Origin of the sequence: Devosia submarina, from assembly GCF_003056345.1 — a bacterium.
Lineage (GTDB): Bacteria > Pseudomonadota > Alphaproteobacteria > Rhizobiales > Devosiaceae > Devosia > Devosia submarina.
This window is the reverse complement of record NZ_PYWB01000001.1, coordinates 398,437-454,485: the sequence shown is the minus strand read 5'-3', so window position 1 is coordinate 454,485 and position 56,049 is coordinate 398,437. Positions and strand designations below refer to the sequence as shown.

The 56,049-nt window shown below is 61.7% G+C and carries 58 protein-coding genes (2 of these 58 cut by a window edge); 22 read left to right on the top strand and 36 right to left on the bottom strand.

Annotated elements, in window-relative coordinates; genetic code table 11:
- Positions 1-1,254: the 5' portion of a DNA-packaging protein gene (locus DDE77_RS02070; protein WP_245895051.1), read on the bottom strand. 3 nt of this gene lie to the left of the window's left edge; only the first 1,254 of its 1,257 coding nucleotides appear in the window; its start codon is at positions 1,252-1,254; its stop codon lies off the left edge, out of view.
- Complete coding sequence (locus DDE77_RS02065; protein WP_108395755.1) at positions 1,232-1,642, bottom strand: hypothetical protein; 411 nt, start codon at positions 1,640-1,642, stop codon at positions 1,232-1,234. Before DDE77_RS02065 ends, DDE77_RS02070 begins: the two co-directional genes overlap by 23 nt.
- A gap of 96 nt (positions 1,643-1,738) precedes the next feature.
- Here DDE77_RS02065 and DDE77_RS02060 point away from each other — a divergent pair, with 96 nt between their 5' ends.
- Positions 1,739-1,984, top strand: coding sequence for a KTSC domain-containing protein (locus DDE77_RS02060; protein ID WP_108395754.1), 246 nt, complete (start codon positions 1,739-1,741; stop codon positions 1,982-1,984).
- Between the two features lie 445 nt (positions 1,985-2,429).
- On the opposite strand, the gene DDE77_RS02055 is transcribed toward DDE77_RS02060, so the two are convergent.
- From DDE77_RS02055 to DDE77_RS02045, 3 genes are all read right to left on the bottom strand, one after another.
- Complete coding sequence (locus DDE77_RS02055) at positions 2,430-3,692, bottom strand: Hsp70 family protein (RefSeq protein ID WP_108395753.1); 1,263 nt, start codon at positions 3,690-3,692, stop codon at positions 2,430-2,432.
- Between the two features lie 161 nt (positions 3,693-3,853).
- Entirely contained in the window at positions 3,854-4,501 is a 648-nt protein-coding gene (locus DDE77_RS02050) for a diguanylate cyclase domain-containing protein (RefSeq protein ID WP_157959613.1), read from the bottom strand.
- A gap of 48 nt (positions 4,502-4,549) precedes the next feature.
- The gene (locus tag DDE77_RS02045) at positions 4,550-5,005 is read right to left on the bottom strand and encodes a YcgN family cysteine cluster protein (RefSeq protein ID WP_108395751.1); all 456 of its coding nucleotides are present in this window, start codon (positions 5,003-5,005) and stop codon (positions 4,550-4,552) included.
- 131 nt (positions 5,006-5,136) lie between these two features.
- Here DDE77_RS02045 and DDE77_RS02040 point away from each other — a divergent pair, with 131 nt between their 5' ends.
- The 5 genes from DDE77_RS02040 to DDE77_RS02020 all read left to right on the top strand — a co-directional run bounded on the left by DDE77_RS02040 (position 5,137) and on the right by DDE77_RS02020 (position 9,293).
- Entirely contained in the window at positions 5,137-7,296 is a 2,160-nt protein-coding gene (locus DDE77_RS02040; protein ID WP_108395750.1) for a transglycosylase domain-containing protein, read from the top strand.
- 39 nt (positions 7,297-7,335) lie between these two features.
- Entirely contained in the window at positions 7,336-7,584 is a 249-nt protein-coding gene (locus DDE77_RS02035; protein ID WP_108395749.1) for a type II toxin-antitoxin system RelE family toxin, read from the top strand.
- A 12-nt stretch (positions 7,585-7,596) separates the two neighbouring features.
- A complete protein-coding gene (locus tag DDE77_RS02030) occupies positions 7,597-7,926 on the top strand; it encodes a helix-turn-helix transcriptional regulator (protein ID WP_108395748.1) in 330 nt (109 codons plus the stop codon).
- A 231-nt stretch (positions 7,927-8,157) separates the two neighbouring features.
- On the top strand, positions 8,158-8,730 hold the full coding sequence (locus DDE77_RS02025) for a DUF1214 domain-containing protein (protein ID WP_157959612.1): 573 nt from the start codon (positions 8,158-8,160) through the stop codon (positions 8,728-8,730).
- On the top strand, positions 8,727-9,293 hold the full coding sequence (locus tag DDE77_RS02020; RefSeq protein ID WP_157959611.1) for a DUF1254 domain-containing protein: 567 nt from the start codon (positions 8,727-8,729) through the stop codon (positions 9,291-9,293). Before DDE77_RS02025 ends, DDE77_RS02020 begins: the two co-directional genes overlap by 4 nt.
- 137 nt (positions 9,294-9,430) lie before the next feature.
- On the opposite strand, the gene chrA is transcribed toward DDE77_RS02020, so the two are convergent.
- Both chrA and DDE77_RS02010 read right to left on the bottom strand, forming a co-directional pair.
- Positions 9,431-10,642 carry a chromate efflux transporter gene (chrA, locus tag DDE77_RS02015; RefSeq protein WP_108395745.1) on the bottom strand — a complete coding sequence of 404 codons (1,212 nt, stop codon included), beginning with the start codon at positions 10,640-10,642 and terminating at the stop codon, positions 9,431-9,433.
- A gap of 14 nt (positions 10,643-10,656) precedes the next feature.
- On the bottom strand, positions 10,657-11,469 hold the full coding sequence (locus DDE77_RS02010; RefSeq protein WP_157959610.1) for a hypothetical protein: 813 nt from the start codon (positions 11,467-11,469) through the stop codon (positions 10,657-10,659).
- A gap of 371 nt (positions 11,470-11,840) precedes the next feature.
- On the opposite strand from DDE77_RS02010, the gene DDE77_RS02005 reads away from it, so the two are divergent.
- A complete protein-coding gene (locus DDE77_RS02005) occupies positions 11,841-12,983 on the top strand; it encodes a DUF2336 domain-containing protein (RefSeq protein ID WP_157959609.1) in 1,143 nt (380 codons plus the stop codon).
- A gap of 38 nt (positions 12,984-13,021) precedes the next feature.
- Here the strand turns inward: DDE77_RS02005 and DDE77_RS02000 are convergent, their stop codons facing one another.
- Genes DDE77_RS02000 through DDE77_RS01990 form a run of 3 tightly spaced genes read right to left on the bottom strand, consistent with a single transcriptional unit; the run spans position 13,022 to position 16,287 of the window.
- Entirely contained in the window at positions 13,022-13,357 is a 336-nt protein-coding gene (locus DDE77_RS02000; RefSeq protein ID WP_108395742.1) for a DUF1491 family protein, read from the bottom strand.
- Positions 13,358-14,530: a peptidoglycan-binding domain-containing protein gene (locus tag DDE77_RS01995; protein ID WP_170116458.1), complete on the bottom strand. Its 1,173-nt coding sequence runs from the start codon at positions 14,528-14,530 to the stop codon at positions 13,358-13,360. It abuts the gene before it with no gap.
- Positions 14,527-16,287: a PAS domain-containing sensor histidine kinase gene (locus tag DDE77_RS01990; RefSeq protein WP_170116457.1), complete on the bottom strand. Its 1,761-nt coding sequence runs from the start codon at positions 16,285-16,287 to the stop codon at positions 14,527-14,529. The genes DDE77_RS01995 and DDE77_RS01990 overlap by 4 nt, the downstream gene beginning before the upstream one ends.
- A 379-nt stretch (positions 16,288-16,666) precedes the next feature.
- Between DDE77_RS01990 and DDE77_RS01985 the strand changes: the two genes are divergently transcribed.
- Together DDE77_RS01985 and DDE77_RS01980 are read left to right on the top strand one after the other, a co-directional pair.
- Entirely contained in the window at positions 16,667-16,948 is a 282-nt protein-coding gene (locus tag DDE77_RS01985) for a hypothetical protein (protein WP_108395739.1), read from the top strand.
- A gap of 171 nt (positions 16,949-17,119) precedes the next feature.
- Positions 17,120-17,545 (top strand): SufE family protein, encoded by a 426-nt coding sequence (locus tag DDE77_RS01980; RefSeq protein ID WP_108395738.1) that lies wholly within the window; start codon positions 17,120-17,122, stop codon positions 17,543-17,545.
- Here DDE77_RS01980 and DDE77_RS01975 read toward each other — a convergent pair.
- The 10 genes from DDE77_RS01975 to DDE77_RS01930 form a co-directional block, all read right to left on the bottom strand.
- The gene (locus DDE77_RS01975; protein ID WP_157959608.1) at positions 17,542-18,042 is read right to left on the bottom strand and encodes a DUF6456 domain-containing protein; all 501 of its coding nucleotides are present in this window, start codon (positions 18,040-18,042) and stop codon (positions 17,542-17,544) included. The two genes, DDE77_RS01980 and DDE77_RS01975, sit on opposite strands and share 4 nt — an antisense overlap.
- Positions 18,029-18,382 carry a helix-turn-helix domain-containing protein gene (locus tag DDE77_RS01970; RefSeq protein ID WP_108395736.1) on the bottom strand — a complete coding sequence of 118 codons (354 nt, stop codon included), beginning with the start codon at positions 18,380-18,382 and terminating at the stop codon, positions 18,029-18,031. Before DDE77_RS01970 ends, DDE77_RS01975 begins: the two co-directional genes overlap by 14 nt.
- 205 nt (positions 18,383-18,587) lie before the next feature.
- Positions 18,588-19,010, bottom strand: coding sequence for a Ros/MucR family transcriptional regulator (locus DDE77_RS01965; RefSeq protein WP_108395735.1), 423 nt, complete (start codon positions 19,008-19,010; stop codon positions 18,588-18,590).
- Between the two features lie 127 nt (positions 19,011-19,137).
- The gene (gene mnhG / locus DDE77_RS01960) at positions 19,138-19,482 is read right to left on the bottom strand and encodes a monovalent cation/H(+) antiporter subunit G (protein WP_108395734.1); all 345 of its coding nucleotides are present in this window, start codon (positions 19,480-19,482) and stop codon (positions 19,138-19,140) included.
- Complete coding sequence (locus DDE77_RS01955) at positions 19,482-19,775, bottom strand: cation:proton antiporter (RefSeq protein WP_108395733.1); 294 nt, start codon at positions 19,773-19,775, stop codon at positions 19,482-19,484. Before DDE77_RS01955 ends, mnhG begins: the two co-directional genes overlap by 1 nt.
- Positions 19,772-20,251, bottom strand: a complete 480-nt coding sequence (locus DDE77_RS01950; protein ID WP_108395732.1) for a Na+/H+ antiporter subunit E — start codon at positions 20,249-20,251, stop codon at positions 19,772-19,774. Before DDE77_RS01950 ends, DDE77_RS01955 begins: the two co-directional genes overlap by 4 nt.
- Complete coding sequence (locus DDE77_RS01945) at positions 20,248-21,786, bottom strand: proton-conducting transporter transmembrane domain-containing protein (protein ID WP_108395731.1); 1,539 nt, start codon at positions 21,784-21,786, stop codon at positions 20,248-20,250. The genes DDE77_RS01950 and DDE77_RS01945 overlap by 4 nt, the downstream gene beginning before the upstream one ends.
- On the bottom strand, positions 21,786-22,163 hold the full coding sequence (locus tag DDE77_RS01940; RefSeq protein ID WP_108395730.1) for a Na+/H+ antiporter subunit C: 378 nt from the start codon (positions 22,161-22,163) through the stop codon (positions 21,786-21,788). The genes DDE77_RS01945 and DDE77_RS01940 overlap by 1 nt, the downstream gene beginning before the upstream one ends.
- Entirely contained in the window at positions 22,163-22,588 is a 426-nt protein-coding gene (locus DDE77_RS01935) for a DUF5957 family protein (RefSeq protein WP_108395729.1), read from the bottom strand. The genes DDE77_RS01940 and DDE77_RS01935 overlap by 1 nt, the downstream gene beginning before the upstream one ends.
- Complete coding sequence (locus tag DDE77_RS01930) at positions 22,585-24,921, bottom strand: putative monovalent cation/H+ antiporter subunit A (protein ID WP_108395728.1); 2,337 nt, start codon at positions 24,919-24,921, stop codon at positions 22,585-22,587. The genes DDE77_RS01935 and DDE77_RS01930 overlap by 4 nt, the downstream gene beginning before the upstream one ends.
- Before the next feature lie 214 nt (positions 24,922-25,135).
- On the opposite strand from DDE77_RS01930, the gene DDE77_RS01925 reads away from it, so the two are divergent.
- The 3 genes from DDE77_RS01925 (at position 25,136) to DDE77_RS01915 (ending at position 28,615) form a co-directional block, all read left to right on the top strand.
- Positions 25,136-27,232 (top strand): S9 family peptidase, encoded by a 2,097-nt coding sequence (locus DDE77_RS01925; RefSeq protein WP_108395727.1) that lies wholly within the window; start codon positions 25,136-25,138, stop codon positions 27,230-27,232.
- A gap of 73 nt (positions 27,233-27,305) precedes the next feature.
- A complete protein-coding gene (locus tag DDE77_RS01920; protein ID WP_108395726.1) occupies positions 27,306-27,911 on the top strand; it encodes a superoxide dismutase in 606 nt (201 codons plus the stop codon).
- A gap of 158 nt (positions 27,912-28,069) precedes the next feature.
- A complete protein-coding gene (locus tag DDE77_RS01915; RefSeq protein WP_157959607.1) occupies positions 28,070-28,615 on the top strand; it encodes a response regulator in 546 nt (181 codons plus the stop codon).
- On the opposite strand, the gene DDE77_RS01910 is transcribed toward DDE77_RS01915, so the two are convergent.
- The 13 genes from DDE77_RS01910 to DDE77_RS01850 form a co-directional block, all read right to left on the bottom strand.
- Complete coding sequence (locus DDE77_RS01910) at positions 28,612-29,115, bottom strand: hypothetical protein (RefSeq protein WP_157959606.1); 504 nt, start codon at positions 29,113-29,115, stop codon at positions 28,612-28,614. The two genes, DDE77_RS01915 and DDE77_RS01910, sit on opposite strands and share 4 nt — an antisense overlap.
- Positions 29,116-29,285: 170 nt before the next feature.
- A complete protein-coding gene (locus tag DDE77_RS01905; protein WP_157959605.1) occupies positions 29,286-29,849 on the bottom strand; it encodes an LOG family protein in 564 nt (187 codons plus the stop codon).
- Positions 29,850-29,851: 2 nt separating this feature from the next.
- Complete coding sequence (locus DDE77_RS01900) at positions 29,852-31,300, bottom strand: helicase HerA-like domain-containing protein (protein WP_108395722.1); 1,449 nt, start codon at positions 31,298-31,300, stop codon at positions 29,852-29,854.
- A 65-nt stretch (positions 31,301-31,365) separates the two neighbouring features.
- Positions 31,366-32,367: an asparaginase gene (locus DDE77_RS01895; RefSeq protein WP_108395721.1), complete on the bottom strand. Its 1,002-nt coding sequence runs from the start codon at positions 32,365-32,367 to the stop codon at positions 31,366-31,368.
- Positions 32,368-32,420: 53 nt separating this feature from the next.
- A complete protein-coding gene (locus DDE77_RS01890; protein ID WP_108395720.1) occupies positions 32,421-33,164 on the bottom strand; it encodes an ABC transporter permease in 744 nt (247 codons plus the stop codon).
- Positions 33,161-34,096 carry an ABC transporter ATP-binding protein gene (locus tag DDE77_RS01885; RefSeq protein WP_108395719.1) on the bottom strand — a complete coding sequence of 312 codons (936 nt, stop codon included), beginning with the start codon at positions 34,094-34,096 and terminating at the stop codon, positions 33,161-33,163. The genes DDE77_RS01890 and DDE77_RS01885 overlap by 4 nt, the downstream gene beginning before the upstream one ends.
- Positions 34,093-35,286, bottom strand: coding sequence for an ABC transporter permease (locus tag DDE77_RS01880; RefSeq protein WP_108395718.1), 1,194 nt, complete (start codon positions 35,284-35,286; stop codon positions 34,093-34,095). The genes DDE77_RS01885 and DDE77_RS01880 overlap by 4 nt, the downstream gene beginning before the upstream one ends.
- Positions 35,287-35,538: 252 nt before the next feature.
- A complete protein-coding gene (gene osmF, locus DDE77_RS01875; RefSeq protein ID WP_108395717.1) occupies positions 35,539-36,447 on the bottom strand; it encodes a glycine betaine ABC transporter substrate-binding protein OsmF in 909 nt (302 codons plus the stop codon).
- Between the two features lie 89 nt (positions 36,448-36,536).
- Complete coding sequence (locus DDE77_RS01870) at positions 36,537-37,550, bottom strand: ABC transporter permease (protein ID WP_108395716.1); 1,014 nt, start codon at positions 37,548-37,550, stop codon at positions 36,537-36,539.
- Positions 37,547-38,524 carry an ABC transporter permease gene (locus DDE77_RS01865; protein ID WP_108395715.1) on the bottom strand — a complete coding sequence of 326 codons (978 nt, stop codon included), beginning with the start codon at positions 38,522-38,524 and terminating at the stop codon, positions 37,547-37,549. Before DDE77_RS01865 ends, DDE77_RS01870 begins: the two co-directional genes overlap by 4 nt.
- Complete coding sequence (locus DDE77_RS01860) at positions 38,521-40,026, bottom strand: sugar ABC transporter ATP-binding protein (protein WP_108395714.1); 1,506 nt, start codon at positions 40,024-40,026, stop codon at positions 38,521-38,523. Before DDE77_RS01860 ends, DDE77_RS01865 begins: the two co-directional genes overlap by 4 nt.
- Before the next feature lie 205 nt (positions 40,027-40,231).
- Positions 40,232-41,218 carry a rhamnose ABC transporter substrate-binding protein gene (gene rhaS / locus DDE77_RS01855; protein WP_108395713.1) on the bottom strand — a complete coding sequence of 329 codons (987 nt, stop codon included), beginning with the start codon at positions 41,216-41,218 and terminating at the stop codon, positions 40,232-40,234.
- Positions 41,219-41,257: 39 nt separating this feature from the next.
- Positions 41,258-42,064, bottom strand: a complete 807-nt coding sequence (locus tag DDE77_RS01850; protein WP_108395885.1) for a DeoR/GlpR family DNA-binding transcription regulator — start codon at positions 42,062-42,064, stop codon at positions 41,258-41,260.
- A gap of 181 nt (positions 42,065-42,245) precedes the next feature.
- Here DDE77_RS01850 and DDE77_RS01845 point away from each other — a divergent pair, with 181 nt between their 5' ends.
- The 3 genes from DDE77_RS01845 (at position 42,246) to ybaK (ending at position 46,338) form a co-directional block, all read left to right on the top strand.
- A complete protein-coding gene (locus tag DDE77_RS01845) occupies positions 42,246-44,345 on the top strand; it encodes a bifunctional rhamnulose-1-phosphate aldolase/short-chain dehydrogenase (RefSeq protein WP_108395712.1) in 2,100 nt (699 codons plus the stop codon).
- 140 nt (positions 44,346-44,485) lie between these two features.
- The gene (gene rhaI, locus DDE77_RS01840) at positions 44,486-45,775 is read left to right on the top strand and encodes an L-rhamnose catabolism isomerase (RefSeq protein WP_108395884.1); all 1,290 of its coding nucleotides are present in this window, start codon (positions 44,486-44,488) and stop codon (positions 45,773-45,775) included.
- Positions 45,776-45,864: 89 nt separating this feature from the next.
- A complete protein-coding gene (gene ybaK / locus DDE77_RS01835; protein ID WP_108395711.1) occupies positions 45,865-46,338 on the top strand; it encodes a Cys-tRNA(Pro) deacylase in 474 nt (157 codons plus the stop codon).
- A 74-nt stretch (positions 46,339-46,412) separates the two neighbouring features.
- Here the strand turns inward: ybaK and DDE77_RS01830 are convergent, their stop codons facing one another.
- Entirely contained in the window at positions 46,413-46,559 is a 147-nt protein-coding gene (locus tag DDE77_RS01830) for a DUF1127 domain-containing protein (RefSeq protein ID WP_108395710.1), read from the bottom strand.
- Between the two features lie 339 nt (positions 46,560-46,898).
- On the opposite strand from DDE77_RS01830, the gene DDE77_RS01825 reads away from it, so the two are divergent.
- Genes DDE77_RS01825 through DDE77_RS01815 form a run of 3 tightly spaced genes read left to right on the top strand, consistent with a single transcriptional unit; the run spans position 46,899 to position 49,772 of the window.
- Positions 46,899-49,163 carry a heavy metal translocating P-type ATPase gene (locus DDE77_RS01825; RefSeq protein ID WP_108395883.1) on the top strand — a complete coding sequence of 755 codons (2,265 nt, stop codon included), beginning with the start codon at positions 46,899-46,901 and terminating at the stop codon, positions 49,161-49,163.
- Positions 49,160-49,570, top strand: a complete 411-nt coding sequence (gene cueR / locus DDE77_RS01820; RefSeq protein WP_108395709.1) for a Cu(I)-responsive transcriptional regulator — start codon at positions 49,160-49,162, stop codon at positions 49,568-49,570. The genes DDE77_RS01825 and cueR overlap by 4 nt, the downstream gene beginning before the upstream one ends.
- Before the next feature lies 1 nt (position 49,571).
- Complete coding sequence (locus DDE77_RS01815; RefSeq protein ID WP_108395708.1) at positions 49,572-49,772, top strand: heavy-metal-associated domain-containing protein; 201 nt, start codon at positions 49,572-49,574, stop codon at positions 49,770-49,772.
- A 156-nt stretch (positions 49,773-49,928) separates the two neighbouring features.
- Here the strand turns inward: DDE77_RS01815 and cobF are convergent, their stop codons facing one another.
- A complete protein-coding gene (cobF, locus tag DDE77_RS01810) occupies positions 49,929-50,666 on the bottom strand; it encodes a precorrin-6A synthase (deacetylating) (RefSeq protein WP_108395707.1) in 738 nt (245 codons plus the stop codon).
- Positions 50,666-51,691: a LacI family DNA-binding transcriptional regulator gene (locus tag DDE77_RS01805; protein WP_108395706.1), complete on the bottom strand. Its 1,026-nt coding sequence runs from the start codon at positions 51,689-51,691 to the stop codon at positions 50,666-50,668. Before DDE77_RS01805 ends, cobF begins: the two co-directional genes overlap by 1 nt.
- Before the next feature lie 197 nt (positions 51,692-51,888).
- Between DDE77_RS01805 and DDE77_RS01800 the strand changes: the two genes are divergently transcribed.
- From DDE77_RS01800 to cobG, 4 genes are all read left to right on the top strand, one after another.
- Positions 51,889-53,430 carry a sugar ABC transporter ATP-binding protein gene (locus DDE77_RS01800; protein ID WP_108395705.1) on the top strand — a complete coding sequence of 514 codons (1,542 nt, stop codon included), beginning with the start codon at positions 51,889-51,891 and terminating at the stop codon, positions 53,428-53,430.
- Positions 53,411-54,433, top strand: coding sequence for an ABC transporter permease (locus DDE77_RS01795; RefSeq protein WP_108395704.1), 1,023 nt, complete (start codon positions 53,411-53,413; stop codon positions 54,431-54,433). The genes DDE77_RS01800 and DDE77_RS01795 overlap by 20 nt, the downstream gene beginning before the upstream one ends.
- Positions 54,434-54,572: 139 nt before the next feature.
- Entirely contained in the window at positions 54,573-55,523 is a 951-nt protein-coding gene (locus DDE77_RS01790; RefSeq protein ID WP_108395703.1) for a substrate-binding domain-containing protein, read from the top strand.
- Between the two features lie 82 nt (positions 55,524-55,605).
- Positions 55,606-56,049, top strand: the 5' end (the start) of a protein-coding gene (gene cobG, locus DDE77_RS01785; protein WP_108395702.1) for a precorrin-3B synthase. It continues 717 nt past the right edge of the window; 444 of the gene's 1,161 nt are visible here — the first part of the coding sequence; the start codon lies at positions 55,606-55,608; its stop codon lies beyond the right edge, outside the window.

Genomic DNA, 56,049 nt, shown 5'->3' with positions numbered 1-56,049 from the left:
AAGCCCCCGCACCCGCGGCCGCCCCTCGCCCAGCAGCAACTCCGTCACCGCCCAGACCAGCGCATCCACCCTGTCGGGCGAATGTCCGTCGCTCTTGCCGCCCGGCCCAAAGGCACACATCTCGTCCTCCAGCGCACTTAGCCCTTCGGCATGCGATACCAGCCCTCGCCCATAAAGCGCTGCCACCGGCTCTGCCCGCAGCCACTTGCCACGCGAGGCCCGCACCTCGCGCACCGGCACATTGCCATCGATCTGCCCGATCACTGATCGCACGAGATCACCGCCCTGGTTCACCTCGACCACGATCGCGTCCGCATCATGCGCATGAAACGCGGCCACCGCCCGCCGCGCCCATGCCAGGGGCGCGGCCGGCTTGAGCGTGCAATCCTCCAAAACAGCAACGCCCTCCCCCAAGCGTCCCGCCACCACGATCCCGCAAGCATCCGACCGCGCATTGCCCGTCACTGGCGGATCAACCGCCACCACAATCCGCTCCAGCTGCCCACCCGTGAATGGCCTGAACATGCCACGCTGCCAAAGCGCATCGGGCAGATCGTCGATCAGTTCGCCCTCGAGCTCCTGCCGTCCCAACACGGTGCCGCGATAGCGCGCCACCACGGCCTCAAGGAAAGCGGGCGCAAGCTGCGCGCGGTTGTCTTCCGTACGCATGCGCGTCACCACGGCATGCGGATCAGCCAGCAGGCGCTTGACGAGCCGCGTCGGGCGCGGTGTGGTCGTTGCCAATTGCTGAGGCCGATCACCCAGCCGCAGACCGAACTGCAGCTGGTCCCAAGCCTCTTCCCCATGCGGCCATTTGGCAATCTCGTCGCACCAGGCCGCCGCGAACTGCGGCCCGCGAAACCGGTCCGGGTCCGACGCCGACATGATCATCGCCTCAACCCCATTGGGCCATCGCAAGCTGTTCCCGCGCAGGACAGGCCGCTCTTCGTCAGGGTGGGTGTTGAGAATACCGCTATCCCCCCGAACCATAATCGATACGGCCTCGGTCATGGTTTCGCCCACCAGGGCGATGGGCCCGATCCCTTTTGCCGCCAGCGTGCGCACCCATTCGGCACCTGCCCGCGTCTTGCCCGAGCCGCGCCCGCCCATCAGCAGCCAGGTGATCCAATCTCCTTCAGGCGGCAATTGCTTGGGCAGCGCCCATTGCCGCCAATCGTAATAAAGCTGGACGATCTCGGCGTTGGTCTTGTCTGCGAGATCCCCGAACTCTTCAGCGGTTCTGGAACTGTTCAATGCGCTTAGCCAGCTTGCTGCGAAGGTCGTCCATATTCTTCGTGCTGGCCGGTTCGGCATTAGGCTTTGCCGCACCCATCTCGATCAGCTTTTCCAGCGTCTTGACGTGCGTGCCCAGCACATTGGCCTGTTTGTCGATCGGTTCGTCCACTGCGCTCTCCAGGCGTTTGAGTTGTTTATCAAGGACCTTGAGCATCTGCGCGACCATGTCCTCCTTGCGGGGGATACGGGCGCGGGCACTGAGCCAACCCTCCATCTCCCGGCGGTAGCGCAACTGCGCGATTGTGATCCCGTACCGCTTGCAGATGGTGGCCGGCACAAACAGCCGCCCCTCATATTCGGCGCGAACGTCGTCCCAGCGAACCCCGGGTTCGGCTGCTGTTTCCATGGCAATGACTCGTTTGTGAATCGATCTTAACTTTTAAGCGGAACTTGCTGGAATCCCGCTGGATTCGTCTTTGCGGAGTCAAAAAGGGGAAACCCGATGTCCGCCGCGATCCGCCACATCCACTACAAGCCCGCCGACGAGGAGCTCTCCATCTGGTTCGGACCAGAAGGACGGCGCTACAAATATTTCGGCGTTCCTGAATTCATCTATGAAGGCCTGCGCGACGCCCCATCGCGCGGTCAGTTCTTCAACCAGTCGATCAAGGGACGCTTCGAGTGCCGCCGCATCGACCTGCCCGACCCCAAAACCCGCCGCTGGCAAGCCATCCGCAACGCCTCCTGACCCACTTTTGCGACCATAGCTGAACTATAGCCGACCAGCGTCACGCGGGGAAAAGATGGATAAGTTTTTCGGGTTTCTTGTTGGTAAGCCATCGCCTCCCCCCACCAACAGCCCGTCACCCTCGGGCTTGACCCGAGGGCTCTACACTTCCCTTACGCACCGCAAGCGCAGTCCCCTTGGGTCAAGCCCAAGGGTAACGATCGTAGGGCGTGGCATCATTGCGCCCCGCCCATCCCAGCCCCACATGGGCATGGGCAACATAGCCGCCCCGGCCCCGATGTCACCCCGGGCCTGACCCGGGGCCGATCCCGAGATCCCACCCCAGCCGCAAGGTGGTTCCCGCTTCCCACCTTTCGTCACCCTCAGGCTTGACTCGAGGGCTCTACACTTCGCCCTCCCCGGCAAGTACAGTCCCCTTGGGTCAAGCCCAAGAACCCGGGCCCCCTCACCCAAACTTGCGCCGCGCATCGAGCGCCAGTCCCAGCCCCACACTCCCCAGCACATCCGTGCGTACCAGCTCCGCCTCAGGAAACAGCGCCTCCAGCCGCCGTGCGATCGCTGGCACCTGCGTTGACCCACCGGTCAAAATCAAGCTATCCACCGCCGCGCTTCCCACCCCGGCCCGCTTCAGCGTTTCGCCGATCGTCGCCTCGATCCGCCCTACCGAATTGCCCAGCGCCCGCTCCAGATCCTCAACCCCGATCTCCGCCTCCAGCACGTTGTTGCGCACCGGGAACCGAAACTGCGTCCGCTCCCGCTCCGACAGCTCGATCTTGCTCGCCTCCACCGCACCCACCAGCTGGTGCCCTAGCCGGTCCTCGATCAGCTCGATCATGGTGCCCACCCGCTCGGGCGCCTGCGCCTCGCGCATGGTCCCGCGCAAATCCCGCAGTGTTTGCGCATTATAAAGCCGGTTGATGCGGTGCCAGGTGGAAAGGTCATAATAAGGCGCCACCGGCAAATGCCGCTTGCTGTCCCGCGTCATCGTGCCCAGCCCTAGCTCGGGCATGACCTTGCTCATCGACAAGAGCCGGTCGAAATCCGTGCCGCCAATATGAACACCCGCTGTTGCCAGTATATCTCCGCTGCGATCCGCCGAGTTCGCCCGCTCCGGCGACACCCGCACCAACGAAAAGTCCGACGTACCGCCGCCCAGGTCAACGATCAGCGCCAGCCGCTCACCATTCACCTGCCGCTCATAATCGAGCGCCGCCGCAATGGGCTCGAACTGGAATTCGATCTGCCGAAACCCTTGCGCCCTGACAGCACTTTCCAACTGGTCCTGCGCCGCCCTATCCGCCGCCGGATCGTCATCCACGAAATGCACGGGACGGCCGCACACCACCTGGCTGATCGGCGCATCCCCCTGCGCCTCGGCGCGGAGTTTCAGCTCGCCCACAAAGATGCCCAGAATTTCAAGGAAGCCATAGCTGCGCCCCTTGATGCGGGTCGTATCGCCCATCAGCGAAGTGCCCAGCACGCTCTTGAGCGAGCGCATCAAGCGCCCGTTTGCCCCTGTCACATATTCCGCCACCGCCTGGCGGCCGAAGTGGACCGCATCGTCCTCGAAGCCGAAAAACAGCACGCTGGGAATGGTCTGCCGCCCATCCTCCAGCGCCAGCAAATGCGGCACACCATTCGCGCCCACCCGCCCCAGGGTTGAATTGGACGTGCCGAAATCAAGGCCGCAAGCAAGGGCGTTGGACATAGCGATCTTCCAAAAGCCTCATGGTGAGCCTGTCGAACCACGAGGTTGAGCGAGTGGAGGGCGCCCCAACTGCCCCTTTCTTGAAGGACAAGGTCTGCTGCAGGAGGGAGGGCGCCGCGCGAGGACGGCCCTCTTAAAACCTCATCTCGCCCCTTGCAAGACTAAGCCGCCCGGCGCCTGCGCTCCTCGGCCGGCCGCAGATCCGCCACTTGCAACCGCCCCAGCCCCTTGCGCTGCGCCTTCTTAAGCGCACCCGCCGCCCTCTCGAAAAAGCCGGTATCGTATTCGCCGCGCGGATTGATCACCGCCAATCCCATGCTGACAGTCACGATCCCCGCATGGCTTTCCCTATGCGCCACGCCCAGCTTGCGGATGGCCTCGGCAATATGCCCGGCGCTGGTTTTCGCCGGCACCAGCGGCAGATCCGGCAGCGCTACCACGAAAGTCGCCTGCCCCATGCGAAGGCAAAGATCGCCATCGCGCGGCAGGGCGTCGGCAATAGCCCGCATCACCTGGCGCACGCAGCGATCCGTCGCGTCCTTGCCATAAACGGCAAAGAACTCGCTCATCCGATCGATTTCAATCACAAGGAGACTCATAGACACCAAGCGCGTCGCGGCCATGGCCCAGCTGCGCCCAATTTCCTCCTGGACACCGGCTTGCCGCGCCTGCGCCGCCGGCCCCTCACTCGGCATTCCTTCCCGTGCAGGTGGCCGCAGCGCACCCAGCGCCATGCGCACCCTCGCCCAGAAATCGTCACTCTGCTCGATGCTCGCCAGATCTGTCATGCCGCGGCCTTTCGTGGACACACCAGTGCCTTCTGATCAGGCCACAACATGGTTAAGGTGCCGTAAAAGCTAGAGGTGCTCTGGCGGCTCCCATTCCGGCCAGTCCACCGCATGCTCTTCCCACTCATCGGGAGCCACGTCGGTTTCAAGGAAGGTGCGGCCCTTAACGGATACGCCCACATCCACAACGGTCTGCGGATCGCCCGACACCAGCGGGTGCCACCAGGCCAGCCCCTTGCCCTCGGCAAGCCGCCGATAGGCGCAGGTCGTGGGGATCCACTTGATCTCAGCCACATTGGCAGGCGTCAGCTTGATGCAATCGGGCACCTTGGCCTGCCGGCCGGGATAATCGGTGCAGGCGCAGCTATCGCCATCAAGCAGTTTGCAGCGCACATCCGAGGTGATCAGCGTACCGGTGTCCTCGTCCTCGAGCTTGATCAGGCAACACCGTCCACAGCCGTCGCAGAGCGCTTCCCACTCCGCGTCCGTCATCTGGTCGAGCGTTTTTTCTTCCCAAAAGGCCATTGGAACCGATCGTTGTTTGCGATGTTGCCGGTTTGCCCTTGCTGTGCATCCAATGCAATCATATTCCAGCGATCGGATTGCCTAAGCGCCCGCAAGCGCACAAAACTGCGTGAGCATTCACGGGGACATCGGTGCAGGACCCTTTTTACACCAAAGAAAAGCGCAAGAAGCCCTCCGGCATGCTGGCGGCCGACGCTTGGCTCGATTCATCGATCTACGAGTTCGGCCAATCGCTGGGCCGGTTCTGGACCAAGTGGCAGGACGTCATGTCCGTGTTCCACGTCTCGGGCATCAAGCGCTTCTTTGTGGAAGTGCTGAGCGACGGATTCTCGTTTCTGGCCATTGGCTGCGTGCTGATGGTGGCCCTCGCCCTTCCGGCCTTCGATGCCACGGCGTCGGGCGAGTTTAACAAGGCGGAAAACTATTCAATCCTGTTCATGGATCGCTTCGGCAATGAAATCGGCCGCCGCGGCATCCGCGCAGACGATTCCGTGCCGCTCAACGACATGCCGGACTACCTCATCAAGGCAACCCTTGCGACCGAGGACCGGCGCTTTTACGAGCATTTCGGCATCGACGTCGTCGGCACCCTTCGCGCCCTGGTCACCAATGCCTCGGGCGAACGCAGCGTGCAGGGCGGCTCGTCGATTACCCAGCAGCTTGCCAAGAACCTCTTCCTCTCCTCCGAACGCACCATTGAGCGCAAGATCATCGAGGCGTTCCTCGCTGTATGGCTGGAGTGGCACTACAGCAAGGACGAGATCCTAAAGCTCTACTTCGACCGCGCCTATATGGGCGGCGGCAATTTCGGCGTGACCGCCGCCGCCGATTATTATTTCGGCAAGCGGGTGCAGGACATTTCCCTGGCCGAAGCTGCCATGATGGCCGGGCTCTTCAAGGCTCCCGGCAATTACGCCCCCCATGTGGACCTCGCCGCTGCCCGTGGCCGCGCCAATCTGGTGCTTTCCAACATGGTTGCCGCCGGCTTCCTCACCGAAGGCCAGGTCACCGCCGCCCGCCGCCACCCCGCCGCAGCCATTTCACGCGCCGAGGACCAGAACTCGCCCAACTACTTCATGGATTGGGCTTTCGAGCAATCCAAGAAGATCATCGAGGCCACCCAGCACCCATCCAACAATTTCGTCGTGCGCACCACCATCGACACCACCTTGCAGAAATATGCCGAGGAAGCCGTTGTCTCCACGGTGCGCGAAAACAGCGAGCAATATGACGTCGAGCAGGCCGCCATGGTGGTCACCGACACGCAAGGCGCCATTCGCGCCATGGTGGGCGGCACCGATTATGCCAAGTCCCAGTTCAACCGCGCCATCGTCACCACACGCCAGCCCGGCTCGGCCTACAAGATCTTTGTTTATGCCGAGGCGCTCGAGCAGCTGGGCCTGACCCCGCAGGACACCATCACCGACCGACCCGTCTGCATCGGCGATTGGTGCCCGCAGAACTATGGCCGCAACTACAAGGGCTCCGTGACCCTCGCGAGTGCCTTTGCCCAATCGCTCAACACCGTTCCGGTGACCCTGTCGATCAAGACTGGCCGCGACACCATTGCCGAACTCAGCCACCGCATGGGCCTCACCGCCGACTACCCCGTCACCCGCTCGCTGGCCCTTGGGGTGGCCTCGGTGTCGGTTCTCGACATGACCTCGTCCTACGCCGTGCTTGCCAATCGCGGCCTCAAGACCCCTGCTTACGGCATCACCCGCATGAGCACGCTCACAGGCGAAACCATCTTTGAGATGGACCCTGAAGCCCCGCGCGAGCGGATCCTCAGCGAGCAAACGGTCGCCAACATGAACTCCATGCTGCGCCAGGTCGTCACCGGCGGCACCGGCCGGCGCGCCGACGTTCCCGGCGTTCCCGCCGTTGGCAAGTCGGGCACCACATCGTCCTATCGCGACGCCTGGTTCTGCGGCTTCACCGGCAATTACGTCGCCGCCGTCTGGTTCGGCAATGACGACTATCACCCCACCAACGACCTGACCGGGGGCACCCTGCCAGCTATCACCTGGCAGAAATTTATGGCCTATGCCCACACCAATATCGACATCGAGCCGGTATTCGGCGTCGACTTCGTTCCCGAACCGCCCGTAATCGCCGAAGCCGACCCCGATGCCCTCCCTGAAGAGGTCATCCAACGCCCCCCCAGCCTCACCCCCGAAGCCGCGCGCAAGCTGGTGGATCTTGCCGACCTGATCAACCAGACATTGGCAGCCGGAGAAGTCACCACGGAAGCCCGCGCGAGGGTACCAGCAGCGTCTGCGGGGATGTAGCGTTTGACGACACTGTAGCTCTTTGCTACACTGACGCTAATGAAAATTATGACCTACAAGCCTGCGGCAACAAGAGCGCTTCGCCGTATGCCGGCGAACACGGCCCGTAGGATTATAGGCAAGATCGCGGCCTATGCAGCCGATCCTGCTTCTCAGCAGAATAACATCAAGATGCTGAAAGGCAGCGATGCAATCAGACTTCGTGTAGGCGACTGGCGGGTCATAATGAACGATGGCACGGTTCTGGATATTCTTGAGATCGGTCCACGGGGCGGCATCTATGACTAACGGAGATTGGCAATGAACGAAATGATTACCATCCCGCGTGCCGAGTATGACCGTCTGCGCGAAGCGGCGGAAGATCTGGCAGACATTCAGGCATATGATAGGGCCATGGCGGCCGGGGAAGAATCCTTTCCATCAGAGGTTGTGGATCGCATCGTCGACGGCGAAAGCCCCCTGCGCGTCTTCCGCGAACTGCGTGGTCTTTCTCAGACAGCCTTGTCTGCTGCCTCAGGTGTCAATCGCGTCCAAATCGCAGACATCGAATCCGGCCGCCGTTCCGCCTCCGTGGAAACATTCCGCAAGCTGGCTCAAGCCTTGAACCTCACAATCGACGATCTGGTTTAGCCCCAATCCCAGCCCCTCATCAGCCCTCATGGTGAGCCTGTCGAACCACGAGGGCGTGGCATCATACCGGCTTCCCCTGTCCCCGACCTGCTCCCAACACCTACACCGCACCCTAATCCTCACGATCCGCCCTTCCGCCCGCGCCACCCCCTTGCTATAGGCATGGGCGAGCCGCTCCCTATCCAGGTCAGCCCGTCCATGCCGAACACAGCATCCCCGAGCCGCTGACCCGTGCGATTTGTTCTTTATCTGCTGATGATGATCGCTGTGGCCCTGAGTGTTGGCTTCGGCTTGAGCTATTATGCCCTGACCGACGGACGCCTCTTCGGTGTAGCCCGCGTCGGCCCCTGGACCGCCTGGCCCGATGTCGGCTCCAATGCCCCCAACCCTTACACCCGCGGACACATTGCGCGCGAAGCTTCGCTCCAGCTGGGCCAGGCCGAGGGGCTGCAATTCATCGCCGCGACCGACAGCGACGGCGAACCACTGACCCTGAGCTGTTCCTACCGCATCGAGGGCAAGACGCCTCTCGCAACATTCTGGACGCTTGTGGCTGTGGACCTCCAGGGCCGCAATCTTGCCGCCGAGGGCCAGCCTCTCGCCCTGCGCTCCACCGACATCGCCCGCGCCAATGACGGCTCCATCATCATCAATGTAGGCACCATGCTCCAGCCCTCCAATTGGCTGGAGCTCGCTGGGCAAGGCCCGTTCACCCTGGAACTGACGCTTTACGACACGGCCGTGTTTTCGGGCTTCTCGAGCGATGAATCCATGCCTGCCATCATCCGAGAGGAATGCCGATGATCCGGTTTCTCCTGTGGCTCGTGGGCGGCGTCATCCTTGGCGGCATCATCCACATCATCGTTATCCTTTCTCTGCCCGCCCTGGCAGAGGAAAACCTCTGGACACGCCTCAGCACGCTCGAGGCCCAAAATCGGATGCTGATCCTGCCGCCGGTCACGACCGGCCAGCCTAATCCCCTGGGCCTTGATCCCGAGCTGATCTATGGCGTTTGCCAGATTGATCTGAGCGAGGGCCCCGCCTATGTCAGCGGCTTGCTGCCCGACGCCTTCTGGTCGGTCGCCTTGTTCAACGAATCGGGCGTCGTCACCTATTCCACAACCAATCGCGACGGCATCGGCCAGACCCTTGAGATCGGGATCTTCAACGCCGCCCAGACGCGCCTGCTTGCCCAGCAACAGCTGGACATCGAAGAAGGCGTTCTGGTCGTTGAAGCAAATTCCGACCGCCTCGCTGTCGTCATCCGCCTCGCGCCACCCCACGAAGCCATGCGCCAGCGTTTTTCGGGTGCCTTGGCGCAATCAAGCTGCGGGCCGCAGCCACCAGACGCAACGCCCCAAAGCTAGAAGCGTGCATCTAAGGCAAATCAGAAGAAGCCCATCCCGCTTTCTGATTGGCCAAAGGCCCGTCCCCCCCACGATGTCACCCCGGCCTTGAGCCGGGGCCCATCCCGAGATCGCGTCGGAGGGCAGGACCTCTATCCTCACCCAGCCAGCACTCCCATCAATCCACCCGCTACCGCCAGTCCAACCACCACCATCCAGGGCGGCGCCTTCCACAGCACCAGTGCCAGAAAGCCGCCTGCCGCCAGTGCAAAATCCAGCGGAGTGATCACAGCGCTGGTCCAAACCGGATCATAAAGCGCCGCAGCCAGAATCCCGACCACCGCCGCATTGGCGCCGCGCATGCCCGCCTGTGCCCATAGCTCCCGGCGGAGCATGTCCCAAAACGGCAGAGCCCCGACCAACACCAGCATGCCCGGCAGGAAAATGGCCAGCAGCGCGAGCGCCGCTCCCGCCAGATCACTGCCGCCCGGCGCCCCTGCGGCCCCGAGATAAGCGGCAAACGTAAACAGCGGCCCCGGCACTGCCTGCGTTGCGCCATACCCCGCCACAAAGCTGTCCTGCGTCACCCAACCCCGCCTCACCACCTCGCTCTCCAGCAGCGGCAGAACCACGTGTCCGCCCCCAAACACCAGCGATCCGGCGCGGTAAAACGCATCAAGGAGGTCAACGCCGTGCGACTGCGTCACGCCAGCAAGAGCCGGCAGGCCGACCAGCAATCCCCCAAACAGCGCCAGGGCAGCAAGGCCCGCCCGCCTGCTGAGGGAGAAGCCAGCTATTGCAGCGCCTTCCTTTCCCTCGCCTTTGCACAGCACCAGCCCAGCTAGTGCACCAAGCAGGATCGCGCCAACCTGTCCCAACGCGCCCCCAAGAACGCTCACCATGAGCAACGCTAGGAGGGCAATCGCCGCACGTGGCTTGTCCGGCGTCAGGCTCCGGCTCATGCCCCATACGGCTTGAGCCACCACAGCAACCGCCACGAGCTTGAGCCCGTGCAGCACGCCCTGGGCAATTGCTCCATCCAGCGCCGCGGCACTCGCGGCAAAAACAACAAGCAGGATGGCCGAAGGCAGGGTGAACGCTGCCCATGCCGCCAACGCGCCAACCCACCCTGCTCGCCGGAGCCCTAGGGCAAACCCAACCTGGCTTGATGCGGGGCCGGGCAGAAACTGGCACAGGGCCACAAGATCGCCATAGCTTTGCTCATCGAGCCAGCGTCGACGCACCACCAATTCGTCCCGGAAATAGCCCAGATGCGCGATCGGGCCGCCAAAGGACGTCAATCCAAGCTTTAAGAACGCCCAAAAGACCTCGGCGGGTGAGCCGCCCTTGGGTCCATCATGGTTGAACAATGCGGGCCCTCACGCTATTTCTGCAGCACGATCTCCCGATCGCCCGTACGCTGGTAGCGTGACGGTATGATGATCTCTCCGTTCGCGCGCCCTGCCCCCTGTCCGCTACAAAAATCACCGCGATTTGCCCGCGCAACAAAGGGTGACAAGCGGCGCAGGGTTTCGTCCACCGCAAGCGATTGCTCATGCGGCGTTGCCACCAGCAGATTGTCGAGCGCAAAGTCATAGCTGTCATAACGGTAGTTCAGCGCCCGCACGAACCAGGAAATGGACGCGCTGTTCTCCGCCTTTCGCGCCGCAACTTCCTGTTGCAGCCTTGGCGGAACCCCGCCGCGCAATTGGGCATAGGATATTGTTCGCTGCCGGTCGATCTCGATCACCGCACAGATGGCCGCAAAAGTGGTGGGCAGGGTGTCGATATCGGACTGCACATGCGCGCCCACTGTGCTGTAGCGCGTACGCGAGGATCGGTACGATGTCGTTTCCAGCCAATCGTAGTACCGCTCGATGGTCCATTCGCCATCACGTGCTGCCACGATGCGGGTGCGCTGCAATTCGGTGGAAGCGTCGAACATCCAGTCCTTGGCGTGAGGTGCCACAAGGAAGCGCCAGATGCGGTTGTGCATCTCCTCTTCCCCGTCTGTCCGATTCAGGCTCGAGACCGGCTCTCCTCGTTCCCGCGCGCGGTTATCCCCTATCGCTGGCAGGAGCGTATCATGGGTGAAGCTTGGTTCGGCGCGGCCGAAATCCCCAACGGGTCGTGCAACGCACGCCGTGGCGAGAAGCGCCAGCGCGCTGATCCCGATCAGCCGCAGCAAAGGGGGCAAGCGATCAACCACGCTTCCGCTTGGGGCGTGAGGGATCGATCGTGCTGGTGGGCGGTGTGCCGCGTTCATAACGCACACCGGTAAAAAGGAGGATCTGGGCGCTCCCCCCGGCCCTCACTCGGCTGATTGGCGGCTTTCGCCTCTGGTCGAATTTGACGAGCTTTCCCAAGCTGGCCTCCAATGCAATGCTCTCCGGTCCCATCGGAAGCAGCGTGTCATGTTGCGATGTTGCTACAGTCACTTGGCACGACGCCCCTCGTGCTCTTTGCGGCATTAAGAGATCGTCAAGGTTAACAGTCTGCTAACGAATTGGGGGCAAAAGTGACAGCGCATCGAATGTGATGCGATTTGCCCACAGACGGTTCCTGAACATGCTTGGTTTTCAGCCTTACGAGACGTTCCAACTGCTGATTGAAACCGGTGGCGTTGATCGCACCAACACCTTGCTGATCGCCGCCTGCGACGCCTATACCCGCCGCGGCAAGGCAACCGCTCCCGAAATGGAACAGTTCGAGGCCCTCGCCGGGCGCCTCTTCCCCATCGCCGGCCCACAGGCAAAGGCCAAGGGGGCCGCCATCCTGGGCCGCGCTGAAATGCTCTCGCCAGCGCTGGAGCGCCTGGTGATCGACAATATCGGAGAGGACCTCAACACCTTCCTCCAAGGCGCCGAGCAGCTCTCGGAAGCAGGTATGCTCGAGGTAATCGGGCGCTATGACGTCCCTGCTGCCGCCGTGATCGCGGCCCGGCCAGACCTCTCCAACGTCGTCCTTGCCAAGCTCTTCCAGATGAATTCGCGCAAGGTTTACAGGGCCTTGGCATCCAACACCCATATCGTGCCGCGCGGCGCCTACCTCAGCGCCCTCGCCCGCTCCGCCCAGATGGACCACATGGTGGCCGAGGCTCTCGCGCAACGCGCGGACTTCGACGCAGCCTTGCTGGCGCCTGCATTCTTTGACCTTTCCGACAATGACCGGGTCAAGGTCATCGAAGCCTTCGCCCAGCGCGAAACGCCCGTTGCACCCATCAAGAAAACCATCGAACAGCTCACCGTCGCCAATGCCGAACTCACCAAGGCCTTGATGAAGCTGTTTTCGGAAAACCGCCGTCCGGAGGTCACCAAGCTCCTCAGCCAGATCACCGGTCTCGACGAAGTGCGCTGCGGCCAGATCGCCCATGACGTCACCGGCGCTTCGCTCTTCGTAATCCTGCGCGCCTTTGGCTGCTCGGCTTATGAAGGCCTCAAGGTGCTGATCCACGCCACCAGCCACGATGCCGACCGCTCTCGCGCCCTCGCGGATTTTGCCAAGCTCTTTGACAATGTCTCTCCAGATTCAATGGCTTACCTGATGAGCGCCTGGCGCGGCGAGGTCAATCTGCTTGAATTGGCGAAGCCCGAATACAAGCCCTTCACCGAAACCAGCCGTCGCACGCCGCAGTTCTCTGCCACTAACAATCCTGTGGTGGACCAGGCCATTGAGGCCCTGGCCCGCATCGGCATCAGGCGGGCGAGCTAAACTTATCCCCGTTGCGGCAGGCGCAGCTATAGTGCTGTTCAGGAGGCGATCTCGATCCCGGGATCGTCACCCCGCAGGTCAAGGCTCAGCACCCATAAGTCCGGGTCAAACTCCAACTCGCGTGCAATGCGTTCGCGGACCTTTCCCGGTTCCGCCCGCGCAAAGCGGCGTTGAAATACCAGGCTCGCATTGTCGGGCCGGCTGGCCATGGGCGCGGGGGTGAAAAGCGATACGGTGCCATCGAGGTGATCCACCTCGATAAACACCTGCCCTGCGATTGGATCCCCCCTTCGGGACACCACGCACATATTGCCCAGATCATTGTGGCGCCGCACGAAAACGGCGCACCAAAGATCGCTGCGCAGCCGGCTCACCTAGATCGAGGCGCCGGCGTCGCGCAACAGGCCAACGAGGTCCGGCTTAATTTGCCCGGTCACCTTGTAGCTGTGGAAGTTTTCAAACTCCCGGATCGCCTTGGCCGTGGCATCGCCCGGGTGCCCGTCAATGGAGCCATGATAAAACCCAAGGCTCGCCAGCCCGCGCTGGATTTGCGTCACCAACTGCAGATTGTTGGCCGGCGCGATGGTCGTGTTCGCCGCGACTGTCTGGTCTGGAACGGGCTGCTGGGGCGCGACTTCCGCCGGCGCGCGCATGGGCTGCAGGGACGCCACTTGTACCGGCGGCGGCATGGGCTGGGCACTGCTGGCCAGCATGGGCAAGGCGGCCGGAGGCTTGGCTTCATTGGCAGCTGGCGCCGAGCGCGTGCCGCCCACTGCCGCCACAATGGAATCAAGGGTTTCGGCCGCCGCATTGCCGACCACATCCACGGCATTGTCCACTGGGCTCAGCGGAGGCAGCTGCGCGACCACACGATCCTGTTGTGGAGCCGGTTGCGGTGCCACTGCCTGCTGCACCACAGGCGCCGTTTGAGGCTGAACAACGGGCGCGGCAACTGCAGGCGCCTGCGCCACAGGCATCCGCCCCGCGGCATCAGCCCGCATGATCGCATCCACAATCGTTGGCGTCAGGGCGCCCGTTGGCTCCATACCATTGCGCTCTTCAAAAGCGCGAATGGCGCGCGCCGTCATCGGGCCGTAAAAGCCATCGACCTTGCCCTCGAACAGGCCAAGCTCGAACAGCTTCTTCTGGACGTCAAAAGCTTCCTTGTTGCCCACCGGGCGGTCAGGAATGGGCTGCACCTGCGGCGCGGGCGCCGAGACGCTTCCGGTGGTCTGGTTCTCGATCGCCGGCAAAACGGCGGTACGCTCCTGGGGAGCAGCCAGCGGCGTGGGTGCGACAGCGGGTGCTGCAACTGGCACAGGCACGTCCTGCGGTTGCCCGAAGAACGGCGCAGGATGGCGATGGGTCTGGAAATAAAGAGCATTGCTGCCGGCCATGGCGGTCATGGTGACCATGGCGAGCAGGCTCGTGGAGGCGAGCGGAGCACGCATATAGCGCGCAAAAGCCCAGGCGCCGGCGCGTCCCAGAGTGGACGCAACGGCGCCGCCTGCCGCAAGGGACAGGTTCGAAAGAGTGGAAGCCGTCATTGCGCTTTTCTTTTTTCGTCTTGCCATGAGGATAGGGGAGTGGCGGCGGGTTCTTTGCGGATCGGCGTTACGGTGGCAGTTTCCTCGGACTTTATTGCCGGACCGTTTATGGGCAACAAAACAGTCACGGTTGTCCCCGCCCCAATTTCGCTCATGGCGCGCAGCGTGCCCTGATGCAGGTCCACCAAACCCTTGACGATGGACAGGCCCAGGCCCGTTCCCTCGTAGCTGCGTGCCAATCCGCCATGTTCCTGGAAAAAGGCCTCCCCGATTCGCTGCAGCGATTCTGGCGCCATACCGATTCCCTGATCGCTGACCGAGAGGTTCAAACTCGTGCCCTGGCGCTTGAGGGTCACGGTAACGACGCCGCCGGGATGGCTGAACTTGATAGCGTTGGAGAGGAGGTTCAGCAGGATTTGCCGGCAGGCGCGCTCATCGGCCACCAGCATGGGCAGGTGCCGGCCAATATCCGCCACCAGGCGTACATTGCGGCTTTGTGCCAGCGCATCCACCATGCCAAAGCAGGGCTCGATGATGTCCTGGGCAGCAAAGGGCTCGGCCTGCAGCTCGAACTTGCCGGCTTCCAGCCGCGACATGTCGAGCAGCATGCGCACTACCTCAAGCAAATGCTTGCCGCTCTGGTGAATAAGCCCGGCATATTCACGGTGCGTGTCGGACAGCTCGCCACCAATACCCGACGTCATCATTTCCGAAAAGCCGACCACGGCATTGAGCGGGGTGCGCAATTCGTGCCCGATGGTGGCGAGAAAACGCGACTTGGCTTCCGAAGCTTCTTCGGCCACGCGACGTGCTTCGGCCATGGCGACTTCGGTGTCCTTGCGGCCGGTGATGTCGCGCAACAGGGCAATGACCTCGTAGGAGCCATCGCTTTCCGGCTCGATCACGGGCGACAGGCTGACTTCCACCCAGATGAAGCGTGGCAGGCTGGTGCTGGCATGGGCATCGTCGTGGCGCATTCGCACTTCCAACATGCGCGACTTGCCACCCCGATTGGCATCGGCAAAGGCAGTAAGGAATGCCGGCCGATCGGCAACATGCAGCCGCTCGGTGAGACCACTACCGGTTAGCTGGTAGCGGCGGCAGCCAAACAACGATTCGGACGATTGCGACGCCATCAACACTTCGCCCTCATTGGAAAAGCGCAGCACGGCGTCCTGCACATGCTCGATCAGGTGGCGATAAGCGTTCACCTGGGCCTTGTCATAGACTTCATAGGCAGCGCTGATGCGGTTTGCGGTATGAAGCACCACAACGACGCTGACCAGGAACGCCCATCCGCCCGTCGCCAGCAAGATTCCCCCGTCCATCTCCGGCGCGGGCAGAAGGGTAGCAGCAACACCCACCAGGCCCACGCCAGCCAGAACAGCCCAGCTCTGGCGGCGTAATGCAGCGCGCCCCAGCATGGAGGCAAGCACCGGCGCCATCAGCGCAACGGCAAGGCCTGCGTCCACCAGCTGAGGATCGGCAAGGGTCAGCAACAGGCCGCCCGCGAACATGGTGCAGACCTGCCCGGTCGCGGCATGCTCGAACAGCCCGCGTTGGTGCAAGGCCAGGGTAACGAGCCCACCAACCAGCCCAAGGCTCACCAGCAGAAGCGGCATTGCGTGCCCGCCCACCAGCCAGAACATGGCCAGGGGAACCGCGAGCGCACACAAAATAATCGTGAGCCGGGAATTGTTGGCGAGCGTTTTGCGCCGCAGCATTTCAGGGCGATGCCCTGTGCCTGCTATGGCCAACGACATCTCTTTGCTTGCGCCGAAAGAGAACAGGCTACGCATACGCTTACTCACTATTACGACGCCGTTTGTGACGGTGCTCGCGGCACCGCGGGTCCGGTTCGTTTCACCCGAGCCCGCCCGAATGAGGTTCCGGGTCTTGTTGATGGCAAACTGCTCCCCAAGAGCTAAGGGCAGCTTAAATCAGCGGCCCATAAGGGCTTCCGACTGCTTCCGAAGCTCCGGTTTTTCCTGATAGCGTAAACAAGGCGTGTAACCTCTTTGCAGCGTGCAAGGGATTTGATTCAAATTTTATGGAAATGCGCGAGATCGACTTAATGGCACCCCGCTAGCCTCCCGATTACAGACCAAAAACCTGCCCAATTACCGAGGTGCCGCCATGTTTGTTGTTGTGCGATCCGTGTTCTGGCTGACAGCCGCCTATCTGGTGATCAAGCCGGGCGTTGATCTGCCCGATGGCAATGCCGTGGCGCGCCTAGCGCTGGATGCCGGCAAGCAGGTCGTGGCCGAACAGGTCACCGCCATCCAATGCACGAGCTTTGAATGCATCGGCGGCAAGGCTGTGGCCGCGGCCGTCCTTGCATCTCCCTCGGTCGGCGCTCCCATACCGCCCAACAATTCGGTCCCTGTTCCCCGGCCGCGGCTAGATCGCGCGGGCTAGGCACTACCCCATCCCAGCGGTGCGTCGCTTCCCCAAGCTGCGAACCCTATCTCCGCTGGCCCTACCCCAAGCACGCAGCCCCGTGCTTGGGGTCTTTTTATGGAGCATTGCCCGTGCTTCGGATGTTGCGTTTGCCTTGCAGCCGGGCACCAGCCACCTTAGATAGCAGCCATGAGCGAACCCGCAGCCTTCCAGGACATTGCCGAAAACCTTTCCTTTCTTGATGATTGGGAGGAGCGGCTGAACTATGTGATCGAGCTTGGGCAGGCCCTGCCCGAAATGTCCGAAAGCGAAAAGACCGCCGAAAACCGGGTCAAGGGCTGCGTGTCCAATGTCTGGCTGGTTTCGGACGCAGACAGCGCTGCCGGCAGTACGACCCTCACCTTCCGTGGCCAGTCCGATGCGATTATCACCAAGGGCCTGGTGGCGATCCTGCTCGCCCTTTACTCGGGACGGCCCGTCTCGGAGATCGCCGAAACGGACGGCATTGCCCTTTTCAAGCAGATTGGGCTCAGTGAGCATCTGGGCATGCAGCGCTCCAATGGCCTTGTTGCCATGGTCAACCGTATTCGCGCGGAAGCCCAGGCGCTGAGCTAACACGCCTCCGCTCGTGTGATCAGCGGCAAGCGTTCCTCGAGCCATCCCCTTGTGCCGGCACCTGCCATTCTCGCCACATGAGGCGAGAGACCCCATTCTGACGCAAGCAGGTCGAGCGCAACGCGCAGCACGAGCTTGGCACCCCGTCTTGGCCAGCTCCGTTCTGTCTCGATCGCCTGCAGGCCCTTGCCCAGCCCACAAACATCAAAGACCACATTCCAGCAATCCGCCGGCAGCTTGCCCGCCAATATATTGAGCTTCTGGCGCGCTTCGGCCACCGTGTCGCTCATGTCAGCGGCATGATTGCTCCCGCCCCTGCCCCGCCGGCCCGAATTTACGCCGTCATAGGACATGGTGAGCCGTGGGCTCAGCAGCGCCCGCCCGATCATCCGCTCCAGGCGTTCGGCGGCGGCCAGGTGATGCGGCAGCAGAAAGGCCGCCTCCCCGCCCCGCGCACTTGCCAGCCGCAGCAGGCTACTCTCCTCAGGCTGCGGCATGGTGCGACGCTCCATCTGCAGCTTCCAGCCAGGCTTCAAGGCGCAACACCTCGGCGTCAAAAGCCGGATCATCGCGCAGATCCTCTATATGCGCGCAGGCATATGAGACTGTTGTCCTATCGCGCCCGAACTCTTCTCCGATCTCCGCCAGGGTCCGCCCGAGCACGACATAGGAAAGGTACATGGCCAGATGGCGCGCTTGCGAGGCAGTGGCCCGGCAGCGCGACGGATGGGTAAGTAGACGCTGGGGAACGTTTTTCTCCCTTGCGACCAAGGAAATCACGTCCGCAATGGCGCGATCAGGATAGATTGTTGCAGATGCTTGCGCCGAGTCGAACATTTCAGCACCCCTCCAGATACAGGAATATATTCCTATAATCTGAAGCCTGGCAAGCCTGGGGGGATAAGTTGGATAAGTTCGGGGCGCCAAAAGTTCAAACGGCCACTCACGAGGAGCGGCCGGTTGAATTTTTAGTTGTCGCCGGGGTCCGCAAGGGGCTGAAATTCAGCCGGTTCGGACGCGACGTCTCGTTGCGTGAAAGGACTCAGGCGGCCTTGCGGCCCAGGCCATTGTCCTTGGCCAGCTTGGAGCGGGTTGCCGAATAGCTCGGTGCAACCATGGGATAGTCAGCTGGCAGACCCCACTTCTCGCGGTATTCTTCGGGGGAGAGATTATAATGCGTGCGCAGATGGCGCTTGAGCGACTTGAACTTTTTGCCGTCTTCCAGACAAATAATGTAGTCAGCTGCAACGGACTTGCGCACCGGCACGGCCGGCTTGAGTTCCTCGCTAGCAACCACCACTTCATCGGACGACAAAGACCGCAAAGCGCCGTGCACTTCCATGATCAACTTGGGCAGATCGGACGGGCTAAGAGCATTGTGACTGACATAAGCAGCCACGATTTCGGTGCTTAGCTCAATCAGTTCTTGCTCGTGACCAGTCGCTGCACTGGCAGTATCTATCATTTATCAACCTTCCATGCTTATCAAGCCGCAACGAAGCAGTCGTGGCTGTAATAAACATCTAGGTGCGTTTACTGCTTGGGGCAAGCCAATCAAGCGCGATTAACATGTAACGTCTAGCTGACAATTGCTATGGACTGATACGTTTTTCGCGCTCGAGTTCGTTTATTTTTATCATTGGGGTGCCCCGGTCCGGCGCAGTAAGACTGGCGCGGGCCAGAAGATGTGCTGAAACGGGCGTTGTAAGTAAAAGAAACAACACGCCCAATATTGCGCGCAGGGCAACACTGGCGTCGAGGGCAACCAGCGGCACGGCCAAAAGGATCAACCCGCCCCCCACCGCACCGGCCTTGGACGCGGCATGCATGCGGGTAAGCAGGTCCGGCAGGCGCACAACGCCGACAGCTGCCAGAAGGGAAAAGCCTGCGCCTGCCACCAAGAGCAGGCAGCCGAGGTAAATGGCGAGATCCTCCATTATCCCTTATCCTTCAATGCTGCCCGCGAAAGAATATAGCGGGCAAATGCGACAGTTGCGAGGAAGCCCAGCAGGGCCAAGGCAATGGCGATGTCGATATAAAGGGTAATGCCGGTGCGGATCGCCATGGCGCCCACAAAGCCCATGGCCAAGACCGTCAGCAGGTCAAGCGCGAGCACCCGGTCCGCCAGGGTAGGCCCGACAACAATGCGGTACACGGTAAAAAACAGCGCCAGGCCGAGCATGGCCAGGGCAATGGTGCTTGCCAGCGCAATGGCGTCTGCCGGGGTCATGCGAACACCTCCCGCACCTGCCGCTCGAACCCGTTCTGCAACTCGGCAATAAAGGCCTCGCGCGTCGTGTGTTGCAGCACATGCACGTAAAGCATGGTGCGATCGTCCGAAACATCAACGCTCAGCGTGCCCGGCGTGAGGGTGATCAGATTGGCCAGTGTTGCAATCTCGGCGTCGGACTTCACGCCCAGCGGAAACGCAAAGATTGCGGGCCGCAGCACACGATCAAGGTCGGGGGTCAGAACCACCCGGGCGACGCGAATGGCGCTCAGCATCAGTTCAACGCAAAAGGAAATGGAAAGACCAAGAAGGGCCCGCAGCTTACGGAAGTGGAGCGGTTGGGAAAACGAGCGGCGCAAAAAGGCAAGCGCGCCAAGCGCCACCAATGCGCCAAGGGCGAGGTTGGGCGTCGAGAAGTTCGCCGTGATCGCGGCCCAAAGCAGGACAAGGGCAACGCCCAGAACAATCTGCCTCATGGCGCGCCTCCCGCCAGCCCCACCGCTGCGATATAGCGCGCGGGATCAATCACATCGGATGCACCGATCTTGGCCGCCGCAATCAACAGGTTCGGCCAGATGCCAAGGAAGATGATCACGCCAACAAGGATCGCTGGCGCACCATAGCGCAGCCTTCGTGATCCGGCCTTCTCTGGTCTAAGGCCTTCCTCCCTGTCGCGCCAGAACACATGCGCCCAAAGTCGCGTCCCGGCAATCAGCGTCAGAACGGCATTGAACACCAGAGCCAGCATCAGCGCGATTCCCAGCCCATCTCCGAATTGAAGGCTCGCCTCGATCAACAAGAGCTTGGGCCAGAAGCCCAGCAAGGGCGGAACCCCGGCCAGTGCGAAGATCAGCACAAGAAACATGATCGAAAGCGCCGGGCTTTGAGCATAAAGCCCGCCCATGCGCCGCGTGTCGGTTTCGCCCGTTGCCCGCTCTATCAGGCCAGCGACCAAGTAAAGCCCTGTCATGGTCAGCATGGAGTGGAAGATATAGGCGCCCGTGCCACCAATCCCGGATGGCGTGGCGAGGGCAATGCCAACAAGCGCCGCTCCGATGCCACCGATCAGGAGAAACCCCATGGCGCGGCGGAGATTGGTTTCGGCAATCGCGCCGAGCGGCCCCAGGATCAATGAGCCTATTGCCGCAACGGCGATTGCCGGCTCGAGCACATCGCGGCTCCCGGGCAAAAGGACCACGAGGCTGCGCAGGATCGCGTAAACGCCCACCTTGGTGAGCAGGCCCGCAAACAGCGCAGACACAGCGGCTGGCGGCGCATGGTAGGAAGCGGGCAGCCAGGCATTGACCGGAAAAGCCGCAGCCTTCATCCCAAATGCGAGGAGCAGCAGCGCCCCGACGGCCGTCATGGCAGCAGGATGCGCCCCCCAAGCCTTGCCGATAATGTCAGCCATGTTGAGCGTGCCCAAAAGCCCATAGACCAGGCCAAGGGCCAGCAGAAACAGCGCGGTGGCAAGGAAATTGAGAAAGCCGTATTTGACCGCGCCATCGAGTTGCAGCGCGCTGCTGCGCGACACGATCAGGCCAAAGGATGCGATCAGCACCACTTCGAACCAGACATAAAGGTTGAAAAGGTCTCCGGTCAGGAACGATCCCGTTACGCCCGCCAGCAAGAGCAGTACCAGGGCATGAAACCCGTCGCGCCCTTCCGCAGCCGTCCGCTCGGTTTCCGCGTAGATGATCACCACCAGCCCGGCAAACGCTGCCGTAAGCGCAAAAAGGGCGCCAAACAGGTCAGCCGCAAAGCTTATGCCAAAGGGCGGAAGCCAATTGCCCATGGTCATGCTGACCGGGCCATTCTCCCAGATGCGCGCGATCAAGCCTATTTCGCAGGCCAGCATGGCACCGACGACGAGAAGCGCCAGGAAAAACGTCACGCGGCCATTGTTGCGCATGATCAGGGCCAGCGCCGCGCCTAGGAGCGCCAGCACCAGCGGCAGGACAACGATCCAGTCGGCTGCCTGTGTTGCTGCAGTTCGAACCAGATTTTCCATCAATAACTCAGCGGCGGCTTGGGGGCGTCAACCGGCTCGGCGAGCCGCATGGCGTCGGTGTCGTCGCAATCGAGCACCTGATAGGCCCGATAAACCAGCACAAGCAGGAAGCTGAACAGGGCAAAGCCGATCACGATCGCCGTCAGGATCAGAGCCTGTGGCAGCGGGTTGGCGATGGGGCCAACAGCCTGTTCAAGGCCCGGCGGAACAATCGGCACGCCATCCCGCGCCAGTCGACCGGCGGTGAAAATCAGCAGATTGGTGCCATTTCCCAGAACCAGCACACCCATCAGCATGCGGATCAGCGCCCGCGACAACAGAAGATAGATGCCGGCGGCGACAAACAGGCCAGCGAGGAGAGCAAGTGCGGAATCCATCACAAGCCCTCGCCATCATCGATTTCCAGTCCAAGGCCAATGGCCGAGATGGACCCCAGAACCACCATGAAAACCCCGATATCGAAGAACAAAGGCGTGGACAGAGGCACTTCGGCGCCGCCCATCTCAAGGTAAAGCCAAATGCTGGTCATGAAGGCATTGCCGGTGAAAAGGGACAAAAGGCCCGAGCTTCCCGCCAGCACCACGCCCGCTGCCGCAATTGTCAGCGGATCGAAGCGCAAGGCGCGCCGCGCCGCGTCACGCCCCCACGACATACCCAGAACTGCAATGGCCGACGCCGCAATCAGCCCGCCGATGAACCCGCCACCGGGCTCATTATGGCCGCGCAGGCAGATATAAACCGCAAACACCAGCATGGTGCCAACGATCAGCGGCGCAACGGTGCGGAAGATGATGGTGTTCATGCTTCACCGTCCTTGGGCACAAAGGTTTCGCCTGCGCGCCTGCGCGTCCGCAAAAGCGCCACCACGGCAAGCGCAGCCGTCATCACCACAGCGATTTCACCGAGGGTATCAAGGCCGCGATAATCGACCAGGATCACGTTGACGATGTTGGAGCCGTGGGCAATCGGCACGCTGGTAGCGGCAAAGAAATCGCTGAGGCTGGTATCAAGGGTGCCACTCACGACCAGCAACAGCAGCAGGCTCACTGCCCCGCCACAAAGCAGCGCCAGCAAACCGTCGCGGATCCAATCCTCCATTGGCCGTGGGTCCCGCTCGTCGAGCCTTAGCCGCGTCATCACGAGGGTAAGGATGATGACCGACAGGACCTCCACCATGAACTGGGTAAATCCGAGATCGGGCGCGCCAAACAGGAGGAAGATCAACGCGACGGCCACACCCTGAACGCCCAGCGCCAGAATGGCCACGAGACGGCTCTGCGCCCCCAGCACTGCCACAAGGCCCGTTGCCGCCAGAAGCAGAACAACCCATTCGTGCAGGCCAATGCTGGTCCAGTCCTGGATAGTGATGGCGCTCAATCCGCCCATGCCGATTGTCGGCACCAGCAAGGCAAGGGCAACCATGGCAAATACCACAACAAGGTAGAATTCGAGCCGGCCGTGATGAAGCAGCCGCGTTGTTGTCCCGGCAAACCGGATCAGCGCGAACATCACCGCATCGAATGCATTGTCGGCCGTCCAGTTCACCGCCCGGTGCATCCGGATCAACATGGTCCGAACCTTGTCGATCTGCCAATACACCAGCGCAGCCAGCGTCCAGCTCAGTGCGGATAGCCAGATAATGGGACTACGCCAATCGATCGCCCAGGCGAGATGGCTTTCCACATGATGCCCCAATAGGGCCGAAGCGGCAGGCTCAAGCACCAGCGTGCCGAATTGGTCGATCACAAGGGCCGCGACGATCCCCAAAGCGCCAAGCACCACTGGCCCCACCAGCATGGGCAATGGTGCCTCATGCGCCGATTTGGGCGTTGGCCCCACAATGCCCAGAAACGGCTTGATCGCCACAATGGCCGCGACCGTGGCAAGCAGGGCATTGCCCAGGATCAACACCACCAGCGCCAGCGTCTGCAGCCATTGCGGCGCGAAGGCGCCCAGGAGCATTTCTTCCTTGGCAAAAAAGCCCAATGTCGGCGGCAACCCGATCATGGCAAAACCGGCGAGCGCCGCGGCAATAAAGGTCACGGGCATGCGGTCAGCCATGCCGCTAAGCCGGGTCAGGTCGCGCGTGCCGGTTTCATGGTCGAGCGCCCCCACGACCATGAACAGCGCGGCCTTGTAAAGCGCATGGGCCACGAAATAGAGCACCATGCCCGCGATCGCCGCTTCCGTGCCCAGCCCGATCAGCAGAACCAGAAGCCCTAGGGAAGCGAGCGTCGTTTGCGCCAGCATCTGCTTGAGATCGGTTTGGCGCAGCGCAGCAAGGGCGCCCCAAAGCAGCGTCGCGCCGCCGAAGCCCACAAGGACAATGCTCCAAATCTCCGTGCCGCCCAGAATTGGCGTCATGCGCGCCAGGAGATACACCCCCGCCTGCACCATGGTGGCGGAATGCAGAAACGCCGAAACGGGCGTCGGAGCCTCCATGGCGTTGGGCAGCCAGAAATGAAACGGCACCTGCGCCGATTTGGTGAAGGCCGCGAGAAGAATGCACAGCAAGATCGGGCCATAAAAGCCGCTCTCGCGCACAAGGGAACCGCCCGCGCGCATCGCGCTCAGATCCCAGGCGCCGCCGACCTGATGCAGCACGATAATTCCCACCAGCAGCGCCATGCCGCCTATATTGGTGATAACAATGGCCTGGATTGCGCCACGCCGCGCCGCCTGGCGCCAATGGTCGAACCCGATCAGCAGGAACGAGGTGACCGCCGTCAGTTCCCAGAACACAAACAGCGCGACCATGTTGTCGGCCAGAACCAGGCCAAGCATGGAGCCCATGAAGGCAAGGAGAAACGCCTGGAAGCGCCCCAGATGCACATGCCCCTTGAGGTAGGAACCCGCATAAAGCACGATCAGAGCGCCAATGCCTGAAATGGTCAGCGCAAAAGTCAGGCTCAGTCCATCCACCCAGAAGGACAGGTCGAGCCCATGCTCGGGCACCCACGCAAACCGCACCGGCACGGCCCCGTTCGCCACCACCGGCTCGACAAAGCCAAGAAGAAGGACGAACACCGCAGCAGGTACAAGCGCGAGCACCCAGCCGGCCAAACCACCGGCCCAGCGCTGCACCAGTGGCGCAAGCGCAGCCGCCAGAAACGGCGCTATCGCCACGAGCGCCATGCTTGTGTCCAGCCCTGTTCCCAACTGTCCCCGTTCCGATTCTTTTCGCGGAATTTGTCCCGCGGACCTTAACGAGTCGAGCCGGGTGGACAAGCCAAATCGGCCCAACCGGGCCAGCTTATGGGGAAAAGCCTCCTGCGAGCCTTGGTCCGGCCCCTTTCCTTGTGGGAACCCGCGTCTTATGTGAAGGGCACCTCACCCTTCGGATTGCCTCATGACCAAGTCCAAGCCTCCCCTCGCCGCGCGCCGGCCGCACACCGCCACTTTCCACAACCAAACGCGTGAGGACCCCTATCATTGGCTGCGCGCATCCAATTGGCAGGAGGTGATGCAAAAGCCCGGGGCGCTGGATGGTGAGATCCGGGCTTATCTGGAAGCCGAGAACGACTACTTCGAGGCTGAATTCGGAAGTCGCACCAGCGACTTGCAGGAAACCATTTACAAAGAGATTCGCGGCCGCATCAAGGAAGACGACAGCGGCATCCCCTCGCCCGACGGTCCCTTCGCCTATAATTCGCGCATGCTGGAAGGCCAGCAATACCCCCTGATCGTGCGCACGGCGCGCGAGGGTGGCCCCGAGACCATTCTTCTGGACTGCAACACCGAGGCAGGCGAGGGCTATTTCGGCTTTGCCGGAGCGGAGCACGATCGCTCCCACCGCTATCTCGCTTGGGCCGCAGACCGGGCAGGCTCGGAATATTATGACATCGTTGTCCGCGACACCGAAACGGGAGCTGACAGCCCCGAGATCATCCGCGACACGGCTGGCTCCTATGTCTGGAACCAGGATTCATCGGCCATCTACTACACCGAATATGACGACAACCACCGCCCCTTCCGCGTGCGTCTGCATACCATCGGCACTGATCAGACTGACGATCCCATCATCTTCGAAGAATCCGACCCCGGCTTTTTCGTTGGCGTCGGCCGCACGCTGAGCGACAAATATATCGTCATCGACGCCCATGACCACCAGACCTCGGAGTGTTGGCTGATCGATGCCGAACTGGGCGGCCCGCCGCGCCTCGTGGACGCCCGGCTGCCGGAACGCGAGTACGACATCGATGAGCGCGATGGGCTGCTTTACATCCGCACCAATGCCGATGGCGCCGAGGACTTCAAGATCGTGACGGCGCCCGTTGACAATCCGGCCGCCGAGAACTGGACGGACCTCGTACCGCACCAGCAAGGCGTCTTGATCCTCGACCTCATCGTCATCAAGAACCACATGCTGCGGCTTGAACGTTTCGAGGGCCTGCCGCGCATTGTCGTGCGCGATCTGCGCACCGCCACCGAGGAAATCGTCGGGTTCGACGAAGAAGCCTATTCGCTGGGCATGTCCGTCGGCTACGAGTTCGACACCTCCGTGTTCCGGCTGACCTATTCGTCTCCCACCACGCCTTCGCGCACCTATGATGTGGATCTTGAAACGGGCACGCGGACGCTCCTCAAGGAGCAGGAAGTTCCCTCCGGCCATAACCCCGATGACTACGAGACCCGCCGCGTCTTTGCCACCGCCCCCGATGGCGAGCAGGTCCCCGTCACCGTGCTTTACCGCAAGGGCACACCGTTCGATGGCTCGGCTCCTGCCCTGCTTTACGGCTATGGCGCCTACGGCATGAGCATGCCCGCGTCCTTCTCCATCTCAGCCATTTCGCTGGTGGACCGCGGCTTCATTCACGCCACGGCCCACATTCGTGGCGGCATGGAAAAGGGCTATCGCTGGTATGCGCAGGGTCGGCGCGAGAACAAGACCAATACCTTCACCGATTTCATCGCTGCGGCCGAGATGCTGATCGAGCAAGGTTTCACCGCCAAGGGCCGCATCGTTGCCCAGGGCGGATCGGCGGGTGGCATGCTGATGGGCGCCATCGCCAATATGCGGCCGGACCTTTGGGCCGGCATCCTGGCGCAGGTGCCGTTTGTTGATGTGCTCAACACCATGCTGGACGACACCCTGCCCCTCACCCCGCCCGAATGGCCCGAATGGGGCAACCCGATCCTGTCGGCAGAGGATTATCAGCGCATCGCCTCCTATGCGCCCTATGAGCAGGTGACGGCACAAGCCTATCCGCCAATCTTCGCCTTGGCCGGGCTCACCGATCCGCGCGTCACCTATTGGGAGCCCGCCAAATGGGTTGCCAAACTCCGGGCAACCAAGACCGGCGATGCGCCTTTATATCTTAAGACCAACATGGGCGCTGGCCATGGGGGTGCTTCGGGGCGCTTTGATCGTCTCAAGGAAACCGCCATGTGCTACGCCTTTGCGCTCAATGCCGTTGGTTTGGAAGGATCATTCGGCTCCAAGTGATTGTACAGCGTCACAATCGGCCTATAGCTTAGGGCGATCTTCCTCAGCGTCTAACCATAATCGGAGGCTATCAATGTCCACCCAATTCACCCTGCCGCCCCTGCCCTACGCCTATGATGCACTGGGTCCCTACATGTCGGCGGAAACGCTTGAGTTCCACCACGACAAGCACCACCAGGCTTATGTCACCAATGGCGAAAAGCTGCTGGAAGGCTCGGGGCTGGAAAACGCCTCGCTCGAGGAGATTGTCCAGGGCAGCTTCGGCAAGAACCAGGGCCTCTTCAACAATGCTGGCCAGCACTACAACCACGTCCATTTCTGGCAGTGGATGAAGCCCAATGGCGGCGGCAACAAGCTCCCTGGCGCCCTGCAGAGCAAGATCGACGAAGACTTGGGCGGCTTCGACAAGTTCCGCGCCGACTTCATCAATGCCGGCACCACCCAGTTCGGTTCGGGCTGGGCTTGGCTCTTGCTTAAGGATGGCAAGCTCGAAGTCACCAAGACGCCGAACGGGGAATCGCCCCTGGTTCATGGCGGCAAGCCGCTTCTGGGCGTCGATGTGTGGGAGCACTCCTATTACATCGACTACCGCAATGCGCGCCCGAAATACCTTGAAGCCTGGTTCGACAACCTCGTGAACTGGGAACACGTCGAACAGATGTTCGAGGAAGCCCGCTAAGCCGCGCTTTCTCCCTTCCAGGCCCGCCGCGCTCTCCGAGCCGGTGGGCTTTTTGCTGCCCACGCAAATTTCCCCAGCCTATTAGCGATATATTCAACGGGTACTTCTACGCAGCACTCGCCCGTGGTAACCCTTTGTTTACCATCGAGGTGCCTTGCGTGTCTGAACCGTCCAAAGTCGTTGCAATCATTGCCGCCACTCCAGCGCTTACGGCGCTGCTGGCCATGGTTGTTGCTGGCGACTCACGGCTCAAGGTTCGCCAGTTCGACAGCGAACTGGCGCTGATTGCGTATATGCGCCTGGCACGCGTGGACGTCCTGGTCTGCGATTTCGATCGCGAAGGGCGCCCGGCCTATGAAATGGTTGAGGCCATCCGGCTCAATGGGGAATTGCTGTCCCAGGAAGTGCCGGTGATCGCCCTCACCCGCGTGATTACTCCGCCTATGCGGCACCAGGCGATCAGCGCCGGCATTGATGAAGTTCTAATCAAGCCCATGTCGCCGCGCCATTTGCTGCAGCGCATCCAAGCCCGCCTGCGTACGCGTAGCGTGGTCGGTGTTTTGGGCGGCTATCGTGGTCCCGAGCGGCGCAACCGCATCACCATGCCTGCGCCGCAGCCAGTGCCTGCTCGGCGCGAGACAGACAATGTCATCCCGCTTTTCCCCGATCGTCGCCGGCAGCAATTGCCGCTCCTCGACAGCTAGCTCGGCCTTGGGCGGGTGAAGCTGTCTTCGATCCGGTCGACCAGCCTGTCGTAGCGCGCCTTCTCTTCGACATCATAGCTGATCTCGAAAGCCGAGAAGGTCTGGCGATCTGCCGACAACAAGACCTTGGTGTAAAAGATAAGCGGTTCGCCACCGGTTTCGGGCTCATAGAACCCCGAAAGGACGAACCAGCTATTGCCTTCGGCGCGATAGGTGATGCTGCGCACTTCATTGCCCGACGTCAGCCGCTCGGCGAACAGATCGAGCGTGAGGCCATTGGCATCGCCGCCATAGATGCTGATCTGCCCGCTGCCCCCTACTTCCCCCAGCGTCAGCCCGCCAGAGCCATCTTCCGCCAGCGGCTCAAAGGCGCCATAGGGCAAATCCGCCGAAAACCCGAACTGGGGATCAACATAACGCGCCCAATCAGCGTCCTGAGCCATGGCGGGCATGGACGCGGCCAACACAAATCCAACGGCAAGCAAGACCCGATTTCGCACGACCTAGTCTCCTCTTCCACCGCTCGTCACCCTCAGGCTTGACCGGAAGGCTCTGCACTTCCAAAGCGCAGGCAAAGCCCCTGGGTCTAAGCTAAGGCGACAAATGCATGGAGCGACACTCTCCAGGGATTTCCCCCAGAACGTACGCCGGAGCGAAACGATCCCACCGTTCAGCGCTGTTCGCCAAGCAGTCGGCTGAGCCGGCTCCAGAGATCTTCAATAGTGTCGGAAAACTGCACGGCCTTGTCATAGCCCGGCAGCCCGGGAGAAAGCACATCGGCCGCATAGCCGCGCAAGACTTCAAAGGCCTTGTGCCGGTTCAGCATGAGCACCGGCAGATTGCGCCCCTGCGCCTTGGCCGCCGTCCACGCTCCAAACAGCGCTGTCGCCGAAGCGAGCGACCCCGGCAAAGCGACGAAAGCGTCGGCACTGGTCGCAATGCGCTCTAGCCGATCCTGATTCTGCTCAAGACTTTCCAGCGTCACGTCACGCAGCGCTGCGGGCAGCATGATCGTCGGATCGCCCACGATCTGGACCTGCCCACCGGCCGTCCGCGCGGCCGTAATCAGGGGCACAGGAATAACGCCATTCTCCGCCAGCGTGATGATGGACGCACCCCGGCGCGCGAAATAGGTGCCCGCCTGGCTCATGATCGAGGCGCGTTCAGGATCGCCGGGCCCCTTGTCCGAGGCAAAGACCGCCAGCACCGGCGCGTTCATCCTGGCTTCACTCATACTCATCGCCCGCGCCTCAAACTACCTAGAATGCCTCGAACCAAGGCACGCCCCACCTGGTTGGCTACCGTGCGAGCCAAGGAATTCATCGCTGCTTCCGCCGGCGTCTGCCGGTTCGATGCGCGCCTGGGCCTTGGCTCTGCTGCGTGCTCGGCCTCGTCCTGCCGCTGGCGCGCCTTGCGAGCCAGTGCCTCAAAGGCAGAGTCACGGTCAATTGGCGTGTCATAAAGCCCTGCCACGGGCGAACGCGCAATGATCGACCGGCGCTCGTCAGGCAACAGCGGCCCCACTTGTGCCGAAGGCGGTCGGATCATTGTCCGCCCAACAATGGATGGCACGCCCTTGTCTTCCAACACGGAAACCAGCGCCTCGCCTATGCCCAGCTGGGTAATCGCTTCTTCCGTCGAAAAAGCAGGATTGGGCCGGAAGGTTTCTGCCGCCACGCGGACGGCCTTCTGCTCACGCGGCGTATAGGCCCGCAGCGCGTGCTGCACCCGATTGCCCAGTTGGGCCAGCACAGTCTCGGGAACATCCACCGGGTTCTGCGTCACGAAGTAAACGCCGACGCCCTTGGACCGTACCAGCCGCACCACCTGCTCGACCTTGTCTACCAACGCCTTGGGGGCGTCGTCGAACAGCAAATGCGCCTCATCGAAAAAGAACACGAGCCTGGGCTGGTCCACATCGCCCACTTCAGGCAATTCCTCGAACAGCTCCGAGAGCATCCAGAGCAAAAAGGTTGCGTAAAGCCGGGGCGACCGCATCAACTCGTCCGCTGCCAGGATAGACACCATGCCCCGGCCATCGCGATCCGTTCGCATCAGATCGGCAATCTCGAGCGCCCGCTCGCCAAAAAAGCTCTCGGCGCCCTGCTGCTCCAGCACCAGCAACGCCCGTTGGATGGCGCCGATCGACGCGGCGCTGACATTGCCATAGCGCGCTGAAATCTCCTTGCCCCGGCCCTGCACCTCGACCAGCAGCGCCCGAAGATCCTTGAGATCGAGCAGAAGCAGACCCTCGTCATCGGCCAGCTTGAAGGCGATATTGAGCACGCCTTCCTGCGTGTCGTTGAGCTCCAGCATGCGGCTCAGCAGGAGCGGGCCCATTTCCGAGATCGTCGCGCGGATCGGGTGCCCCTGGCGCCCGAACAGATCCCAGAAGATCACCGGGAAGATTTCACTTCTGTAGTCGCCAAAGCCAATCTCTTGAGCGCGCGCGTTTTGCCAATCCTGCGCCACGCCCATCTTGCCGATGCCCGAAAGGTCGCCCTTGATGTCAGCGGCAAAGACCGGCACCCCGGCTTGGGAAAAACCCTCGGCCAGAACCTGCAGGGTCACTGTCTTTCCCGTGCCCGTCGCGCCTGTAATCAAGCCGTGGCGATTGCCGAAGCGGAGTGCCAAATATTCGGCGCGGTCGCTCACGCCCAAAAAGATCTTGCCGTCCACGAGCATGAGTTACCTGCTGATGTTCACACCGCCCGTTATAGCCAGCCTGCGGCTCCCGACAAGCCGGGTAGCTAGGGCGCTACAGCTCGCAACACACCAATCTCAGCCCCCCGCACGCTGCGAATGGGCTGATTGGCCAAGCCCTCCAGCAGCTTGCGCTGATTTGCGTCGGGCTCTGCATATTGCAACAACAAGGAGGCCAGCATTGCCTGCGACGCCGGGATATTGCCGTCGTCGCATTTAATGGCGTAACCCCAGCCCTTGTCGCGAATAGCGCCGCACTGCACGCCCTCCGCGCCCACCTTTTGCATGAGGCGGCCGCCAAAGGCTTCCATGATCCGGGTATCGGGGTGCCCGGTTCCCGCAACAAGATGGGGATGGCGCGTCGCTGCATCAAACAGGCGCTGCGCTGCCGCCGCGAGTTCAGCCGCAATCCCTTGCCCCGTCGCCATACGGGCAAAGCCAAAGGCAAAAGCGCGCAGCGGCGCGGCAAAGGTCGGAATGGAACAGCCATCCGTGCCGCAGCGATCCTCCCGCAAAGGCTCGCCGATCACCGCCTCCACAGCCTCGCGCACGGCGCGCTGCACCGCGTGCTCGCGGCTCACATAATCCTTTGTCGGCACGCCCATGGCCAGCGCCACGCTCAGCATGCCCGAATGCTTGCCCGAGCAATTATTGTGCAAGGGGCTGGGCTCCCGGCCCGCAGCGCGCAAGGCCTCCCGCGCCGCTGCATTGGTGGGCTGGTGCGCGCCACATTCCAGATCGGCCGCCGAAAGCCCCATCCGCATCAGCAAGCGCTCGGCCGTCGCCACATGCACATCCTCGCCATGGTGCGACGCACAGGCCAGCGCGAGCTCTTCGTCCGTGTGGTGGAACTTGCCCTCCGCCTCTCGCACAAAGATGGGCAAGGCTTGCATGGACTTGATTGCCGAGCGCGGAAAAACAGGCCGCTCGATATCGCCAGCCGAAGCGATGATCGTTCCGTCGGCCGCCACCAGGGCAAAGGCACCGCGATGGCGGTTCTCCACCCAATTGCCCCGCACGGTCTCGGCAAGAATGGGATTGGCGTCCATAGGCAAACACTCCGGGTCCAGCCCATCCCCAAGACAGCGCGGAAGGGCAAAAGTCAACTCGGCAGGCGACCCATTCGCCCCGTCAAGCGCCGCTCCAGCGCCGCCAAGCCATCATAGATCAGCACCGCCAGCACCCCCACCACCAGCCCGCCCTGCAGCACGAAGGCTGTATTGCCCGAGAGCAGCCCGGCAATGATCACCTCGCCCAGCGTCCGCGCCGCCACCGTCGACCCGATCGTCGCCGTCGCCAGCGAAATCACCGTGGACAAGCGCACCCCGGCCAAAATCACCGGCAGCGCCAGCGGCAGTTCCACCTTCACCAGCCGCTGCCAACCGGTCATTCCCATGCCCCTTGCCGCATCGGTCACGGCCGGTGGCAGATTGGTGAGCCCGGTGAGCGTGTTCTCGAAAATGGGCAGCAGGCCATAAAGAAACAGCGCCACCAGTGTCGGCGCAGTCCCGAAACCCAGTACCGGAACTGCCAATGCTAGCACGGCCACCGGCGGAAATGTCTGCCCCGCATTGGCCAGCGAGCGCGACACAGGCAGGAACTCCGCCCCGAAGGGCCGCGTCACGATGATCGCCAGCCCAACCGCAATCAGCGTTGCCGCCAGCGTCGCCGCACCCACAATCAGGAGATGATTGAGCGTGATGTCCAACAAATTGCCCTGATTATAGATCGCGGGCTGGTTGTTCTTGGTGAACAAGCTGAAAAAGCCCGCAAACGCCTCGGGATAGGCCAAAAACACGCCTAGCACTCCCAGGGCGAGCAGCCGAACGAGATTGCCCCAACTCATTGCGGCCGTGCCGCCAGCCGGGACAAAGCGGCAAGCGTCACCTGCCCAACGATCTCCCCATCCCTCCGTACCGGGAGCGCCGACCGGCCCGACCACAACAATTCGGCAAAGGCATCGCGCAGGGACGCCGCGGCATCGATCGCCTCGCCCTCTGCATGGCCGGGCTCCAAATGGTCGGCCACCCGCCCAAGCGAGAGGAGCCGAAAGGGCCGCTCGCTCGTGCCGATCAGTTCGGCCACAAAGGGCGTCGCCGGATTGCGGATGATCTCGGCGGGCGCAGCGCTCTGCAAGAGCTTGCCCCCATCCATCACGGCAATGGTGTCGCCAAGGTGGATCGCTTCCTCCATGTCATGGGTCACGAGCACGATGGTTGTGCCGAACCTGCGCTGGATCGCCAGCAGATCCTCCTGCGCCTTGGCGCGGATCACCGGATCCAGCGCTCCAAAAGGCTCGTCCATTAGCAGGATATTAGGCTTTGCCGCCAGCGCCCGCGCCACGCCCACGCGCTGCTGCTGGCCGCCCGAGAGTTCATGGGGTAGCCGATTGCGGAACTGCGCTGGATCGAGCTGAAACAGCTGGAGCAGTTCGTCCACGCGCTCCTCGGTTCGCCGCTTTTCCCAGCCCAAAAGCTTGGGCACTGTCGCCACGTTCTGCCCGACCGTGCGGTGGGGAAACAGGCCATGCCCCTGGATCACATAGCCGATCCGCCGGCGCAGCTCATAGGCCGGAATGCCGGCAATGTCCTCGCCATCTATGCGGATCTGGCCGGAACTGGGCTCCACCAGCTTGTTGATCATGCGCATCAGCGTGGTCTTGCCCGATCCGGACGTTCCCACGATCACGCAGATGCTGCGCGGCTGGATGGTGAGGCTCACGCGATCCACCACGTCCTCGCCGTCATAGCGCCTGGTTATCTCGTCGATCTCGATCATGGCTTACGCGTTCCGCGGGACGTTGTTTCCACCAGGGCATCCAGCACCACGGCCGCCGCAAAGGCCAGCACCACCGTCGGTACCGCCCCCAGCAGCACAAGGTCCATGGCCGTTTGCCCAATGCCCTGAAACACAAAGACGCCAAAGCCCCCGCCCCCGATCAGGGCGGCAATGGTCGCAAGGCCGATATTCTGCACCAGTACGATCCGGATGCCCGTGAGGATCACGGGAAAGGCGAGTGGCAGTTCCACGCCCAACAAGCGCTGCCGCCCCGTCATTCCCATTCCCATGGCGGCATCGACCGCCGCGGGCGGTACCCCGAGCAAGCCCACAAGCGTGTTGGAAACGATCGGCAGCAGCGAATAGGCAAACAGCGCCACCAGCGCGGGCGCCGTGCCAATGCCCGAAATACCCAGTGCCGAGGCTCCCGGAATGTTGGCCGCCATCCAGGCCAACGGCGCAATCAAGAGGCCGAAAAGAGCAATGGAGGGAATGGTCTGAACCATGTTAAGCAGGTTCAAAACGGCCGCGCGCACCCGCTTGATCCGAAAACACCAGATGCCGAGGGGGATACCCACTACACTTGCCAACGCCACCGAGCCAAAGGCCAGCGCCAGATGCGTGCGCGCCTCAGACCAAAAGGCGGGTGCACGCGTCGCATATTCCTTGAGCGTTGAAACCTGGTTGAAGCTGCCGCTCCCCAACAGCAGCACCATTGCCCCCACAACGCCCAGGAGAATGGCGATCCGAACCCAGGGCCTTAATCGCAGGCGCGCCAGCGCATCGGTCACAAGCAAGGCGAACGCCAAAAGCAACAGCCAAAACCCCGCCCCCGGCGAAATCCGGGCAAAGCTATCGCTGTCCGGGGTCAGGAAGTTGGCCGACAGGCCCAGGAGAACAAAGAGGCTGCCAAGAACCACAAGGCCCATTATGAGCTTGACCCCCGGCGCCACCCGAAACAGCGCGGCAAGCAATCCCACCAGCAGCACCGTAATTAGCAGGGCCGCCCATGGGCCGGGGAGAGCTTCCGTTACCGGGCGAGGATCCCCCGGGACAATGCGATTGGCCCGAAACAGCACAAAGGGCAGCCAAGCTCCCGCAAGGGCCACCAGGCTGATCAGAACGCCCAGCTTGTCCAATTTGAACCAGCCCGTGCGTGCAGTGAGTGGCGAAATCCCGGCTATGCTCATCAAGTCTCCGGTCCGGTCAGCGGGTCGTCCACCTCACCGAAGCACAAGGTGGATCACCCGGACAAGCCGGGTGATGACGAGGCGGAAATCAATCTAGTACGACTGACCAGCCTTTCCGTTGGCCGTCATTGCCCGGTCTGTCCGGGCAATCCATCCCGCCCGGCCAAAGATCAAGGGAAGACCCTCACCCTCAGACTCGACCCGAGAGCTTGCCCTCGGACTTGTCCGAGGGGCTCCTCACTTCGGTCGCCGCTATTCCACAAACCCGTTCTGCGCGAGGTAATCCGCGGCCACGGCCGAAGCCGCTTCCCCGCCAACCTGCACGCGCCCGTTCAGCTCCTGCAAGGCCTCGAGTGTCAGCCCCTCGAACACGGGTTTGAGCAATTCCTCGATCTGCGGATATTGTGCCAACACCTCCTCGCGGATGATGGGTGCGGGCTGGTAAACCGGCTGCACCCCCTTGTCGTCCTCGAGAACCCTTAGCCCCGATGATGCAATGCCGCCATCGGTGCCATAAACCATCGCCGCGTTGACGCCACTGGTCTGCTGCGCCGCTGCGGCAATGGTTGCTGCCGTATCGCCACCCGAGAGCGTCACCAGCTGATTGGGCGCAAGGGTGAAGCCATAGACCTCCTGGAATTTGGGCAGCGCGGCCGGAGAGTTCACGAACTCGGCGGAAGCCGCGAGCTTGACCTCACCGCCCCCGGCGACCCAGGCGCCGAACTCAGAAAAGGTCGTCAGATTGTTGGCCTCGGCCAAATCGTCGCGCACGGCCACGGCCCAGGTGTTGTTGGCCGGCGATGGCGACAACCACACGATCTTGTTGGTTTCGTAGTCGAGCCGCGCCACTTCGGCATAGGCGGACGCTGCATCGTTCCAGATCGGGTCCTCGGCGCGGTCAAAGAAGTACGCCCCATTGCCGGTATATTCGGGATAGATGTCGATCTCGCCGGCCATGATAGCCTCGCGCATGATCGGCGTGCCGCCCAGCTGGATCCGGTCCTCCACCGCAATGTCGTTGGATTGGAGCACTTGCTTGATGATGTTGCCTAGAACGCCGCCTTCGGTGTCGATCTTGGAGGAAACAACGACCTGGGCATGGGCTGCCGTCATCGACAAGGCCAGCGCCGCAGCGCTCAGAAGCATGGATTTGAGGCGCATAGATAACTCCGTTTTCCACGGAGCGCCTCCCAAGGGCGCTCCCGGCTGATGGCAGACTATCTTATCGGCAGAAATCGGCTACCCGGAAATTACGCGCTGCGCACGGCGGTACGCTGGCGCCACATGCGCCACAGGATCGGCAGGGCGATCACCAGGATCAGCAGCGCGCCGATAAAGATCGACATAACGATCCCCGGTACATTGAGCAGCCCAAGCCCAAACGTCACCAACCCCATAATCAGGGCGGCCAACACCACGCCCACGATCGTGCCGGCGCCGCCCAGGATCGAGACGCCGCCCAGCACCACCATGGTGATGGCCTCGAGCTCCCAACCTTCGGCGATTGACGGTCGCGTCGATCCCAGCCGCGCCGTCAGCAGCACGGCCGCCATGCCGCTCATCAGCCCGGTGAGGCAGAAGAGGACAAACTTGGTGCGCGCGACACGCACGCCCGAGAATTCCGCCGCCACATCGTTATTGCCGATGGCATAGACTCGGCGCCCGAAATTGGTGCGCTGCAGCAGCACAAAATAAACGGCGGCGCAGACGAGAAATAGCACCAGCTCGAACGAAATCACCCACCAGACATAGCCCTGTCCGAACCAGGAAAAGCTCGGCGGATAGCCCTTGAAGCTCTGGTCGCCCAGGATGATGAAGCTGATGCCGCGGAACAGGCTCATCGTGCCGATGGTGACCACGATCGAGGGCAGCTTGAGCCCCGTCACCAGGAACCCGTTGAACGCGCCACAGGCAATTCCCGTCCCAACGCCAATGGCGACCAGCACGGGCGTGTCGGCACCAAATTGCAGCGCCCAGCCCATCAGCGTCGATGCCAATGCAATGATCGCCGCTACCGAAAGGTCAATTTCGCCCGAGATGATCAGCAGCGCCATGGCGAGCGCGATCAAGGCTTTCTCGGTGAAATTGAACGTCATGTCCGAAAGGGACCATTCGTTCAGGAAGTAGGGCGAAGCGAACGAATTGAGGATGAAGATGGCCACCGCCACCAATACCAATAGGCCTTCCCAGCTCAGAACGGTCGACTTGAAAGGATTGTCCAGCCGATTGGGCAGGCGGCGAGGCGTTGCTGTTGTGTCGGTCATACGGCTTCCGCCTTCTTCAGAATGATCCGGCCCTTGCGCTTTTCGCCCCGGGCATTGAGCACCACAGCCAAGAGGATTGCGGAGCCCGAAATCGCCATCTGCCAGAATGGAGAAATGTTGATGACGGGCAGCGCGTTGTTGATGACGCCGAGGAATATAGCACCCAGCAGCACGCCTCCAACGGTGCCGATGCCACCGGCAATCGACACGCCGCCGATCACGCAGGCCGCGATAATGGTCAATTCATAACCGCTGGCGACTTCGGTCGAGGCGATCACATAGCGCGACACCCAGAGGTAGCCGCACAACCCTGCCATGGCGCCTGCAATGGTAAACGCCATGAACTTGGTGCGGCCCACATTGATGCCGGTATAAACCGATGCGGTGGGGTTCACCCCGATGGCATAGAAGGAACGCCCCAGCGGCGTGCGCGTCATCAGCAGCCAGAACAGGACGGCCGCGACAATGGCAAACCAGCTCAGGAGCGGCAGGCCCAGAAACACCGTGCGCTGCAGATTGATGAAATCTGAACTCATCTGCGCCGCGTTGACCCAGGCGCCATTGGAAATTACGAACACCAGTCCGCGATAGATGGTGAGCGTGCCCAGCGTCACGACAATTGGCGGAATGCTCAGCTTCCACACCAGGACGCCATTGAACGCACCCAGGCCAGCGCCGATTACGACACACATCGCCATCAACAGCGGCACCGGCACGCCGGGAAAAGCCGCATTGGTCATCGCGACGATCATGCCCGTGAGCGCAAGATTGGCGGCCATGGAAAGGTCGATGGAGCGGGTGAGGATCACCAGCATCTGCCCCAGCGCCAGCATCATCAGGATGGAAGTATCGTTGAAGATGGTCAGCAGGTTCTGCGGCTGCGCAAAGCGCGGGAAGCGCGCCGTGACGATCACCAGCAGCAGCAGGATTGCGAGCCCGAGCCAGATTTCGCGATGTTTGCCCAGCGCCTTCATGCTGCCTGCTCCTCGGCAATGCCGGCGGCGAGGCGCACCAGCGTTTCGGGCTGCAGGCCCTTGTTGTCTAGCGTGTCGATGATCCGCCCTTCGCGCATCACGACAATGCGGTCGCTCATCCCCAGCACTTCGGGCAGTTCGGACGATACCATGATGACGCTCAACCCCTCGGCTACCAATTCGCTCATGAACTGGTGCACGGCCGCCTTGGAGCCGATGTCGATGCCCTTGGTGGGTTCATCGAGAATGATCACCTTGGGCAGCGTCGCGAGCCACTTGGCGATCACCACCTTCTGCTGGTTGCCGCCCGAAAGCGTCGATACGTCCTGGCTCAGCGATGACGCGCGCAGATCCAGCCGCTCGGTATAGGTCCGCGCCAGCGCATATTCTTCGGCCAGCCGCAAAAAGCCGGACTTCGACGTCTTGCGCAGCGACGGGAGCGAGACGTTCTTGAAGATCGGCTCGCCCGTAATGACACCCTGCTTGCCGCGTTCCTCGGGCACATACACAATGCCCGCCTCGACGGCATCGGCAGCGGATTTGGGCGCAATGGTCTGCCCGTTCAGCACAAGCGTGCCACTCGAGGGTTGCGTCATGCCGAACACGGCCTGCATCACCTCGGAGCGCCCTGCCCCCACCAAACCATAAAACCCCAGGATCTCGCCCTTGCGCACCGCAAAGGAGATGTCCTCGAACTCGGTGGGATGGCTCAGCCCCTTGGCCTTCAGCACCGTCTCGCCGATGGCGGCGGTGCGCTCGGGAAAGATCTGATCCACTGCCCGGCCAACCATCATCTGCACGATCTGGCTTTGCGCCGTGTCCCTGATCAGCCCCTTGCCTACCTGCTCGCCGTCGCGGAACACGGTGAACCGGTCGGCGATGCGATAGATCTCGTCGAACTTGTGCGAGATGAAGAGGATCGCCTTGCCGTCCTGCTTCAGCAGTTCGATCAGGACATAGAGCTCCTCGATTTCCTTCTGGCTCAGCGCCGCCGTGGGCTCGTCCATAATGACAACCTGCGCATCGATGGACAGCGCCCGCGCCACCGCCACCAGATGCTTCTTGGCGATGCCCAATTCCTTGAGCTTGATATCGGGATCGATCCCCGCCGCCATCGCGTCCAGCGTCTTCTTCGCTTCCGCCCGCATGGTGCGCCAATCGATCATGCCCCAGCGATTGCGCGGCGCATGGCCCAGATAGATGTTCTCGGCCACCGTCATCTCGTCAAAGAGGACGGTTTCCTGATGGATTGCCGTGATGCCCACCGCCGATGCCGAATGCGCCGTCGGCAGCGTAACGACCTTGCCGGCCACCCAGATTTCCCCCGCATCGGGCTGGTAGATACCCGTCATTGTCTTGACCAGCGTCGACTTGCCCGCCCCGTTCTCGCCGATCAGCGCGGTGACCTCGCCGGCATAAAGCTCTAGCGAGACGCCATTGAGCGCCCGCACGCCGGGAAAGCTCTTGCTGATGCCGGAAAGGGTGAGGATCGGGTCGGTCATAGGGGCCTTGGTTTTTGCTAGGCAGGGTGTCTCAGTCGACACCCTCCCCCTTGCGGGAGGGATCAAGGGTGGGGGTCGATTGGCCCGAATATCGAGGCTCACGCACCCCCACCCTGCCCTCCCCGCAAGGGGAAGGGTGAACCCGTTGCATGTGGCAGCTTGGTGCCACGATCGCCCGGCGCCGAAGCGCCGGGGTTGGTTCAGATCAATAGATCGCAGCGAACTCTTCGATGTTGGTCTTGTCGAACTGGAACGGCACGGCCATTGCAGCGGCGTTCGTATCGTCCAGGGTCACTTCGCCCACGCGGCCGATCGAGAAGGTTTCCCCGGGAGCGGCTTCCTTGCCGTCGATCAGCTGGTCAGCCAGCATCACGGCCGAGTAGCCCAGATCGATCGGGTTCCACAGCGCCACGGCTTGCGAGGCGCCATTGTCGATGAACTGCTTGAACTCGGATGGCAGCGCGAGGCCCGTCACGTTGATCTTGCCAATGAGGTTCTGGTCGGTCACCACCTGGGCTGCCGCCACAACGCCCACCGTGGTCGGTGCGATGATGGCCTTGAGATCGGGGTAAGCCGCGATCAGGCCCTTGGCTTCGTCGGTGGATTTCACCGAGTCGTCGTCGCCATAAACGGTCGCCACGAGATTGATGTTGGGGAACTTCTCGGGCAGCGCAGCCTTGGCGGCGTCGATCCAGGCGTTCTGGTTGGTCGCGGTTGATGCCGCCGACAGGATCGCCACGTCACCACCTTCTGGCAGATAGTCGGCGGCCAGCTTGATGATGGTCTCGCCGATCAGCGCGGTGTCGGATGGGTTGAGGTGGATCTGGCGGCCTTCTTCGGCAACGCCCGAGTCGAACGACACGACCTTGATGCCGCGCTGCATGGCGCGCTGCAGCGCCGGCACCAGTGCGTCAGGATCGTTGGCCGAGATCGCGATGGCATCGACCTGCTGCGCGATCAGCGAGTTGACGACTTCGATCTGGGCTTCTGCCGTTGCGGCGGTCGGGCCGGTATAGATCACTTCCACATCGCCCAGTTCGGCGGCCGCTTCCTGCGCGCCCTTGTTGGCGGCATCGAAGAAGCCGTTGCCGAGCGATTTAACGACCAGCGCGATGCGGGTCTGTGCATAGGCGGGGGCGGCGAGCAGCACTGCAACGGCAGTGGTGGCAGCCAGGACTTTGAAAAGCTTCATTTCAGTTTTCCTCCCAAGGATCATTGGTCGTTTTTCGCCTCAAGCGACGGCAGCTTGCCGCTCGCCCGAGGCACTTGTGTCCGCCACGATAAGCCGCACGCCTGCCGTTTCCAGCATTTGGCGGTCTTCGTCGCGTATTCCGCTATCGCTAATGACAGCGGCTATTCGGTCGAGCCCACACAGGATGAGGCTCGATCTCCCCGAAAACTTGGATGAATCGGCAAGCACGATCACTTCGTCCGCCTGCCCGATCAGCCCCAGCTCGGACTGCACAACCATGGGGTCGGCTTCCATAAGCCCATGCGCACCGATCCCCTGGCACCCCAGGAACATGCGCTTGGCATAGAAATGCGAGGCCACGACGCCGCCAAAAGGCGACAGGATCACGTTCTGCTCGCGATAGACCGTGCCGCCGGGAATAACGACGGAACATCGTGAGTTATGAATCAGATACTCGGCAATGGCGAAGCTGTTGGTGAAGACGCTGAGCCGCCGGCCCGTCAGATGATGCACCATCTGGTAGGTCGTCGTGCCGCCATTGATGATGATGGGCTCGCCGTCGCGGCAGAGATCCACCGCTGCGCGAGCAATGGCGCGTTTCTGCGCGATGTTGATGGTTTCATTGACCGAAAACGGCCGCCCCATCAGTGCGGACTGCTCGGGCGGATTCACCGCCTCTGCCCCGCCGCGCACGCGCCGCAGTTCACCACGCTCGTCGAGCGCCGCGATATCCCGGCGGATGGTCGCCTCCGAGGAGCCGGTAACCTCGCACAGATCGGCAACGGTCATCATCGGCCGGCTCTGAACCGCCGCCAGGATAACCCTATGTCGCTCGCTCTCATGCAATGCTGCCATCCTCCATACGCATTCCTTCACACTGAATCTGATCAGTGTCAATCAGCAAACCGTCAGCAACGAACATGAACGCAGCCTGACGATCATCGTTGATTGTTTATGATTGACACTGATGGGTGATCGTGGCCATCTCCGCTCAACTCACGAACAGAACTCATTTGGAGGAGACCCCATGTCCACCACCGCGCCGCAGCGCCTTGCGAACCTTTGGGATGACGGCAAGGCCGCTGCCATGAGCGAGCCGGAACGTCTCGTTTATCGCTCCAATCTCCTGGGCAGCGACAAGCGCGTGACCAACTATGGTGGCGGCAACACCTCCTCCAAGATCATGCAGAAGGACCCGCTCACCGGCGAAATGGTTGAAGTTCTTTGGGTCAAGGGCTCGGGCGGCGACAGCGCCTCGATAAAGCTCGATGGCTTTGCCACGCTCTACATGGACAAGCTGCGCGCCCTGAAGGGTCTTTACCGGGGCGTCGAGTTCGAAGACGAGATGGTGGGCTACCTCCCCCACGCCACATTCAACCTTAACCCGCGTGCCGCCTCCATCGACACGCCGCTCCACGCCTATGTGAACCGCCCGTTCGTCGATCACATGCACCCCGATGCGATCATTGCCATCGCGGCCTCCAAAAATTCGCGCGAACTCACCCAGCAGATCTTTGGCGATGCGATCGGCTGGCTCCCTTGGAAGAAGCCAGGCTTTGAGCTGGGCCTCTGGCTGGGCAAGTTCTGCGAGGAAAACCCCAGCGCCAAGGGCGTGATCCTTGAATCGCACGGCCTCTTCACCTGGGGCGACACGCCCAAGGAATGCTACGAAACCACGATCGGCATCATCAACCAGGCCATCGAATGGTTTGAAAAGGAAACCGCCGGCAAGACTATCTTTGGTGGCCAGGCCGTTGAAGCCCTGCCCGCGGAACAGCGTCGCGCCATCGCCGCCAAGCTCATGCCCAAGATCCGCGGCTTCATCTCCGAAGACAGCCACAAGCTCGGCCATTTCGACGATTCCGCCGCCGTGCTGGAATTTGTCAATTCGAAGAACCTCCGTCCGCTGGCAACGCTCGGCACCTCCTGCCCCGACCATTTCCTGCGTACCAAGATCCGCCCGCTGGTGATCGAGTTCGATCCGGCCAACCCCGACGTGGATGCGGTGATCGCCGGTCTTGCCGACGCCATCGCGGCCTATCGTGCGGATTACACCGCATATTACGGACGCTCCAAGCACGACAACTCGCCCGCCATTCGCGACCCCAATGCCGTGGTCTACCTCATCCCCGGCGTCGGCATGATCACCTTCGCCAAGGACAAGGCCACCGCCCGCATTTCCGGCGAATTCTATGTCAACGCCATCAACGTGATGCGCGGCGCCTCGACCGTCAGCGAGTACCAGGGCCTGCCCGAGCAGGAAGCCTTCGACATCGAATACTGGCTGCTCGAGGAAGCAAAGCTCCAGCGCTTGCCCAAGCCGAAATCCCTCGCCGGAAAGATCGCTCTCGTCACCGGCGGTGCCGGCGGCATCGGCAAGGCCACGGCCGCCCGCCTCTTGCGTGAAGGCGCCTGCGTTGTGCTCGCCGACATCGACCAGACCGCGCTCGACAACGCCACGGAAGAACTGAGCTCCGTCTTCGGCAAGGATTTCGTTCGTCCCGCCAACATCAACGTCACGCGGGAAGAGCAGGTTATCGCAGGCTTTGCCCATGCGGTCGTGGAGTTCGGCGGCCTCGACATCCTCGTCTCCAATGCGGGCCTTGCCTCCTCGGCGCCCATCGAGGACACCACGCTCGAGCTCTGGAACAAGAACATGGACATCCTGTCCACGGGCTATTTCCTCGTGAGCCGCGAAGCCTTCCGCCTGTTCCGCGCGCAAAAGATCGGCGGCAATGTCGTATTCGTGGCGTCCAAGAACGGCCTAGCCGCTTCGCCCAACGCCTCGGCCTATTGCACCGCCAAGGCTGCCGAGATTCATCTTGCGCGCTGCCTCGCTCTGGAAGGGGCCGAAGCACAGATCCGCGTCAACGTGGTCAATCCCGACGCGGTCCTGCGCGGGTCCAAGATCTGGGCCGGCGAATGGCTCGAGCAGCGCGCCTCGACCTACAAGACTGACAAGGATGGGCTTGAGGAAATGTATCGCCAGCGCTCCATGCTCAAGCGCTCCGTGTTCCCCGAAGACATCGCCGAAGCCATCTACTTCTTCGCCTCGGAAGCCTCGGCCAAATCCACGGGCAACATCATCAACGTCGACGCCGGTAACGCGCAGTCGTTCACGCGGTAAGAAAAAGAGGAGGCACTTTCTCCCCACACCCACAATGTCACCCCGGGCTCGACCCGGGGCCCATCCTGAGATCTCAAGATGGATCCCGGCTCAAGGCCGGGATGACACCGGGTGTGTGAGAGCGAGTGGAGGAAAAACAAATGACCGAACACATGATTGACCCATCCGTGGTCGAGGCCGAAAACGCCAGGCACGAAGCAAACCTTCGCACCGACTACGACTCCCTCGGCGAGCGTCTCGACAGGCGCGGCATTTCCATCGACGCCATCAAGCAAAAGGTCGCGGCCTTCAACATCGCCGTCCCCTCCTGGGGCGTCGGCACGGGCGGCACACGCTTTGCCCGCTTCCCCGGCCCTGGCGAACCACGCGATATCTTCGACAAAATCGAGGATTGCGCCGTCATCGCCCAGCTGACGCAGGCAACCAACACGGTCTCCCTCCACATCCCGTGGGACAAAGCCGATCCGAACCGGCTCAAGCAAGCCGCATCGCGCTTCAATCTCGGATTCGACGCGATGAACTCCAACACCTTCGCCGACGCCAAGGGGCAAATCCAGAGCTACAAATATGGTTCGCTCTCCGCCGCCGACGCCGCCACGCGGCAGCAGGCCATCGAGCACAATCTCGAGTGCATCGAGATCGGCAAGACCATCGGCTCCAAGGCCCTCACCGTCTGGATCGGCGATGGCTCCAACTTCCCCGGCCAGGTGAACTTCGCCACGCAGTTCGAGCGCTATCTTGACTCCGCCAAGGCCATCTATGCCGCCCTGCCCGACGATTGGCGCATCTATACCGAACACAAGATGTACGAGCCGGCCTTCTATTCCACCGTCGTGCAGGATTGGGGCACCAATTACATCATCGCCCAGGAGCTTGGCGAAAAGGCCTTCTGCCTCGTCGACCTCGGCCACCATGCGCCCAACGTCAACATCGAGATGATCGTCTCGCGCCTGGCCCAGTTCGGCAAGCTCGGTGGCTTCCACTTCAACGACAGCAAATATGGTGACGACGATCTCGACGCCGGCTCGATCGATCCCTATCGCCTGTTCCTCGTCTTCAACGAACTGGTCGACATCGAAACGCGCGACGCCGATTTCCACCCGGCCCACATGCTCGATCAGTCTCACAACGTGACCGATCCGATCGAGTCCTTGATGCTGTCGGCCTCCGACGTGCAGCGCGCCTATGCGCAGGCGCTTCTGGTTGACCGTAAGGGCCTATTGGAGGCGCAAGACGATAACAGTCTGCTAACCGCAACGCAGCATCTGCGAACCGCTTTCCGCACCGATGTGGAGCCGATCTTGGCCATGTCGCGCCTCGAAAAGGGCGGCGCCATTGACCTGCTCGGCACCTACCGCGCCTCCAAATACCGCCAGAAAGTCGCGGAAATCCGGCCTGCTGTGGAAGCGGGCTCCAGCGGCATCGTCTGATCTTTCCACCCGCGCGTGGCCACGCTTAGAATACGGGCTCCGGAGCAATCCGGGGCCATCTTTTTCTTCCGACGAGGAAAAGTCGAACATTGTCCAAAACCACCCCCGCTACCATAGCGCTCACCAAGGCTGGCGTGCCGTTCAGCACCGCCACCTATGACTATGACCCAGACGCAGACCGTGTCGGGCTGCAAGCGGCCGAGGCTTTGGGGGTTTCGCCCTCCATCGTGCTCAAGACGTTGATGGCCGAGGTCGATGGCAAGCCGGTCTGCGTGGTCGTTCCATCGGACGAGGAGGTCAACATGAAAAAGCTCGCTGCCGCTTTTGGAGGCAAATCGGCTTACATGATGAAGCCCGCCGATGCGGAGCGTTTGACAGGCTACAAGGTGGGAGGCATCAGCCCGTTTGGGCAGAAAAAGCAGGTGCCGACGGCTGTTGAAGAGCTCGCCACCCTGGAGGAAGAGTGCTTCCTCAATGGAGGTCAGCGCGGATTGCAGATCCGCATCAAGCCGGACGACCTCCTCACCGCCGTTGGCGGGAAGATGGCAGATTTGATCCGGTAAAAACAGGAGGGAGAAAAGACAAAAGGCGCCCGATTGGACGCCTTCATCTACAGTCTTGCAGTAAGAACCAAGTCTTAGTTGGTGTACTGGCCGCGAGCGATGTTCTTGATGTCGCCCTTGGTGATGCCCAGATCATTGAGCTGGCGAGCGTCGAGAGCGTTAAGCTCGCGCATCGTGCGCTGATACTGTGCAAACTGTGCGATTTTCTGGCGGATGTTCATTTTCGGTTCCCCTTCGTTTGATGACCTCTATGTAGAGCGGACCGGTCGTGATTAGAAGGTGGACTTCGTGCACATCCGTTATGCACTGGGTGCACAAGGAAGAGGCAGGCGCTCGGAGCGCATAGGCAGCGAGAACAGCGCAAACAGGAAGAGCAAACATCACTAAGTCACTGAAACTTATCTGCCAATTATCGTAGTTTTGGAGATACCCACATTTAATTCAAATTTTACCATCTGGTCAGCAGCCATGCATGGAGCTGGAACCTCCCAGAATTCACCCTCCGCCCTTGACCTTCCCATTGTTGGAAGGTCTATATGAATGGGGACGAGGTGAATGCCATGAACGAACACGTCCAATCTAAGCCCATATCCATCGACATCGACATCGAAGGCATGACCTGCGCCTCCTGCGTGGCCCGCGTCGAGAAGAGCCTGCTCAAGGTTCCCAGTGTCGCCTCGGCCTCGGTGAACCTCGCTACCCAGCGCGCCACGGTGCAGCTCAGCGAGGGCAAGGACCTGGACCCGCTTCTCAAGGCGGTGGAGAAAGCCGGTTACAAGGCGACCAAGACCCCTGAAGCCCATCATCCCGGCCACGGGTCCCACCATCACCACGATGAAGACGCTGCCGTGCTACGGCGCGACGTGCTCATCGCTGGCGCCCTGACGCTGCCGCTCTTTGTCCTGGAGATGGGCGGGCATCTCTACATGCCCTTCCACATGTGGCTGATGTCCATTGCGCCCACGCAGCTGCTGTGGACGCTCTACTTCATTGCCACGACAATCGTCCTTTTCGTCCCCGGCTGGCGCTTCTTCCGCATCGGTATCCCTGCCCTGCTGCGCGGCGCCCCGGAGATGAACTCCCTGGTCGCCCTGGGCTCTGGCGCCGCCTACCTTTACTCGGCCGTCGCGACCTTCGCCCCGCAGGTGTTGCCGCAAGGCACTCGCTACGTTTATTATGAAGCCGCGGCCGTGATCGTCACCTTGATCCTGGTTGGTCGGCTTCTTGAAGCCAGGGCCAAGGGTCGCACTGGCGAAGCCATCCAGCGCCTTGTCCGCGAACAAGCCAAGACGGCCCGGGTCCAGCGCAACGGCGCCATTGTCGAGCTTCCCGTGGAGCAGGTCGTTGCCGGCGACATCATCATTGTCCGCCCTGGCGAGAAGATCGCCGTTGATGGCGAGATCATCGAAGGCGCCAGCCACATTAACGAGTCGATGATCTCTGGCGAGCCCCTGCCGGTCTCGAAGACTGTGGGTGCATCCGTGGTCGGCGGAACCATCAACACTTCCGGCAGCTTCAGCTTCCGCGCGACCAAGGTCGGCGGCGATACGATGCTGGCGCAGATCATCCGGATGGTTGAAGAAGCCCAAGGCGGCAAGCTGCCGATTCAGGGCGTCGTCGACAAGATTACCCTGTGGTTCGTACCCGCGGTCATCGCCCTGGCCATCCTGACCTTTGCCGTCTGGGCTGTGTGGGGGCCGGAGCCCGCCTACACCTTTGGCCTCGTCAATGCGGTGGCCGTCCTGATCATCGCCTGCCCTTGCGCCATGGGCCTTGCCACGCCCACCTCCATCATGGTCGGCACCGGCCGGGCCGCAGAACTGGGCGTCTTGTTCCGCAAGAGCGAAGCCCTGCAGCAATTGCGGGACGCCAAGGTCGTCGCCTTCGACAAAACGGGCACGCTGACCCAAGGCAAGCCCGTTCTGACCGATCTCATCCTCGACGATGATTTCGAGCATGACGAAGTCCTAGCCCTTGTCGCCGCTGTGGAAGCCAAGTCGGAGCACCCGATCGCAGCAGCCATTGTCGCGGCCGCAGAAAAAGCTGCCTTGCCGCCTGGGACTGTCACCGACTTCCAGGCTCATGCTGGCAATGGCGTCACCGCCCGCGTCGGTGGCCGTCTAGTCTCCATCGGCTCGCAGCGCCACCTCAAGCATCTTGATTTCTCGGATTTTGCCGAAACCATCGAGCGCTTGGCCGATGAAGGAAAGACTCCGGTCTTTGCTGCGATCGACGACAAGCTCGCCGCTGCCATTGTCGTGGCCGACACCATCAAGCCATCGAGCAAGGCGGTAATCGCAGCGCTCCATGCCATGGGCCTCAAAACCGTGATGATCTCGGGCGACAACCAACGCACGGCCGAGGCGATTGCCCGCCAGCTCGGCATCGACGAAGTGCGCGCGGAAGTTCTGCCCGCCGACAAGGTCGCGACCCTGAAAGACCTGCGCGCGCTGGGTCCGGTAGCTTTCGTCGGCGACGGCATCAATGACGCCCCTGCCCTTGCGCAAGCCGATATCGGCATTGCCGTGGGCACCGGAACCGATGCCGCCATTGAGAGCGCCGACGTGGTGCTGCTGGGTGGCGACCTCAAGGGTGTGCTCGATGCACTTACAATCAGCCGCGCAACGATGAAGAACATCTGGGAAAACCTGTTCTGGGCCTTCGGCTACAACGTGCTGCTGATCCCCCTTGCTGCCGGCGCCCTTTATCCCGCCTTCGGGATTCTGCTCAACCCCATGATTGGCGCTGGCGCGATGGCACTGTCCTCAGTGTTCGTCGTTGGCAACGCACAGCGTCTTCGAACCGTCAAAGGAGTGCGCACATGAACATCGGGCAAGCCTCCAGCGCCTCAGGCGTCTCGGCCAAGATGATCCGCTACTACGAATCGATCGGCCTGTTCCGCCCTCCTTCGCGCACCGACAGCAATTACCGGGTCTATGGTGCGGACGAGGTGCATGTGCTGCGCTTCATCAAACGGGCGCGCACGCTGGGCTTTTCCGTCGAGGAAACAGCAACGCTCCTCAGCCTGTGGGAGGACAAGTCCCGCGCCAGCGCTGAGGTCAAGGACATCGCCACCCGCCATATCAGCGCGCTCGAAACCAAGATCAGCGAACTACAGGGCATGGTGAACACGCTTAAGCACCTCGCCCATTGCTGCGGCGGCGACAACCGCCCCGACTGCCCGATCCTCGACGATCTGGCTGGCGAAACCATCGCGACGAAAGGACACTGACATGACCGAGAAAACTATTTTCACCGTCAATGACATGACATGCGGCCACTGCGTTGGCACCGTGCGCAAGGCGCTGGAAGAAGCGCTGCCCGGCGCGGAAATCTCCGTGGATCTGGCCAGCCACAAGGTGGAGTTCACAGGCGATCGCGCCAAAGGCGAAGAAGCCATCCGCGAAGCTGGCTATACGCCCGAGGCTGCCTAGATCGAGGCACACCCTCATGGTTCGACAGGCTCAACATGATGGCTACTGGGAGCTTGGGTTAGCGCGGCTGAACCCTCTGGACGCTCAGGGAAACCGGAGTAGGCCTCATGGTGAGCCTGTCGAACCACGAGGCCGTGGCGCCAGCAAGCTGGTGCGCTACTCCGCCTTCCGCAACAAATAGGTGTCCATGATCCACCCATGCCGCTCGCGCGCTTGCTTCCGCGTGGCGGCAATCCGGTCCCGCACCTCGCCCAATCTCCCCGAGATCACGATCTCATCCGGGGTGCCGAGATAGGCGCCCCAGAAAATCAGCAGGTCAGGATCGGCTTGGAGAAAAGCTGTTTGCCCATCCAGCATTACGACAGTGTCGGCTTCAACTGGCCCCAGTTGGCGCCCGGTCGTGATGTGAACTGGCTCGCCGATGCGATTGAGCGCAATTCCATGCGCGGCGGTCAAAGCCTGAATCGAAGTGATGCCCGGAACGACCTCGACCTCCACGGATCGGCTGCGCCTCAGCCGCTCGATGATCCGGATCGTACTGTCATAAAGCCCGGGATCCCCCCACACCAGGAACGCCCCTGCGCCGCCTTCAGGCACCGCATCGAGCAAGTCCCCAAACTGCGCCGCCAGCGCATTGTGCCAATCCTCAACGCTCTGCCCATAATCGGGATTGCCCAAATCGCGCTGCGGCACGGCATAGCCGAGCATCTGGCTTTGCGGATTGGTCACATAGCGATGGACAATACTTCGCCGCAGATCAGCCAGATCGGCCTTCCCGGCGCCCTTGTCCGGGATAAACAACACATCAGCCCGGTTCAGCGCATTGATTGCTTGAACGGTTATATGCTCGGGGTGGCCAGCGCCGATGCCCACGATCAGGATTGTTTTTGACATTACTCGCGCCCCAGCCGGCTCACCGAATTGCGCACGATCAATTCGGCTCGCAGCAGCACTTCCTTGCGCTCCAGCGGCTGCCCTTCAAGCCGGGCCAGCAGCAAATCCATTGCTTCCTCGCCGATCTTGAGGCGCGGCTGCTTCATCGTGGTCAGCGAAGGGCTGACGAAGCTTGCAAAGGAAATATCATCAAAGCCCATGACCGAGAACTCGCGCGGCAGGTCATAGCGTCGCGCATTCAGCGAGATGATGACACCCAGAGCCGTTGCGTCGTTGACGCAAAAGAAAGCGGTGGGCAGCACATCGCGGACAAACATGTGCTCGGCAGCCTGCCGGCCGCTTTCCGTCGTGCCATCACCATCAAGGATTAGCCGGGGATCAACAGCGATCCCTGCCCCTTCCAGCGCCGCCCGATAGCCTTTTTCACGCAGTTGGTTCACAGCGCGGCTTGTTGAACGGCCGATAAAGGCGATGCGCCGATGGCCTTGCGAAATCAAATGTTCCGCCGCAACGCGCGCGCCTTCAAAATTGTCGACCCCGACAAATGGAACGTCGCTGTCGCTGACCGGCTCGTTCACCGCCACCATGGGCGGCAGCCGCGATTCCCCGCCATCGCTGCCAAAACCATAAGGCAAATGCCCGGTGAACAGGATCAAGCCGTCCGCCTGGTTGGAACTGATGAAGCGCAGATAATCAGTCTCGCGCGTCGCATCGTTCTGCGTATTGCCGATCAGCACGCCATAGCCGCGCTTGCTGGCTTCTGTTTCCAGCCCCACAAGAATGTTGGAAAAATTGGGATCACCCACATCCGGCGCCAGGATCAGGATCATGTTTGAGCGCCGCATGCGCAGGGATCGCGCCATGGCATTGGTGGTGTAACCCGTTTGAGCAATGGCTTCGCTCACCCTGCGGCGGGTCTCATCGGCAACCTTGGTGGGCTCATTGATGGCCCGACTTACAGTGGCAATGGACACTCCGGCTATCGCCGCAACGTCCTCTATTGTCGCCAATTTCTGGTGCTGCACTGTTCGCCCCGCACACCCTCTGGCGCCCGCGTCAGCTGCCTTTAGCAGATCGTGCACGGCACACCAGACCCTCCGCAGCGGCTCACCCGCTTTGACGCAGTGTAAACCTTTACACGTGTGATGAAAACCTTTACATCATTGCGCGATGAGCGAAGAACCGGAGCTAATTCGGTCGCGGTCCGGGAGGGGTATTACGCATGAGCAATGCTCAAGGCATAGCCGAGCAGGCTGTCCTGTCAGCGCACAGGATCAGCAAGTCGTTTGGCGAGATCCCCGTTCTGTTCAGCATCGACTTCGACATCAAGCCGGGCGAAGTACACGCCATTATTGGTGAAAACGGCGCAGGCAAGTCGACCCTTATCAAGGTTCTCTCGGGCATCGAGCAGCCCACCTCCGGCACCATTCATTTTGATGGCAAGGCCGTCACCCTTCCGCCTAACGGGGAAGCCGAAGCCATGGGGATCGTCTTGATCCACCAGGAATTGAACCTGGCTGAACATCTGACGGTGTCGGACTCCATTTTCCTTGGCCGGGAAATCAAGAAGTACGGCTTCCTAGACCTTGCTGAGATGCGCCGCCGTTCGGCTGAAGTGCTGGACACGCTTCACGTCCATGTTGATCCCGACGCGCGCATCAACACCCTGTCCGTTGCCGACAAGCAGATGGTGGAGATTGCCAAGGCGATCAGCCGCGATGCGCGCGTGCTGATCATGGATGAGCCCACCGCCGTGCTGTCGGTTGGGGAAACCGAGACCCTTTTCGAGCAAATCCGGCGGCTTACCGCCCGGGGCGTTGCGGTGATCTTCATCTCCCACAAGCTCGATGAAATCATGGATTTGGCCGATCGCGTTACTGTCCTGCGTGATGGTCAGTTGATTGCGACCGTCTCAACCGAGGCACTGACGCCCGACTCCATTGCGCAGATGATGGTCGGGCGCGAACTGTCCAACCTTTATCCGCCCAAGCACGAACCTGACGTGGATGCTCCCGTTGTTCTCTCGGTGCGTGGCCTGCAGGCGCCCGGCGTCAACGAGATTTCGTTTGATCTCCGCCGCGGCGAAATCCTCGGCTTTGCAGGTTTGATCGGCTCTGGGCGAACCGCTGTTGCCGAGGCCGTCGTGGGGCTGACCCACAAAACGGCAGGCGAAGTCAGCATGAATGGCAAGGCTGCCGATTTCAGCGAGGTGGCCAAGTCCGTCGCTGCGGGCCTCGCCTATATGACCAAGGATCGAAAAGGCCGCGGGCTGCTGCTCAACATGGGCCTCCAGCCAAACCTGACGTTACTTACGCTCAAGAAACATCTCAAGGGCGGATTCCTTGACCAGAACAGCGAAGCACAGGCGCTGGAGCGGGCAGTGCGCCGCTTCGACATCCGCGCACGGGACGCTTCGGTGCGCGTGGGGCAGCTTTCCGGCGGCAACCAGCAGAAGCTGATGCTGGGCAAGACCATGGAAAGCGAGCCCGACATCATCATCATGGACGAGCCGACGCGCGGCATCGACGTCGGCACCAAGCAACAGATCTACCACATCATTGCGGCGCTGGCGGCCGAGGGAAAGTCGATCATCCTGATCTCGTCGGAGATGCAGGAAGTGATCGGACTGAGCCACCGCGTCCTGGTGATGCGGGAGGGGCGTCTGGCGGGCAAGCTCGAAGGCGCCGAAATCGTGGAAGCAGAAATCATGCGGTACGCCGCAGGCATCAAGCAGGGTGGGGACGATGAGCGTATCAGCGCATGAGGGGGCAAAGCCGGCCAGGGGCTTGCGCATCGACTTCAAGACATTGGGACCATTGCTGGCTCTGATCTTGCTGGTGATCCTGGGATATTTGCTGAACCCGCTGTTCCTGGGCGAGGGCAATATCACCAATATCCTGACGCGCTCGGCCTTTATCGGCATCATCGCCGTGGGCGCGACCTTCGTGATCACCGCGGGTGGAATCGATCTGTCGGTGGGCTCGATGGCGGCTTTCATTGCCGGCGTCATGATCATCGTCATGAATTGGGCCGTCGGCGCCATGGGGGCGTCGCTCTGGACCGTGCTGTTCGGCATCGGTTGCTCGCTGATCCTGGGCGTTGGCGCAGGCTTCATCAACGGCTTCCTCACCACCAAGGCCAAGATCGAAGCGTTCATCGTCACGCTTGGCACCATGGGCATCTACCGCTCGCTGGTGACCTATTTTGCCGATGGCGGCACGCTTTCGCTGGCAACCGGCGCGCGTGATATCTACCGCCCGGTCTACTATGACAGCTTCCTGCGCATTCCCTACCCCGTCTGGGTCTTCATCCTCGTTGCCATTGTGGGCTGGGTGCTGATGAACCGTACGGCATTCGGGCGCTATTGCATGGCGATCGGCTCCAATGAGCACGTGGCGCGCTATTCAGCGATCAAGGTCGACCGCGTCAAGACAGCCACCTATATCCTGCAGGGGCTGTGCGTATCGCTGGCGACCATCATTTATGTTCCGCGGCTTGGCTCGGCCTCCGCCGCAACGGGCGTGCTGTGGGAGTTGGAAGCAATCGCTGCAGTGATTATCGGCGGCACCATGCTCAAGGGCGGCTTCGGCCGGGTCGGCGGCACCGTTATCGGGGCACTGATCCTGACTGCCATCGGCAATATTCTGAACCTGACCGAGATCATTTCCAACTACCTCAACGGGGCGGTTCAGGGCGTAATCATCGTCGCAGCAGTGTACCTGCAGCGCGGTTCCCTGCGCACTGGACGCAAGAAGGCGGCAGAATAGAAGAGCAAACCATCCGGAGACCTCACCGTGAGGCTAGTGGAGCCGGGTATCGGCACTGCAACAGAATTCCACGCCCGACACGGGCGGGATAATCGGCGCCGGAAACTGGCGTCATATTTTAGTAGGGAGGACTAAACATATGTCTTTGAAAGCGATTGCACTGGGCCTGTTGGCGACCAGCGCCCTGGTCGGCGGCGCCGTGGCGCAGGACGAGAAGATCAAGATCGGCGTGTCTATTCCGGCCGCGACGCACGGCTTCATGGGTGGCCTCAACTGGCATGCCGCAGAAGCCGAGAAGCGCCTGGAAGCGGCTCATCCGAATATCGACCTCGTCATCGTGACCGCTGATGGCCCGGAAGACCAGGCCAGCGATCTCGAGGATTTGGTTTCGGTGCAGCAGATCGATGCCCTCGTGGTGCTGCCATTCGAATCCGAGCCACTGACCGAGCCTGTCCGTGCCGTTAAGGATGCGGGCGCGTTCATCACAGTGGTTGATCGCGGCCTGACCGATCCGACCATCCAGGACATCTATGTTTCGGGCAATAACACCGAAATGGGCGTGAACTCGGCCGAGTACATTAAGAGCCGTCTCAACGAAGGCGACAACATCGTCATCCTGCGCGGTATTCCAACCGTGCTGGACACAGAGCGCTTCGACGCTTTCATGGGTGCCATGGAAGGTTCGGGCATCAACGTTCTTGATGACGAATTTGCCAACTGGAACCGCGATGACGGCTTTGAAGTGATGCAGGACTTCTTGTCGCGCTTCCCCGACATCGACGCTGTCTGGGCACAGGACGACGACATCACCCTGGGCGTTGTGGAAGCCATCAAGCAGGCAGGTCGTGAAAGCGAAATGTTCGTGGTCGGCGGCGCTGGCATGAAGGAAATCATCAAGGGCGTCATGGACGGCGACGCCCTGGTGCCAGTCGACGTGCTTTATTCGCCTGCACAAATCGCGACGGCCATGGACGTGACCGTTGCGCACTACACCTCGAATGGTCCTGTCACCGGCACCTATATCCTGGGCGCGCCGCTGATCACCCAGGAGAACGCCGAGGAATTCTACTTCCCCGACAGCCCATTCTGATCGGCTGGCTATATCCGCAAAGGGCGCCCATGTGGCGCCCTTTGTTTTTGTGCCAGGCGCAAAATGGGGTAAATACATCCCCATGTCCCTGGCCCAGCCCATTGCTGCCCTGCCCTTTTCGCGCCGTGGCGCCTGCCCGTCGCTTGATGAGCCGATGCGTACCGGCGATGGCCTGCTGGCGCGCCTGCGGATTGTGGGCGGACGCCTCGGCCCTGAGCAGCTCAAAGCAATTGCACAGCAAGCCCGCCAGCACGGAAACGGCCTTCTGGAAATCACCGCTCGCGGCAATCTCCAGGTACGCGGGCTAACTGAGCAGTCGAGCAGGCTTTTTGCTCGAGCAATCATGGGCATCGTTGCGATCGAAACCGGACTGGTCGTTGAAACACCACCATTAGGAGGCGACGACCCCAGCGAGTTCAGCGACCCACGTCCTCTTGCCGAAGCCATTCGCAATATGGCGCAGCCTTTTGCCGGGCTACTTGGCCCCAAGGTCACAATCATTGTCGATGGCGGCGGGCAGATCAGC

Bases quoted from the DNA above. Each gene is read 5' to 3' on its own strand.
- DDE77_RS02065 (WP_108395755.1), bottom strand. From the start codon at position 1,642: ATGGAAACAGCAGCCGAACCCGGGGTTCGCTGGGACGACGTTCGCGCC.
- DDE77_RS02060 (WP_108395754.1), top strand. From the start codon at position 1,739: ATGTCCGCCGCGATCCGCCACATCCACTACAAGCCCGCCGACGAGGAG.
- DDE77_RS02055 (WP_108395753.1), bottom strand. From the start codon at position 3,692: ATGTCCAACGCCCTTGCTTGCGGCCTTGATTTCGGCACGTCCAATTCA.
- DDE77_RS02045 (WP_108395751.1), bottom strand. From the start codon at position 5,005: ATGGCCTTTTGGGAAGAAAAAACGCTCGACCAGATGACGGACGCGGAG.
- DDE77_RS02035 (WP_108395749.1), top strand. From the start codon at position 7,336: ATGAAAATTATGACCTACAAGCCTGCGGCAACAAGAGCGCTTCGCCGT.
- DDE77_RS02030 (WP_108395748.1), top strand. From the start codon at position 7,597: ATGAACGAAATGATTACCATCCCGCGTGCCGAGTATGACCGTCTGCGC.
- DDE77_RS02020 (WP_157959611.1), top strand. From the start codon at position 8,727: ATGATCCGGTTTCTCCTGTGGCTCGTGGGCGGCGTCATCCTTGGCGGC.
- DDE77_RS02005 (WP_157959609.1), top strand. From the start codon at position 11,841: ATGCTTGGTTTTCAGCCTTACGAGACGTTCCAACTGCTGATTGAAACC.
- DDE77_RS01995 (WP_170116458.1), bottom strand. From the start codon at position 14,530: ATGACGGCTTCCACTCTTTCGAACCTGTCCCTTGCGGCAGGCGGCGCC.
- DDE77_RS01985 (WP_108395739.1), top strand. From the start codon at position 16,667: ATGTTTGTTGTTGTGCGATCCGTGTTCTGGCTGACAGCCGCCTATCTG.
- DDE77_RS01980 (WP_108395738.1), top strand. From the start codon at position 17,120: ATGAGCGAACCCGCAGCCTTCCAGGACATTGCCGAAAACCTTTCCTTT.
- DDE77_RS01975 (WP_157959608.1), bottom strand. From the start codon at position 18,042: ATGCCGCAGCCTGAGGAGAGTAGCCTGCTGCGGCTGGCAAGTGCGCGG.
- DDE77_RS01970 (WP_108395736.1), bottom strand. From the start codon at position 18,382: ATGTTCGACTCGGCGCAAGCATCTGCAACAATCTATCCTGATCGCGCC.
- DDE77_RS01965 (WP_108395735.1), bottom strand. From the start codon at position 19,010: ATGATAGATACTGCCAGTGCAGCGACTGGTCACGAGCAAGAACTGATT.
- mnhG (WP_108395734.1), bottom strand. From the start codon at position 19,482: ATGGAGGATCTCGCCATTTACCTCGGCTGCCTGCTCTTGGTGGCAGGC.
- DDE77_RS01955 (WP_108395733.1), bottom strand. From the start codon at position 19,775: ATGACCCCGGCAGACGCCATTGCGCTGGCAAGCACCATTGCCCTGGCC.
- DDE77_RS01950 (WP_108395732.1), bottom strand. From the start codon at position 20,251: ATGAGGCAGATTGTTCTGGGCGTTGCCCTTGTCCTGCTTTGGGCCGCG.
- DDE77_RS01945 (WP_108395731.1), bottom strand. From the start codon at position 21,786: ATGGAAAATCTGGTTCGAACTGCAGCAACACAGGCAGCCGACTGGATC.
- DDE77_RS01940 (WP_108395730.1), bottom strand. From the start codon at position 22,163: ATGGATTCCGCACTTGCTCTCCTCGCTGGCCTGTTTGTCGCCGCCGGC.
- DDE77_RS01935 (WP_108395729.1), bottom strand. From the start codon at position 22,588: ATGAACACCATCATCTTCCGCACCGTTGCGCCGCTGATCGTTGGCACC.
- DDE77_RS01930 (WP_108395728.1), bottom strand. From the start codon at position 24,921: ATGGCGCTCGTGGCGATAGCGCCGTTTCTGGCGGCTGCGCTTGCGCCA.
- DDE77_RS01925 (WP_108395727.1), top strand. From the start codon at position 25,136: ATGACCAAGTCCAAGCCTCCCCTCGCCGCGCGCCGGCCGCACACCGCC.
- DDE77_RS01920 (WP_108395726.1), top strand. From the start codon at position 27,306: ATGTCCACCCAATTCACCCTGCCGCCCCTGCCCTACGCCTATGATGCA.
- DDE77_RS01905 (WP_157959605.1), bottom strand. From the start codon at position 29,849: ATGAGTGAAGCCAGGATGAACGCGCCGGTGCTGGCGGTCTTTGCCTCG.
- DDE77_RS01900 (WP_108395722.1), bottom strand. From the start codon at position 31,300: ATGCTCGTGGACGGCAAGATCTTTTTGGGCGTGAGCGACCGCGCCGAA.
- DDE77_RS01895 (WP_108395721.1), bottom strand. From the start codon at position 32,367: ATGGACGCCAATCCCATTCTTGCCGAGACCGTGCGGGGCAATTGGGTG.
- DDE77_RS01890 (WP_108395720.1), bottom strand. From the start codon at position 33,164: ATGAGTTGGGGCAATCTCGTTCGGCTGCTCGCCCTGGGAGTGCTAGGC.
- DDE77_RS01885 (WP_108395719.1), bottom strand. From the start codon at position 34,096: ATGATCGAGATCGACGAGATAACCAGGCGCTATGACGGCGAGGACGTG.
- DDE77_RS01880 (WP_108395718.1), bottom strand. From the start codon at position 35,286: ATGAGCATAGCCGGGATTTCGCCACTCACTGCACGCACGGGCTGGTTC.
- osmF (WP_108395717.1), bottom strand. From the start codon at position 36,447: ATGCGCCTCAAATCCATGCTTCTGAGCGCTGCGGCGCTGGCCTTGTCG.
- DDE77_RS01870 (WP_108395716.1), bottom strand. From the start codon at position 37,550: ATGACCGACACAACAGCAACGCCTCGCCGCCTGCCCAATCGGCTGGAC.
- DDE77_RS01865 (WP_108395715.1), bottom strand. From the start codon at position 38,524: ATGAAGGCGCTGGGCAAACATCGCGAAATCTGGCTCGGGCTCGCAATC.
- DDE77_RS01860 (WP_108395714.1), bottom strand. From the start codon at position 40,026: ATGACCGACCCGATCCTCACCCTTTCCGGCATCAGCAAGAGCTTTCCC.
- rhaS (WP_108395713.1), bottom strand. From the start codon at position 41,218: ATGAAGCTTTTCAAAGTCCTGGCTGCCACCACTGCCGTTGCAGTGCTG.
- DDE77_RS01845 (WP_108395712.1), top strand. From the start codon at position 42,246: ATGTCCACCACCGCGCCGCAGCGCCTTGCGAACCTTTGGGATGACGGC.
- rhaI (WP_108395884.1), top strand. From the start codon at position 44,486: ATGACCGAACACATGATTGACCCATCCGTGGTCGAGGCCGAAAACGCC.
- DDE77_RS01830 (WP_108395710.1), bottom strand. From the start codon at position 46,559: ATGAACATCCGCCAGAAAATCGCACAGTTTGCACAGTATCAGCGCACG.
- DDE77_RS01825 (WP_108395883.1), top strand. From the start codon at position 46,899: ATGAACGAACACGTCCAATCTAAGCCCATATCCATCGACATCGACATC.
- cueR (WP_108395709.1), top strand. From the start codon at position 49,160: ATGAACATCGGGCAAGCCTCCAGCGCCTCAGGCGTCTCGGCCAAGATG.
- DDE77_RS01815 (WP_108395708.1), top strand. From the start codon at position 49,572: ATGACCGAGAAAACTATTTTCACCGTCAATGACATGACATGCGGCCAC.
- cobF (WP_108395707.1), bottom strand. From the start codon at position 50,666: ATGTCAAAAACAATCCTGATCGTGGGCATCGGCGCTGGCCACCCCGAG.
- DDE77_RS01800 (WP_108395705.1), top strand. From the start codon at position 51,889: ATGAGCAATGCTCAAGGCATAGCCGAGCAGGCTGTCCTGTCAGCGCAC.
- DDE77_RS01795 (WP_108395704.1), top strand. From the start codon at position 53,411: ATGAGCGTATCAGCGCATGAGGGGGCAAAGCCGGCCAGGGGCTTGCGC.
- DDE77_RS01790 (WP_108395703.1), top strand. From the start codon at position 54,573: ATGTCTTTGAAAGCGATTGCACTGGGCCTGTTGGCGACCAGCGCCCTG.